This is a genomic window from Pseudomonas graminis (genome assembly GCF_004364335.1).
Taxonomy (GTDB): domain Bacteria; phylum Pseudomonadota; class Gammaproteobacteria; order Pseudomonadales; family Pseudomonadaceae; genus Aquipseudomonas; species Aquipseudomonas graminis_D.
In genome coordinates this window covers 288358-346028 of record NZ_SOCR01000001.1, presented here as the reverse complement: position 1 = coordinate 346028, position 57671 = coordinate 288358, and the positions used below count along the sequence as shown (strand labels likewise).

The window sequence follows — 57671 nt, the reverse complement described above, 5'->3', positions numbered from 1 at the left end:
GATTCTGGTGTCGATGGTCGTGTCCCTGACCCTGACGCCGATGCTCTGCGCACACCTGTTGCGGCACGTGCCTGAGGGCGAAAAAGGCCGCTTCGCCGCCTGGGGCGATCGCCAGTACCAAAAAGTGCTGAACGGTTACGACCGGGGCCTGGTGTGGGTACTCGATCACCAGCGGCTGACGTTGCTGGTGGCCGTGGGTACCGTGGCGCTCACCGGCCTGCTTTATCTGGTGGTGCCGAAAGGGTTCTTCCCGACCCAGGACACCGGCCTGATTCAGGGCTTCACCCGCGCCTCTCAGGACGTGTCCTTCAGCGAGATGGCCCGTCGTCAGCAGGCGGTGGTTGAGGTGGTGCGTCAGGACCCGGCGGTGGAGTCGGTGTCGTCCACCATCGGCGTCGACGGCAGCAATGATTCGCTGAACAACGGCCGCCTGCAGATCGGCCTAAAACCTTTCGACGAGCGTGCCGACACCGCAACTCAGGTCATCACGCGTCTGGAAAAATCCGTGAGCGGGGTATCCGGCATTCAGCTGCATCTGGTTTCGTCCCAGGACCTCACCGTCGATGACCAGCTGACCCCGAGCCAGTATCAGTTCACCCTCGACGACTCGGAGAGCGCGAATCTGTCGACGCTGACGCCCCGGCTGATCGAGAAATTGCAACACCGCCCGGAAATGCGCGACGTCGTCGACAACCTGCAAGACCAGGGTCTTGTGGCTTATGTCGAGCTGAACCGGGCGGCCGCCATGCGCTATGGCATCAGCGCCTCCGACGTCGATACCGCGTTGTACAACGCCTTCGGCCAGCGCCTGATCTCTACCATTTTCACCCAGTCCAACCAGTACCGCGTGGTGCTGCAGGTGCCGGGGCAGTTCCAGCAATACCTGGCGGCGTTCGACAACATCTATCTGGCGGCGGCGACCGGTTCTGCCTCGACGACGGCCAGCACGACATCGGGCACGTCTTCGAGCACCTCCACCCAGAGCACGTCATCCAGTTCGACCACCACCACCGGCACCCCGGCGCAGATGGTGCGCCTGACCGACATCGCCAAGGTCGGTCAGCGCACCGGTTCGCTGTCCCTCAGCCGCCTGGATCAGTTCCCTGCGGTAACGGTGTCGTTCAACCTGGCAGACGGTTATTCACTGGAGCAGGCACAACAGGCGATCAGCGAGGTGATGACTGAACTGAATGCGCCGAGCAGCATCACCCTGCGTTACCAGGGCGCGGCCGAGGCTTTCCAGACCGCCACGGGCAACACGCTGTGGCTGATCCTGGCGGCGCTGGTCACCATGTACATCGTCCTGGGCATGCTTTACGAGAGCTTCATCCATCCGGTGACGATTCTCTCGACGTTGCCCTCGGCGGCGATCGGCGCCTTGCTGGCGTTGCTGCTGACCGGAACCGAATTCAGTCTGATCGCGCTGATCGGCGTGGTGCTGTTGATCGGCATCGTGAAGAAGAACGCGATCATGATGATCGACTTCGCCCTGGAGGGTCGTCAACACCAGCGCCTCAACGCGCGGGACGCCATTCACCGGGCGGCGCTGCTGCGCTTGCGTCCGATCCTGATGACCACGCTGGCGGCGCTGTTCGGCGCGTTGCCGCTGATGCTTGCTACGGGGGCCGGGGCCGAATTGCGTCGGCCGCTGGGTCTGGTGATTGTCGGCGGGCTGTTGCTCAGCCAGGTGCTGACGTTGTTCACCACGCCGGTGATCTACCTGATGTTTGATCGACTGTCCGAGCGGGCCAAAGCGCGCTTCAAGCGGGGCAGCCGTTCAGCGACAGGCCAGGGCAGTGCGCGGCCATGAATCTGTCGCGCATTTTTATCCGCCGTCCGGTGGCGACGTTGTTGTTGAGCCTGAGCATCACCCTGGCCGGCATTCTCGGTTACATGCTGTTGCCGGTGGCGCCACTGCCCCAAGTGGATTTTCCGACGATCATGGTCAGCGCCTCGCTGCCCGGTGCCAGCCCGGAAACCATGGCCGCCACGGTGGCCACGCCGCTGGAGCGCAGCCTTGGACAGATCGCCGGCATCACCGAGATGACGTCCACCAGCAGCCAGGGCTCCACCACGCTGATCCTGCAGTTCGAATTGGATCGCGACATCAACGGCGCCGCCCGGGATGTGCAGGCCGGCATCAATGCTGCGCGCAGTTTGCTGCCCAGCTCAATGCCGTCGCTGCCCACGTACCGCAAAGCCAACCCGTCCGAGGCGCCGGTGCTGATGCTGGCGCTGACCTCATCGACGCGCAGCCCCGGCGAACTTTACGACCTGGCCTACAGCAAGTTGCAGCAGAAGATCGCCCAAGTGAACGGCGTGGGCGAGGTGTCGGTGCGCGGCGGCGCCTTGCCGGCGGTGCGCATCGACGTCCAGCCCAACCTGCTCAACCACGCCGGTATTTCCCTGGAGGCCGTGCGGCAGACGATCAACGACGCCACCAAGGCCAAGCCCAAGGGCATTCTCCAGGGGGAAGGGCAGAGCTGGGTGATCGACGGCAATGACCAGATCGACAAGGCCGCCGATTACCAGGACCTGGTCATCACCTACCGGAACGGCGCCACTGTGCGTCTGCGCGATGTGGCCAACGTCTACGATTCGGTGGAAGACACCTTTGTCGGCGGCTATTACAACGGCCAGCCCTCGGTGACCCTGGGCGTGACCCGCCAGGCCGGCGCTAACATGCTCAAGACCATCGACAGCATCAAGGCGCTGATGCCCGAGTTGCAGCGCGAGATTCCCGGTGACGTGCAACTGATCAGCGTCATCGACCGTGGCCCGACGGTGCGTTCGTCCTTGCATGACACCGAAGAAACCCTGCTGATCGCCACCTTGCTGGTGATCGCCGTGGTCTTTGTGTTTCTGCGCAACCTGCGCGCGACCTTGATTCCGGCGGTGGTGCTACCGGTGTCGCTGATCGGTACCTGCTCGATCATGTACCTCCTCGGTTATAGCCTCGATAACCTGTCGCTGATGGCGCTGATCATCTGCACCGGTTTTGTGGTGGACGACGCGATCGTGGTGCTGGAAAACATCGCCCGCTATCAGGAACAAGGCATGCGTCCACTGCGTGCGGCGCTGATGGGCACCCGCGAAGTCGGCTTCACGGTGCTGTCCATGACCCTGTCGCTGATCGCGGTGTTCATCCCGATTCTGCTGATGGGCAGCATCGTCGGGCGGCTGTTTCGGGAGTTCGCGGTGACCTTGAGCATCGCCCTGGGTTTGTCGATGCTGGTGTCTCTGAGCCTGACGCCGGTGCTCTGTGTCCTGTTGCTGCGCCAGCCTGCCCATGACGCCCGCGAACCGCGGCTGTATCGCTGGATTGAAGCCGGGATTGCGCGGATGCAGGGCGCCTATCTCACGGCCCTGGCCTGGGTCATGCGCCATCGGCTGTTGACCATGTTCAGCCTGCTGCTGACCGTGGGGCTCAACGTGTACCTCTACGCCACGGTGCCAAAAGGGTTCTTCCCGGCCCAGGACACGGGCGTGCTGATGGGCGCGGTGCGGGCTGACCAGAATATTTCCTTTCAGGCGCTCAAGCCGCACTTGCTGCAGATCGCCCATGACCTGGCCGCCGACCCAGACGTGGAGGCGGTGATGTCGTCGACCGGCAGCGGCCGGGCAGGGTCGCGCAACACCGGCGACTTCTTCATTCGGCTCAAGGACTACAAGCAGCGCACCAGCAGCGCCGCAGCGGTGGCGAACCGGCTGACCCGGGCGAACAACAAGGTGGCGGGAATTCAGGTGTTTCTGATGCCCGCCGAGGACATTCGTGTGGGCGGTCGCAGCGCCAACGCCACGTATCAGTTCAGTCTGCAGGCCGACGATCTCGACCTGCTGCGGGTGTGGGAGCCGAAGGTGGAGGCGGCGCTGCGGGCATTGCCGCAACTGACCGGCATCGACTCGGACTCCCAGACCGGTGGCCAGGAGATGAAACTGCACATCGACCGCGCCGCCGCGAGCCGGCTGGGAGTGAGCGTCAGCGACATCGACAACCTGCTGAACAACGCCTACAGCCAGCGGCAGGTGGCGACGCTGTACAAAACCCTGAACCAGTACCACGTGATCATGGGACTGGACCCGGTGTACACCCAAGACGCAACGATGCTCGACCGCATGTACGTGATCAACGCCGATAACCAGCAAGTGCCGCTGACCGCGTTTGCCACCTTCAGCCCGGACAATGCGCCGCTGGCCGTGGCGCATCAGGGGCAGTCGGCGACCAGCACCATCGCGTTCAATCTGCAGGACGGTGTCTCCCTTGAGCAGGCCACTGCTGCCATCAATGCGGCCGTCGACAAAGTCGGTCTGCCCCGGGATATCCAGTACGGATTCGCCGGCACAGCCCAGGCTTACGCCTCGCTCGCCGCCAGCATGCCGTGGTTGATCGGGGCGGCGTTGCTGGCGGTGTATATCGTCCTGGGGGTGCTGTACGAAAGTTACATCCACCCGCTGACGATTCTGTCGACGCTGCCGTCGGCGGGCGTTGGCGCCTTGTTGCTGCTCAAGGCGGTGAACATGCAACTGACGGTGATCGCCCTGATCGGCATTCTGTTGCTGATCGGCATCGTCAAAAAGAACGCCATCATGATGATCGACTTCGCCCTGATGGCCGAGCGCGACCGCAAGATGTCGCCTGAGCAAGCCATCATCGAAGCCTGCCGCATGCGCTTCCGGCCCATCATGATGACCACCCTGGCCGCTTTTTTCGGCGCCTTGCCCCTGGCCCTCGGCAGCGGCGGCGATGCCGACCTGCGCAAGCCGCTCGGCGTTGCGATCGCCGGGGGGCTGGTGCTGAGTCAGTTGCTGACCCTGTTTACCACCCCGGTGGTGTACCTCTATCTCGATCGCCTGAGCCGTGCTTCGCGGCATTTCTGGCACACGCGTATCCGCCGCACTCACGTGCCCGGCTGACTGACAAGGTTGAATGAATGAACGCTTTGCTGCCCTCCCGTCTGTCCATCGCTCTGCTGCTGACCGGCACGTTGTTAACGGGCTGCATGGTCGGCCCCGACTACCAGAAACCGAGTGCGCCGATCTCCGCCACCTTCAAGGAAGCCCAGGGCTGGAAAGCGGCGAGCCCGCAGGATGAGTTGCCCAAGGGGCCGTGGTGGGCGCTTTATCAGGACCCGCAACTGAATGCGCTGGTGTCGCAGGTGCAGCTCAATAACCAGAACGTCGCGGTCTACGCCGCGCAGTACCAGCAGGCCCTGGCGCTGGTGCGTCAGTCCCGCGCCGAAGAATTCCCGACGTTGACCGGCACCGGGGCGAGCAGCCGCAGTGAGTCCGCCAGCGGCTCGTCGTCCAGCGGGGCAGGGGGTGTCAGCAAGGTGCATTCGGCCACCCTGGACCTGAGTTGGGAAGCGGATATCTGGGGCAGACTGCGCCGCACCAACGAACAGGACCGCGCCAGCGCGCAGGCCAGCGCTGCCGACCTGGCCAACGCCACCCTCAGTGCGCAATCGTCGCTGGCGCAGAATTACTTCCAGCTGCGTCTGCTGGACCGGCGTATCGCGCTGTACCGCGAGACCATCGCCGGCTACCAGCGCTACCTGCAAATCATCCAGAACAAGTACGACGAGCAGATCTCCTCGCGGGCCGATCTGGCGACGGGCAAAACCCAATTGCACAGCGCCCAGGCCTCGATGCTCGACTTGCAGTGGCAGCGCGCCCAGTACGAGCACGCCATCGCGTTGCTGATGGGCAAACCGCCGGCGGACTTCGCTTTGGCCGCGGACCCGGCCTGGCAGTACCACGTGCCCGGCGTGCCATTGGGCGTGCCCAGCCGCTTGCTGGAGCGTCGCCCGGACATCGCCGCCGCCGAACGGCAAATGGCCGCTGCCAACGCCGCGGTCGGGGTGGCCACAGCGGCGTATTACCCGGACCTGACGTTGAGCGCCAGTGGCGGCTACCAGAGTTCAACCCTGAGCCACCTGTTCTCGCTGCCCAACCGATTCTGGTCGATCGGCCCGAGCCTGACCGGCACGATTCTCGATTTTGGCGCCACCCGCGCCAGCGTCGAACAGGCCCGTCATGCCTATGACGCGACCGTCGCGACCTATCGCCAGACGGTGCTGACCGGTCTGGGTGAAGTCGAGGATTACCTGGTCGAACTGCGCACCCTGGAGCCGGAATTGGAAGCCCGACGCAATTCCGCGCAGTCGGCGGAAGACTCTGCAGCGGTGAGTCGTGATCAGTACGAGGCGGGCGTCATCGACTACCTCGACGTCGCCACCACCCAGGCCACCAGCCTGAACGAACGCCAGACCCTGCTCAACCTGGTGGCCACGCAGTTGATTACCAGTGTGCAGTTACAGGCTGCATTGGGTGGGTCGTGGGTGACCGAGTGATTTCAGGAGGACGCTGCTTTTGATCTAAGTGGGTCCGGCTTTAGCCGGGAAGAGGCCGGGTGCGTGCGCTATCAATTCTGCGGTGCTGGACCTGACGCCTTCCCGGCTAAAGCCGGTCCTACGAATGCGCGCGGTGTGTGAGTGGACGATGCTTTTGATCTCAGTGGGACCGGCTTCAGCCGGGAAGGGGCCGTTGTGTTCGCCATCAATTGTGCGGTTCACACCCACTCCCACGGCCGAACTACACACAGATATCTGCGGCGAACACATAACCTGTAGGAGCGCGCTTGCCCGCGAATGGGTGGTACACCCGACGCATTTTTATCGGCTGTACCGACGCCTTCGCGGGCAAGCGCGCTCCTGCAAGGGATCTCCATTCGGCCGAAAATTCGCGGCGTGTGAATGACCGATGGATACCGTCTTGTGGGTGAACGAATAGCCCGTAGAAGCGTGACAACACACAGATATCTGCGGCGAATACCTAACCTGTAGGAGCGCGCTTGCCCGCGAATGGGTGGTACACCCGACGCATGTTTATCGTCTGTACCGGCGCCGTCGCGGGCAAGCGCGCTCCTACACCGAATCTCCATTCGGCCGAAAATTCGCGGTGTGTGAATGACCGATGGATACCGTCTTGTGGGTGAACGAATAGCCCGTAGAAGCGTGACAACACACAGATATCTGCGGCGAACACATAACCTGTAGGAGCGCGCTTGCCCGCGAATGGGTGCTACATCCGACGCATATTTGTCGTCTGTACCGACGCCTTCGCGGGCAAGCGCGCTCCTGCAAGGGATCTCCATTCGGCCGAAAATTCGCGGTGTGTGAATGACCGATGGATACCGTCTTGTGGGTGAACGAATAGCCCGTAGAAGCGTGACTACACACGGATATCCGCGGCGAATACATAACCTGTAGGAGCGCGCTTGCCCGCGAATGGGTGGTACATCCGACGCATTTTTATCGTCTGTACCGACGCCTTCGCGGGCAAGCGCGCTCCTACACCGGATCTCCATTCGGCCGAAAATTCGCGGCGTGTGAATGACCGATGGATACCGTCTTGTGGGTGAACGAATAGCCCGTAGAAGGGTGACAACACACAGATATCTGCGGCGAACACATAACCTGTAGGAGCGCGCTTGCCCGCGAATGGGTGGTACATCCGACGCATTTCTGTCGTCTGTACCGACGCCTTCGCGGGCAAGCGCGCTCCTACACCGGATCTGCGCGGCACCCGGAATGTCGGCCGTACGCACGAGGTTCAGCTGAGTCGAGTCAGATACTTGGGGACCGGCTGCTCAGGTAGCACCGACAACACTTTCAGCCGTTGCAGCATGCGTTGACGGGCGCGGTTGAGGTGTTCCTTGAGGTTCAACGCGGCGGCATCGAATGCGCCATGCAGCAGTAATTCGAGGATCAACCGGTGTTCGGCCAGCATCGCTTCGTCGGGGCCGATGCCCAACTGGCTATAGAAGATCCGGCTGATGATCATCGGGCTCTGGCCCTGGCGGATCAGCGTCGCAATCTTGCGGTTGGTAATGCCGGCCAGGCAGTGGTGATGCAGGTCTTCTTCCAGTCGCTCGATGTCTGCCAGGCTGCACTGCGCATTGTTCTGCGCGGCGTCGACCCGGGCGAGCATGGCGGCCAGGTCGTCCCGGCTCAAGCCCGGCGCGGTCTGGCGCAGCGCTTCAGGCTCCAGGCACGCCCGCAGTTCATAATCTTCGGTCACTTCCCGAGCGGTCAGCGGCCCTGCCAGCCATTGGGAGTAGGGTTCTTTCTCCACCAGCCCGCGATCACGCAGACGCATCAGCGCCTCGCGCACCACGGCCCGGCTGACGCCATAGTGTTCGGCCGCAATCTGCTCATCGAGTCGATAATGACCGAACGCGATACAGGTCGATAACGCCGCGCCGATTTCCTCGAAAATCCGTTCGCCGAGGGGGCGGGTGTCGACCAGTTCTTCACTGCTATCGAGCCCGAGTTGATGATGGGTCAGGGCCAGGCGCATGGGCTGCACATCGACGCCGTTGGGATTGACCAGATAACCGCGCCCGTCGAACCGGCTGATCAGGCCTTCTTCATGAAGCAAGTCCAGCGCCCGGCGCACCGGCACCCGGCTGGTGCCGAACAGCTCGGCCAGCGGCGCTTCGAGCAGCACCAATCCTTCCACCACGTCACCGTTGACGATGGCATCGCGCAGGACTTGTCGGATCGTGGCGTAGCGGGACGCGGTGCGGGAATCCTCGGCGGACATCGATTTCATACACTTCTCGGAAGGCGGGCGGCGATTCTCGCACAAGACAGAGCGTCACTGCGGGACACGGCAAAACGCACGGTATTGGAGCCGTTGTTACTTTTCTGCACTAAAACGTACCTTTGCGTAAATATCCATTCTCGACGGTATTTGCTCGATGACGCTTGACCGCCTGGATATTCGGACTGAGGTCAAATCCCGGCAACGTATCTAACCCGGCGGTCCTGGCCCGGCATCTCGCGCATCCATCGCGTCATGGATAAGCACAGGCCGACTCTGGCACGCTTTCTGCCTTTGATAAATGTACATTCTCCTAATATGTACATTAAAGGGTAGATGAAATGTCCAACCCCCGCTTCCCTGATCCGACACTCGCCGATGCGCTGGCAATGGCCGAAGCGTTCGCCAGCGGAACGAGCGACCCGATAGCGGCCCTGGACACAGTGCGAGCGAAGGCCTCCGCCGTCGATGACGTATTCATTTCGTTCTGCACCGACCGGGCGCGCCGCGAAGCAGAAGCCTCCGCCGCACGCTGGAAGGCCGGGCAACCGGCGAGCGCGCTGGACGGCGTGCCCATCGCCTGGAAAGACCTGTTCGACGTGGCCGGCAGCCCGACCACCGCAGGCGCTGCGCTGCGCCGTGAGTGCGCGCCGGCGATGCTGGATGCGCAGAGCGTTGGCCTGCTGTCACGGGCCGGGATGGTCAGTGTCGGCAAAACCAACCTCAGTGAATTTGCCTACTCGGGCCTGGGTCTGAACCCGCATTTCGGCACGCCGCATAACCCACTCGGGCATGACCAGCCGCGCATTCCGGGCGGTTCTTCGTCAGGCTCCGGGGTGGCAGTCGCAGCGGGTATCGTGCCCATCGCCATGGGCACCGACACCGCCGGCTCGATCCGCATCCCGGCCGCCTTCAACGGCCTGGTGGGCTTTCGCAGCAGTTGCCGGCGCTACAGCCGCGACGGCGTCTTTCCCCTCGCGCACACCCTCGACAGCCTCGGCCCGCTGACCCGCAGCGTGCGCGACGCCGTGGCCATTGACGACATCCTGCGGGGGCGCACAAAGCCGACCGCTTTGCTGCCACGCCCGTTGGCAGGCCAGCGGTTCCGGCTCGATCAGGCGGTCCTTGAGGACGACCGCGTCGAGGCCTCCGTGCGCGACAATCTGCTGCGCTGTGTGAGCGCAATGCAGGCCCAAGGCGCGCTGATCGAGGTGCGTCCTTCGCCTGCCTTTCAGGCCACGCTGGATCTGATCCAGCAGCAAGGCTGGCTCGGCGCGGCAGAAGCCTTCGCCCTGCATCAGCCCTTGCTCGACAGCGATGCCGCCGCGCAACTTGACCCTCGCGTACGCCGCCGTCTTGAAGCGGCGCGGGCGTTCCCGGCCAGCCACTTGATCAACCTCTACAGCGCCCGCGAGCGTCTTCAGCAACAGATGAGCGACGAACTCGATGGCGCGTTTCTGATCACCCCGAGCGTGGCCCATGTGGCGCCGCCGCTCACGCCGTTGCTCAGTGACGATGACCTGTTCGTCCGCACCAACCTGGCCACGTTGCGCCTGACCATGCCGGGCAGTTTGCTGGACATGCCGGGCGTGTCGCTGCCCAGTGGCTGTGACGCCCTCGGCCTGCCCACCGGCGTTCTGATCAGCGCGCCCAGCGGCGAAGACTCCCGTTTATTGCGCGCTGCACTGGCCGTCGAAGCCGCGCTGCGCACGTTCCGAAACGAAGAATCCGATAACTCCACTGGAGAACGATGATGGCTAAAGAAATCTTGTGCGCTTTCGGCGTCGACGTAGACGCCGTAGCAGGCTGGTTGGGTTCCTACGGTGGCGAGGATTCGCCGGATGACATTTCCCGTGGCCTGTTTGCGGGGGAGGTCGGTGCGCCGCGCCTGCTCAAGCTGTTCGAGCGCTACGGCCTGCGCACCACCTGGTTCGTGCCCGGGCACTCGATGGAGACGTTTCCCGAGCAGATGAAGGCCGTGTTCGACGCCGGTCACGAGATCGGCGTGCACGGCTACAGCCACGAAAACCCGATCGCCATGACGCCCGAGCAGGAAGAAATCGTCCTCGACAAGTCCATCGAGCTGATCACGCAAATGACCGGCAAGCGTCCGACCGGCTACGTCGCGCCCTGGTGGGAGTTCAGCAAGGTCACCAACGAGCTGCTGCTCAAGAAGGGCATCAAGTACGACCACAGCCTGATGCACAACGACTTCCATCCGTACTACGTGCGCGTGGGCGACAGCTGGACCAAGATCGATTACACCCAGCACCCCGACACCTGGATGAAACCGCTGGTGCGCGGTCAGGAAACCGACCTGGTGGAGATCCCGGCCAACTGGTACCTCGATGACCTGCCGCCGATGATGTTCATCAAAAAGGCGCCCAACAGCCACGGCTTCGTCAACCCGCGGCATCTGGAAGAGATGTGGCGCGACCAGTTCGACTGGGTTTACCGCGAGCACGAGCACGCTGTATTCACCATGACCATCCACCCGGACGTCTCCGGTCGCCCGCAAGTGCTGCTGATGCTGGAGCGGCTGATCGAGCACATCCAGAGTCACGCCGGCGTCAAGTTCGTCACGTTCGACGAAATCGCCGATGACTTCGTCCGCCGTAATCCTCGCCACAGCTGATTGCCCCTTCATTCCGAGGCGTGACCCATGTCCATCTACAACAAGCTTGATCTGACCGGCTGGAAACCCCGGCAACTGACCTCCGAAGAAGTGCGCTACGCCACCTGGATCGCCTTCTTCGCGTGGGTCTTTGCGGTGTACGACTTCATCCTGTTCGGCACCTTGCTGCCGGAAATCGGCCGGCACTTTCAGTGGGGCGAAGCGGAACAGGCGGAAATCGCCACCTGGGCCGCGGTCGGCACGGCGGTTATCGCACTGGCCATCGGGCCGTTGGTGGATCGCCTCGGCCGACGCATGGGCATCATTTTCACGGTCACCGGTTCCGCGATCTGCTCGGCGCTGACGGCGCTGGGCGGGTCATGGGGCAAGTCGCCGCTGATCCTGATCCGCTCCCTGAGCGGGCTGGGTTACGCCGAAGAAACGGTCAACGCGACGTACCTCAGCGAGATCTATGCGGCCTCCGAAGACCCGCGGCTGGCCAAACGCCGTGGCTTCATCTACAGCCTGGTGCAGGGCGGCTGGCCGGTGGGCGCATTGATTGCCGCCGGGTTGACTGCCGTGCTGCTGCCGGTCATCGGCTGGCAGGGCTGCTTCGTATTCGCCGCGATCCCGGCGCTGGTCATCGCGTTCATGGCGCGCAAGCTCAAGGAAAGCCCACAGTTCCAGATTCATCAGCGCATCACCCAACTGCGCAAGGCCGGCGACGCTGAACAGGCCAGGCAAGTGGCGATGACCTACGGCGTGGATTACGAAGAGCATCGCACCGCCGGCATCGGCGCTGCGTTCCGGGGCACCTCGCGCCGGGCGACGCTGGTGATCGGCGCGGCGATCCTGCTCAACTGGGCGGCGATTCAGGTGTTCAGCGTGCTGGGCACCTCCGTGATCGTCAGCGTGCATCACATCTCCTTCGAGAACTCGCTGATCATCCTGGTGCTGTCGAACCTGGTGGGCTACTGCGGTTACCTGAGCCACGGCTGGATGGGCGACAAGATCGGCCGGCGCAACGTCATCGGCCTGGGCTGGATGCTCGGCGGCCTGTCCTTCGCCGGCATGCTCTTCGGCCCCAGCAACATGCCGACGGTGGTCGGCCTGTACAGCCTGGGGCTGTTCTTCCTGATCGGTCCGTATTCCGCCGCCCTGTTTTTCATCAGCGAGAGCTTCCCGACCAGCATCCGCGCCACCGGCGGCGCCATCATCCACGCGATGGGCCCGCTCGGCGCGGTGGTCGCAGGCTTCGGCGCGACCTCGGTGTTGAGCGCGGGTGGCGACTGGCAGACCTCGGCGCTGTATTTCGGTGCCGTGCCGTGCTTCCTGTCCGGTGTACTGATGTTCGCCGCCCGCCATGTGCGGCCAGAAACAGTCCAATAGCAACCGTCCAATAAGGAGCTGAACATGACTCGCAGAGTAGCGTTGATTACCGGGGCCGCCAGCGGGATCGGCCAAGCCCTGGCGGTGGCCTTCGCGCACAGGGGCGTCGCGGTGGTCGGCGGCTATTACCCGGCCGACCCCCATGACCCGGGCATCACGGCGCAACTGGTCGCTGACGCAGGTGGCGAATGCCTGATGGCGGAGCTGGACGTGACCCGGACGGCCTCGGTGGACGCCCTGGCCGAGCAGGCGATCAGCCGCTTCGGTCGCATCGATTACGCCGTCGCCAATGCCGGCCTGCTGCGCCGCGCACCGTTGCTGGAAATGACCGACGAGCGCTGGAACGAGATGCTCGACGTCGATCTCACCGGCGTGATGCGCACCTTCCGCGCGGCGGCCCGGCACATGGGCGAGGGCGGCTCGATGGTGGCCATCTCGTCGATTGCCGGGGGCGTCTATGGCTGGCAGGACCACTCGCACTACGCCGCCGCCAAAGCCGGTGTGCCAGGGTTGTGCCGCTCACTGGCGGTGGAACTGGCGCCCCGGGGGATTCGCTGCAACGCGGTGATTCCGGGTTTGATCGAGACGCCGCAATCGCTGGACAGCAAAAACTCACTGGGGCCGGAAGGCCTTGCCAAAGCGGCCCGTGCCATCCCGCTGGGCCGTGTCGGTCGGGCCGATGAAGTCGCCTCACTGGTGCGATTCCTGTGCAGCGAGGAATCCAGTTATCTCACCGGACAAAGCATCGTCATCGATGGCGGCTTGACCGTGCGTTGGCCGGAGTAGGGCGCAGCGCTGATCGACTGCTGATTGCGCCACACGCCGCAGACTGAAAGAGGAAACACCATGCAACTGGTCAATAAACGCGCGGTCATCACCGGCGCAGGCAGCGGGATAGGTGCCGCCATCGCGTGGGCGTATGCCGAGCAGGGCGCGCGCCTGGTCCTGGCCGATCGCGACGCCGTCACCCTGGCAAACACCGCCCAACACTGCCGCGAACTGGGCGTCGAGGTGGTTGAAAGCGTGGGAGATGTCGGCACCGTCGAGGGCGCACAGGCCAGTGTCGATGCCTGTGTTCAGCACTTTGGCGGCATCGATATTCTGGTCAACAACGCCGGCATGCTCACCCAGCGCCGCTGTGTCGACCTGACCCTGGACATGTGGAATGACATGCTGCGCGTCGACCTGACCAGCGTGTTCATTGCCAGTCAGCGCGCCTTGCCGCACATGCTGGCGCAGCGCTGGGGCCGCATCATCAACGTCGCGTCACAGTTGGGCATCAAGGGCGGCGCCGAGCTGACCCATTACGCGGCGGCCAAGGCCGGGGTGATCGGCTTTACCAAATCCCTTGCCCTGGAAGTGGCCAAGGACAACGTGCTGGTGAATGCCATCGCGCCGGGCCCGATCGAAACGCCGCTGGTGGCCGGGATCAGCAGCGCGTGGAAAAGCGCCAAGTCGGCGGAGCTGCCCCTGGGGCGCTTTGGTCTGGCGGAAGAAGTGGCGCCTGTCGCCGTGCTGCTGGCCAGCGAGCCCGGGGGCAATCTGTTCGTCGGCCAGACCCTGGGGCCAAATTCCGGCGATGTGATGCCCTGATTCCCACGAACGAATCAAACCGCAACGAATAACCCAGGCGCTAAAAAAGGAGCGAATAACCATGTGTGGACTCTGCGGCCTGCTGGGCGAAGACGTGCACTGGAGCGACCCGCTGGGCGACGAACTGCCCCGACGCCGCGAACGCCTGCGCCGGATTGCCGCGATCAACACAGTGGTGGCGCCGTTTCGTTTGAAGGTCGAAGACTTTCAAGGCGTCTCCTATCTGCTGCTTGGCGCCACCGGCAAGCAGGAATTGGCCAGCGGCCTCGACCAATTGTGGCAACGGGCCGAGCAATTGATCGGGCGCCCGCTGGACCCACTGGATGAACGTCTGCTGGACCATCTGGAGCAGCACCCATGAGCATCGCGCTGAACGTCATCACCGGTTTTCTCGGCAGCGGCAAGACCACCTTGCTCAAGCGCCTGCTGCAGGACGAAACCCTCGGCGACACGGCGCTGCTGATCAATGAGTTCGGCGACGTCGGCATTGATCACCTGCTGGTGGAAGAGGTCGCGCCGGACACCGTCCTGCTGCCCAGCGGCTGCGTCTGTTGCTCGATTCGCGGCGAACTGCGAGACGCGCTGACCGACTTGCTTCAGCGCCGCGCTCGAGGCGAAGTGCCGGCCTTCCGACGCATCCTGCTGGAGACCACCGGACTGGCCGATCCGGCGCCCATTCTGGCGACGATAAACAATGACCCGCACTTGCGCGGACGGGTGCATGTCGGGCTGGTGGTGACCGTGGTCGATGCCAGCCACGCAGCACTGCAGGAACGCCTGCACCCGGAGTGGATGGCCCAGGTCGCCGCTGCCGACCGACTGCTGATCAGCAAGACCGACCTCGCCGATGACGAGGCGCTGCAAACGCTGCAGCGGCGTTTGCAGTCGATCAATCCTGCGCCGGTGCTGACCACGGATTCCATTCAGAGCGGTGATCAACTGCTGCTCGGTGACGGGCTGCACAGCGGTGAACCCGCGCAGGAAGTCGCGCGCTGGCACCTGATGGCCGTGCGCTCGACCGCCGCCCGTCACGGCGAGGCGCAGGTCTGCTGCCTGACCTTTGAACGCCCGCTGGACTGGGTCGCGTTCGGGGTCTGGCTGTCCATGCTGCTAAGATCCCACGGCGAACGAATCCTGCGCGTCAAAGGACTGCTCAACGTGAACAACAGCCACGCCCCCGTCGTTATTCATGGCGTGCAGCATTGCCTGCACGCGCCGGTGCACCTGCCGCAATGGCCCGGCGACGACCACCGTTCGCGGTTGGTGTTTATCGTGCGTGGGCTGGATACCGTGCTGCTGCGCCGCTCGTTCGAAGTGTTCATTGAACGCCTGGCGCCGGCACCCCGGGAAGCGCTGGCATGACGGTAACGCTGCGGGTCCTGGGCACCTCGGTGACGCTGCTCGAATCCCTGCGGGTTCGCGCCGAAGAAGACCTCGGCCTCAAGCTGGTGTATCAGGTGCATGACGTGCAGACCGCCCAGCGCATCGCGGTCATGCAGCCCGACAGTTACGATCTCTATGACCAGTGGTTCCACAACGTGGATTTCGTCTGGCCCGCGCGGGCCATCCAGCCCATCGACACGCGCCGCGTCGCCCTGTGGCACGAAATCAACGACCTGCCCAAACGCGGCAGGCTGTCGGCCAGTGACCGGCTCGGCAGCGGCAGCGTGCCCAGCGAGCGTCTGTTCGTGCAGCACGACGGCAGCCTCGGCAGCGCGGTGAGCGAACGGATCAGCATGTTGCCGCTGACCCACAATGCCGACAGTTTTGCCTATCGACCCGAGCGCCTTCCCGCCGGCTTCAGTCCGGCGGACGAAAGCTGGGGCTGGCTGGTCGATCCGGCGTGGTGCGGGCGGGTCGCGCTGCAAAGTGACGCGGCCATTGGCGCGCTGGACGCCGCACTCGCCGTGCAAGGCGCGGGCCTGGCGCAGTTCCGCGACATCGGCAACCTGAGCATCGAAGAGATCGACGTGCTGGCCGACATCCTCGTGCGCAAGCAGGGGCAGGGCATGTTCGGCGCGTTCTGGTCCGACGATGAAGAAGCGGCGGAGCTGATGTTGCACCCGACGATCGACATCCAGAGCTTATGGTCGCCGACCCTGGTGCGCTTGCACCGCGCCGGCGTGAAATACCGCGTCGCGGTCCCGCGCGAGGGCTATCGCGGCTGGTTCGGCGGGTTGTCCCTGTCGCGCCATGCCAAGGGCGCGGTGCTCGATGCGGCCTACGCGTACCTGAATTGGTGGCTGTCCGGCTGGCCCGGCGCGGTCATGGCCCGCCAGGGTTATTACATAGGCAACCCGGCCCGCAGCCGCGAACACCTGAGCGCGGCCGAGTGGGATTACTGGTACGCCGGATTGCCCGCCCGCGAACAACTCATGGGCAGCGACGGCCTGCCGCTGATCGACATTGGTGAAGTCCGCGATGGCGGCTCCTACGAGGAGCGCATGGGCCACATCGCGGTGTGGAACGCCGTCATGGATGAACACAACTACCTGGTGCGCCGCTGGGGTGACATCTCGCGGGCTGGCAGCAAAGGCTCCCGCAGGCAGTGAGGCGCTCCCGCAGACGGTGAACCGGGGTTTGCGGACCGCAGCACTGGCACGCTGACACAGTGGCAAGCCGTCTGACTCATCGAGAAACACATTCACAAGCATCGATTACTCATGGACTATAGGCGCCATTTGGCGCGCCCCTCATGGGGCCAGCGCTCGTAGCTTCAGGATCCTGTGAATGAACATCAAGATTGACGCGCTGATCGCCCGCAAGATCGGCTTCGCCTCCCACCAGAATGCCGTTCCCCTCGTGCGTGAATTGAGCCTCTGGAACCAGGAAGAAACCGCCCTTGAAAACCTGGTGCTGACCTTAAGCACCGACCCGGAGTTCGTTGAAAGCCGAAGCTGGAATATTGACCGCATCCATGCCGGTGATCGCCTCAGCATCTCTGATCGCGACATCAAGCTGAACGCCGGTTACCTGTCCGGTTTGACTGAGAGCCTGAACGCCGACGTGGTGATGCGCGTGTCCCAGGGCGAGACGGTGCTTGTCGAACAGCGCGTCCCCACCGAACTGCTCGCCCGCACCGAATGGGGTGGGTTGAGCGCGATGCCGGAACTGCTCGCCGCGTTCTGCATGCCCAATGACCCTGCGGTGGACCGCGTGCTCAAAGCCGCTTCCCAAGTCCTGCGCCGTGCCGGCAAGAAAGACGGCATCGACGGTTACGAAAGCAAATCCCGCACGCGCACCTGGGAGCTGGCGTCCGCCATCTGGTCGGGGGTGTGCAGCTTTCAACTGAGCTATGCGTTGCCGCCCGCCAGTTTCGAGCAGCAGGGCCAGAAAATCCGACCGCCAAGCGTGGTGCTGGAAAACGGCGTGGCGACTTGTCTCGACACCGCACTGCTGTTTGCTGCTGCGCTGGAACAGGCCGGGTTGAATGCATTGCTGGTCATGACCAAAGGCCATGCGTTCGCTGGCGTCTGGTTGCAGCCTCAGGAATTCTCTCAGTTGCTGACCGATGAAGCGTCGGCCGTGCGCAAGCGTCTCGATTTGAAAGAGATGCTGGTGTTCGAGACGACCCTCGCGACTCAGGCGCCTGCGCCGAGTTTTTCCCGGGCAGTGGCCGCCGCCGAGCGCGAGCTCAACGACGAGCAGTTCATCATGGCCATTGATGTGCACCGCGCCCGGATGCAGAAGATTCGTCCGATGGCGCTGGTGTCAGCCGCCAACCCAGTCGATGGCACCGAGGAAGCACCGCCCGTGATTGAAGGGCTGGAGGAAGCGCCGTCGCTGCCGGGGTTCGATGTCGAGATCAATGAAGACGCCTCGGGCCCGGCCGGAAAACTGACCCTGTGGCAACGCAAATTGCTCGATCTGACCACGCGCAACCGGCTGCTGCATGTGCCGGACAGCGCCAAAGGTGTGCGTCTGCTGTGCCCCGATCCGGCGGCCCTTGAAGACCTGCTCTCCAGCGGTCAGCGCATCCGCGTGGTGGCCGTCCCCGATCTGAAAAGCAGTGGCCGTGATGAGGCTTTGTACGAGCAACAGAACAACGAAAGCCTGGTCGACGAAGTCGCCCGTCAGGCACTGGCGCGCGGCGAAGTCCTCGCCAGTCTGGACAAGGTCAAGCTGGAAGCCACGCTGATCGACCTGTTCCGCAAGGCCCGCAGCGATCTGGAGGAAGGCGGGGCCAACACGCTGTTCCTCGCCATCGGCTTCCTGAAATGGAAGAAAAGCGCCGATGACCCGAAAACCTATTCCGCGCCGCTGATTCTGCTGCCGGTCAAGCTTGAACGTAAAAGCGCCTTGTCCGGGGTCACGTTGAGCCTGCTCGACGAAGAACCGCGTTTCAACCTGACCTTGCTTGAGCTGCTGCGCCACGATTTCGAGCTGCTGATTCCCGGGCTGGACGGGGAGCTGCCCAGCGATGGGAGCGGCATTGATGTCGCCGGCATCTGGAACAGCGTACGCCGGGCCGTGCGCGATGTGCCCGGCTTCGAGGTGAGCACCGAGCTGGTGCTGGGTACCTTCTCGTTTGCCAAATACCTGATGTGGAAAGACCTGAACGCCAACGCGGCCCAGCTGCTGCAAAGCCCTCTGGTCAAGCATCTGCTGGACCCCGACGTAGCCGGTGAGGGTTTTTCCGGTTCGGCCGAATTCCCCCGGCCCGAGCGTCTGGATGCGACCGTCACGCCGGCTCAGCTCTTTGCACCCTTGCCGGCGGACTCCTCGCAATTGGCAGCGGTCGTGGCGTCGGCCAACACCCACAGTTTTGTCATGGACGGCCCGCCCGGCACCGGCAAATCCCAGACCATCGCCAACATGATCGCCCACAACCTGGCCCTCGGCCGGCGTGTGCTGTTTGTGGCAGAGAAACGCGCGGCCCTTGACGTAGTGTTTCGTCGTCTGGCCGAAAAGGGCCTCGGCGATTTCTGCCTGGAGCTGCATTCCAGCAAGACGTCCAAGGTTGAAGTGCTCAAGCAACTGGACCGCGCCTGGGACGTCAGTGAGGCGTTGAGCACCGAAGAATGGGAGCGTGAAGCCGCGCGGTTGCAGACCCTGCGTTCACGGCTCAATCAACTGGTCGACGTGCTGCACCGACGCTGGAATAACGGCCTGACCCTGCACCAGTCGATCGGTCGGGTGGTTCGCGACCACAGCCCTCAGACGCCAAGGCTGGCCTGGGAAACGGGCACGCAACACGATGGCGCCGAGTACGCCGGGTTGCTGGATCTCGCCCGTCGTCTGGGGCTCAACGGCAGCGCCGCTCGCGAGCTGTCAGGCAAATTCGGTGCCCTGGCGCAGACCCAATGGTCGAACGCCTGGCAGGCACAGATGGCCGGTGCCGCACGGGAAGTGCCCCAGGCGCTCGATGAATTGAATGCCACCAGCGAACGGCTGTTGGCACTGACCCTCGTGCCGTTGCCGGTGGCTGAAGTGGCTCAGGTCCGGCAGCTGTATGATCTGGCAGCGCGGGTGCTCGAGTCCCATGGCCTGAACCTGTCATTTGCCTTTGCACCCGACGCTGCCGCGCGTATCGAGGCGGCCCGGCGCAGTTGCCAGTTGCTCGAAAGCTATCGGGAGCTTGAAGAAACCCTGTCACTCGATTACGCCGATGAAGCGTGCCGTCGTGTACCGGTCGCGCAACTGCGAAACGAATGGCACGAAGCCGAGGGCAAGTTCTGGTTCCTGGCGACCCTGGCCAAGAAAAAGGTGGCGAAGCAACTCGCCTCTCTGGGTGGCGCGGCGGGCCTGCCGGACACCGTTGGCGACCTCGCCATTTTTGAGCGCCTTCAGGCTCAGCTCGTGGAACTGGACAGGTTGGCCAGCGACATGCAGTCGATCCCTGGCTGGCAAGGCCTGAAAAGCGATCCGGTGCGCACGCTGCAGGCCGTGACCCTGGCCGAGCATTTGCGCAAAACGCTGATCGGGTTGGCCGAATCCCCCGAACACCTGGTTGCGTTGCGCGGCGCGGTTGCGCGTCTGGTGATCGACGCGAACGACATGCTGGCGCCGAGTGGGCAAATCGCTAACGCCTGCTCGACCTTGCAGCAGGCGTTGTCCCGCGTTGAGGCGGCCACACGGTCGTTCGCCGGGCTGGCGTGCATAAGCACTGAAACGTCCCTGAGTGTGGCGACACTTCGGGCGACGTCTCTCGCCATACAGCAGCAGGAAGAGCAGCTCAAGGCGTGGTGCGACTGGTGCCGCGTGAGGGAACAGTCGGCGCAAGCAGGCTTGGCGAGTCTGGCTAAGGCACTGGAAGCTGGCAGCCTTTCGCCGTCTGCCACCGAGGAGACCTTTGTCACGGCCTATGCCCACTGGTTCGCAACCCAGGGCATCGACGGCGAACCCTTGCTGCGCAATTTCGTGGCGGCCGAGCACATGAGTGACATCGGCGCGTTCGTGCGCCTGGACGACGAGCTGGCGAAACTGACCGTGCGCTATATCCGCGCCAAACTGTGCGGCTTGATTCCGTCCAAGAATGACATTCCCAAAAGCAGCGGCTTTGCCATTCTCAAGCATGAATTGCAGAAGTCGCGCCGGCACAAACCGGTCCGGCAGTTGGCGATCGAGATGGGCGATGCGCTGAATCGCCTGGCGCCGTGCATGCTCATGAGTCCGTTGTCGATTGCGCAATTTTTGCCTGCCGATCAGCCGCCATTCGACCTGGTGATCTTCGACGAGGCGTCGCAGATCGCGCCGTGGGACGCCATCGGCTCGATTGCCCGGGGCAAGCAGGTGATTATCGCCGGTGACCCCCGGCAGATGCCGCCGACCAACTTCTTCAGCCGTGGTCCGAACGCGGGCGACGACGACACCGCCGAAGACATGGAAAGCATCCTCGACGAATGCCTGGGGGCAGGGGTGCCGAGCCACAGTTTGAGCTGGCACTACCGCAGTCGCCATGAAAGCCTGATTGCCTTTTCCAATCACCGTTACTACGACAGCAACCTGATCACCTTCCCGGCGGCGGAAACCCGCGCCAGCGCGGTCGAGTGGCGCAAGGTGGAGGGCGTGTACGCGAAAGGCAAGGGGCGTTATAACCAGGCCGAAGCCCAAGCCATCGTCAATGAGACCGTGAAGCGCCTCACCGACCCTGCGTTTGTGGCGGCGGGGTATTCCATCGGCATCATCACCCTCAACTCCGATCAGCAGAAGCTGATCAACGACCTGCTGGACGCGGCCCGCAAGCAATACCCGCAGATCGAGCCGTTCTTCCAGGACACCCAGACCGAACCGGTGGTGGTCAAAAACCTGGAAACGGTCCAGGGCGACGAGCGTGACCTGATCATGCTCGGCATTGGTTACGGCCCCACCGAACCCGGTGCGCCGGTGATGTCGATGAACTTCGGGCCGCTCAACAAAGACGGCGGCTGGCGCCGGCTCAACGTCGCCATCACCCGATCGCGGCGAGAAATGCTGGTGTTCACCTCGTTCGATCCGTCGATGATCGACCTTAACCGCACCAATGCCCGCGCCGTGCGCGATCTGAAGCACTTCATCGAGTTTGCCCAGCGTGGGCCGAAGGCGCTGGCCGAGGCGGTACAAGGCTCGGTGGGCGGCTATGACTCGCCGTTTGAAGAGGCCGTGGCCGAAGGGCTGAGGCGTCTGGGCTGGCAGGTCGTTCCGCAGATCGGCGTGTCACGTTTCCGCATCGATCTGGGCATCGTTCACCCGGATCGCCCGGGCGATTATCTGGCGGGTGTTGAATGCGACGGTGCCACCTACCACAGCGCGGCCACTGCGCGGGACCGGGACAAAGTGCGCGGGGCGATTCTCAGTGGCCTGGGCTGGAACCTGCTGAGGCTGTGGTCCACCGACTGGTGGGTGGATAAACAGGGGGCCTTGCAAAAGCTGCACGTCGCGCTGAACGATCTGCTGGATCAATCACGACGGGACATCGCTGCCGAGCGGGCCGATGAGGCCGTGGTTGCCCCGCTTCTGGTCAACTTCGCAGCATTACCGGAACCTGAAGCTGCGGCTGACGACGAGGTGAATGAAACCCCGATTGGTTAGGTTGATGCGCTGGCCGAGCCTGAGCGGACCCTTGTTGTATTTGCTTGATTTCCCGGCTAAAGCCGGTCCTACGTTCGAGTTCACGATCAACTCACTGACGGCACCCGGTTTCGTAGGACCGGCTTCAGCCGGGAAGAGGCCAGTGCAAGCGCCATCACTTTTGCTGTGTGGCGTCTGACGCTTTCCCGGCTAAAGCCGGTCCCACCTTGTTGCCTCAGCCCCGGCTTACACCGGGGCCAGGCTTCAAACGACCGGTTAAAGGTCGGTGATCTCTTTGTGGCGCGGTACCAATGTCTTCATCACACTCCACGCCACCAGGTAGGCGAGGGCGCAGATCGCGAACATGATCATGTAGCCGGTGTGAATGTCGTTGATCGACTTGTAGTAGTCGAACACCCAGCCGCCGATCTTGGTCATGACCACGCCGCCCAGGCCGCCCGCCATGCCACCGATGCCGACCACGGACGCCACGGTTTTCTGCGGGAACATGTCGGAGACGGTGGTGAAGATGTTGCAGGACCACGCCTGGTGCGCGGAAGCGCCGACACCGATCAACAGCACGGGCACCCAGAAGCTGATATAGCCGAACGGTTGCGCCAGCAGCACCACCAGCGGGAACAGCGCGATCACCAGCATGGCTTTCATCCGGCCGTCATACGGCTTGTCACCGCGAGCCATGAAGTAGCTCGGGAACCAGCCCCCGCCAATGCTGCCGACCATGGTCATGCTGTACAGCACGAACAGCGGCAGCACGATGGCCTGGCCTTTCATCGCGTACTGGGCCGACAGGTAGGTGGGCAGCCAGAACAGGAAAAACCACCACACGCCGTCGGTCATGAACTTGCCGAAGGCGAACGCCCACGTCTGGCGATAGGTGAGCAATTTGAACCAGGACACTTTAGTGGCAGGCGCGCCCGGCAGCGGGGCCGCCTTGACTGACTCGATTTCATCGCTGCGGATGTAAGCCAGCTCCTCGGCCGTCAGGCGCTTTTGCTGACCCGGCTTTTCATACAGCGAAATCCACACGCCCAGCCAGACGAAACCCAGCAGGCCAACCACGATGAACGCTGATTCCCAGCCCCAGAATGCCGCGATAAGTGGCACGCAAATGGGCGCCGTGATTGCGCCTACGTTGGCGCCGGAATTGAAGATGCCGGTGGCGAAGGAGCGTTCTTTTTTCGGGAAATATTCGGCGACCGCTTTGATCGCGATCGGAAAGTTACCGGCCTCGCCAACCGCCAGCACGGCCCGCGCCAACATGAAGCCCGCAATAGACACCGGAAGGGCGGCGAACCCAAGGGCGGTGGTAATCGCGCCAATGCCTTGGCCCAGTGGCACCGCAAACGCGTGCAACACCGCGCCGGTGGACCAGACACTGATGGCCACCACGAAAGCGGTTTTGGTGCCAATCCTGTCGACCAGCCGCCCGGCGAAAATCATCGAGATGGCATAGACGAACTGAAACACCGAGGCAATGTTGGCATAGTCGGTGTTGCTCCAGCCAAAGGTCGTGGACAGCTCCGGCGCCAGCAGGCTGAGCACCTGACGGTCCAGGTAATTGACCGTGGTGGCGAAAAACAGCAGCGCGCAGATCGTCCAGCGATATTTGCCGACGGACCGGGTGGCCGCCTGGGTAATGCTTTGTGGGTGGGTAGACTCGTTCGGGATCATGGCATCACTTTTTATTATTGGAGGGATAATGCGCGCTTGCCGGATGTGGCAAACACACGCACATACGTCTCCCAGGCTCGAGAGCTGGAGTCAGACGGCTAGCAAGTGCTCTGTGTAAGTGTTCCGGGCGGCGTGACGGGCGGCCTTGGCGCGCCATGGCAGCGCAAGGTCGGCGAAGCGCCTTTGAAACGGGTGTTCGGGGCGGGGACCCACGTCAGATTCATGGTGTGACCGACATTCTTATTATTGGGGTAACCGACGGTAATCGTCTGTCGTCGTACAACACTGTAGGTATAGCGAGCGTTTCGGCAGGCTGTCAATGTTTGGAAGCGAAACAATTCCATTCGCAGTCGGTGTGGTGCAGGACGGGCAGGCCCCAGCCGGGGCCTGCCCCCTTGCCTTCGGCAGTCGCAATGGCTGCGCACGAGGCCGGGCGGGCGGCTGCCGGTGCTCAGCTTCCCGTACCGGCACTGACGAAATCTGATCGCGTCTTGCGCCGTGAGGATCAGACCGCCGTGTGCATGAGTTCACGCACACGAGCGGCCAGTGTTTCAATGGCGAAGGGCTTGGTCAGCACATGCATGCCAGGCTCAAGTTGGTTGGCGCCGATGGCCGCGCTTTCGGCGTAGCCGGTGATGAATAGCGTCTTGAGTCCCGGACGCAGCTCCCGCGCGGCGTCCGCCATCTGGCGTCCGTTCATCCCGCCGGGCAAACCCACATCGGTGACGAGCATGTCGACCCGCACGTCCGAGCGCAGCAGCTTGAGTCCGCTGGCACTGTCCGCCGCCTCCATGACTGAATAGCCCAGCTCGCTCAGCACCTCTGTCACCAGCATGCGCACGGTGGGTTCATCATCCACAACCAGGATCGATTCACCAATGCCTGCAGCCTGAGTGGCGGCATCCTGTGTGTGCGCTTCATTGGAGCCGGGATTTCCGTGGTGGCGGGGGAGGTAGATGGACAGCGTCGTCCCTTGTCCGACTGCGGAGGCGATGCGAACCTGCCCCCCTGATTGCCTGGCGAACCCGTAAATCATCGAGAGGCCCAGGCCGGTGCCCTGGCCGATGGGTTTGGTGGTGAAGAAGGGGTCGAATGCCTTCGCCACGACGTTGGCCGGCATGCCGGTCCCGGTGTCGGTCACGCTAAGGGTCAGGTATTCGCCCTCGGCGACCTCCAGCAGCGGTGCTTCCGCTGATCCCACGACCTGACAGCGGGTTTCAATGGTAATGCTGCCGCCGTCCTGCATGGCATCCCGGGAGTTGATGCACAGATTCAGCAGCGCATTTTCCAGCTGGCTCGCGTCGACCAGGGCGACGCAGCTGTCCGGCGATCCGACGGTCTGCACGGTGATGCTCGGCCCCACGGTACGCCGGATCAGCTCGGTCATGCCCTCGACAAGGCTGTTGATTTCGGTGGGCCGGGGATCGAGTGTCTGTCGACGGGAAAATGCAAGCAGCCGGTGAGTCAAGGCGGCGGCACGTTTGGTGGCGCCTTGTGCCGTCGTCAGGTAGCGCTCGACATCCGTCAGACGACCCTGGGCAAACCGTGCACTCAGCAACTCCAGGGAGCCCGAGATACCCGCCAGCAAATTATTGAAGTCATGGGCAAGCCCGCCGGTGAGTTGGCCCACGGCTTCCATCTTTTGCGACTGACGCAGCTTTTCCTCGGCCTGCATCAACGCTGCGGTGCGTTCAGCCACGCGCTGTTCAAGGGTCTCATTGAGGGTACGCAGGGCGGCGGTGGCGAGGTCGCGCTGGGCTTCGACCGAACGCCGCTCCTCCACATCGATCAAGACACCGGGAAAGCTCAGGGGAACACCTTCGTCGCTGAAATTGACGCGGCCGTTTGCCTCGATCCAATAGTATTTGCCGTCGGCACGACGGACCCGGTATTGATGGGCGTAGGCGCCTCCGCGACGAATGGCTTCGTTGATCGCCGTCATCAGGCCCGCCCGGTCTTCCGGATGCACGGTCGCCACCACTTGCTCAAGGCTCAGGCCCTCGTAGCCCAGCACCGGGTCGAGGCCAAAGGCTCGGGCGAACGCTTCGTCGACGGTGAAACTGTCGCTGGGCAAGTCCCAATGCCAGGTGCCGAAAATGGCTCCGGCCGCGAGGGCCAGCTGCACACGTTCGACGTTAGCGCGGGCGATGGCTTCGCTCTGACGCAGACGTTCTTCGGCATCCCGCCGCCCCGTCACGTCGTTGAAGATGATCGCAATCTGACATTCGGCGGGATCGCCGACGGGCACGGCGCGCACGTCAAACCAGCGCTGAAAGGCCTTGGCGTAGCTTTCGAAGGTGGCCGGCACACGGGTCTTGGCCACCCGTCCATAGGTGTCGAACCAGAATTGCTCCAGATCCGGGGCAAATTCCCTGACCCATTTTCCGCGCAGGTTGACGCCAGCCTCGCGTTCGAATGCCGGATTGGCTTCCACAAAGCGATAGTCGACCGGGTAGTCGTTGGCATCGAACTTGACCTGAACGATGGCGAAGGCGGTATCGACCGTCTCCAGGATCGTCCTGAAGCGCTCCTCGCTTTGCCGCAGTGCGGCCTCGGTGTCGCGAATCGGCGTGAGATCAAGCATGGCGCCGATCATGCGCACGGCGTTGCCGTGAACGTCGCGGATGACGTGCCCACGGTCGAGGACCTGAGCGTAACTGCCGTCCACCCGGCGAAACCGGTACTCGTCACTCCAGCCGGTCTGCCTGCCGTCTATCACGTCATGGATCGAGGCGACGATGCGCTGCCTGTCATCGGGGTGAATCTGCGCGATCCACCAGTCGCCGGTCATTTCGACCGTGGCGAGGGGATGGCCGTAGACCCGTTCCAGCGCGTCGTTCCACAGGACGTGGTTTTCTTTGAGGTCCCAGTCCCAGATCGCATCGTTGGTGGCTTTTACGGCAAGGCGGTAGCGTATCTGCGCGTCTTCGATCGCCTGCCCGGCAACCTCTTCAGCGATGCGCTCGGCCGCACTGTCGAGCACGCCCTCGACAACGTTCCGTCGTGTGCCGGTGCAAAGACTGTCCAGCCTCAGGGCTTCACTTTGCTTCAATGCCGACCGCAACTGCATGACTTCAGCCTCAAGGGCTTCCCGGGTCAAATGCTTCAACTTTCCACCTGCAAACGTAACGTTATGACCTGAGGTCGGCGATGCGCCATGCGCCATCCGGGACTGCGCCAGCTGGCTGATCCAGCAGTATCGGCGGCCAGCGTTTTACGCTGCATGCTGGCAGAATGCAATTTGGCTTTCAGAAAGGACTCGGGCAGAAAGACAAGGTTCCGGCCAGCGGGATGATTCGCCATACACGGCGCTTGAGCGGGACCGGCTTTAGCCGGGAAGCGGCCAGCGTGTACGCCATCCATTTTGCGGTATGGCTTGGGCCGCCTTCCAATGGGTTCAATGATTGAGGGCGGGCTCTGTCGGTGATGCTAAATTGCGCATTGGCGTATCGAAGACCCGCGTTCTTCGTGAGATAACGTTGCCCCACTCCAAAAGGGACGCCTCCATTTCATGTTTCCGTACATCGCCAGCTACCTATTGTTCGCCGCAATTCTCGCACTGGTCGATCACCTGGCCGATAAACCACTGTTTATCCGCACTCATCTAAAGCATTTCCCATGGAAGCTGAACTACAGCTTTCGGTGGTGGGGGGTCCAGGAGTATTGGGCTGCAGTGACGGTGATATCGATGTGTGCCTTGGTGTTTCTATTGTTTTGGCATTGTGTAGGAGGTGCGATTCACCGCGATGCCGATCAACTGTTGTACCTGCCAATTGCGCTCGGATCCACGGTGATAGCAGCGCGCCACTTCAGGTTGGTTGAGAAATTCAGAGCCAGCGGGTGGTGGATCACGCTGCTGGTGGCGCTCCCAACGTTATGTCTGGGGATCTATGCCAGTGCGCATGCCGATTCCTACATCCTCAACGTGACACGCGTTGACCCTGCGAAATTCCCAGTTGCTCAGAAAGCGCTGACCAGCCTGATATTGGTCACTCTTTGGGTTCTCATCGGAGTCGTGTCCCTGAGTGTGGTTGTCGTTCTAGTCTCCATTATCCTCGCGGCACGGACGCCGACATTCATCGGTTTGGTGATGCGCGATCGGGTCAAGCTCATGGCATGGGAAAAACATGCGCTGGGCACGGAGGAAAAAAGGCAGCGAGTGATGCTTGCAATCATCTTCGCGGGGTCCACCCTTACCGCCACCATTGCGATGAATTTTCTTGAATACATCGCGCGCCATGTGGAGGGCGCACTTCAGGAAACCCTGGTGTTCTCATCCTTCCACCTCCATCCCAGGGATTGTGCAATACCCGGTTGGACTCGCGATGCGTGGGTGGCGCTGATCGACGACAGTCACGCGGTGTTGGCGGAACACACTGCGAACGGCTATCTGTTCAGGACAGTAACGTGTGAGATGCAGACGACCAGCGCGCTAAAGCGCGGGGTGATGGATCGTCTGAAACGGGATGATTACCGCTGAGGGAAGCAGCCTGGGCGTGGTGCCCGCGCAGGCGAAATGACCGTCGGCGGGCCCACGACTCAGAGCGGGTCCAACTTAGAACGGACGCAGCGGGAGAAACGTGCCGTCCAGGGTAATGACTGCGCGATGGCCGCCTTCAGGGTCTTCAACTTTCTTCATGTTCAGCTTGACCTTGCCGCTATGGAAAGGTCTAGCGTGACGGCTTCGTTTCTACCCTCACCCAGGATGTCCCGTCATGAAAAAGATTGCCGCCGTTGTCAGCGTCATTGCATTGCTTGCCGTCACAGCCGTCAGGGCTGACCAGAAGGAGGACGTCAAACAGATGCATGAGGCCTATCAGCAATCAATGGGCGCCATGAAAGACGATATGCATCACGGCATGATGAGCGACGACCCCGACGTGGCGTTTGCGGCCGGCATGCTCCCGCACCACGAAGGTGCAGTGGAGATGGCGAAGATCGAGCTGAAATACGGGAAGGATCCGGAGATGCTGGAGCTGGCGCGCAAGATTGTGGCGGCGCAGGCGGCGGAAATCGCGCAGATGAAGAAGTGGCTGAAGGCGCATCCGGCTCAGTAAGGGCGCAAAGTTCTGCGCCCCTGACGGGGAGCGCAGACAGCGGGGCAGCGCAAGGAATGCGCTGCCCCGGGCGTATCAATGGGTGATGTTCGATTCGATTTTCTTGCCCATGCTGATGCGCGGTTCGGTTGAGTAACCCATAGACTCATAGAACGCCTGGACGCTTGCATTGGTGCTGACGATCTGCAGGTTGATTTTCATGCACCCCCGCAATGTCAGGGCGTGCTCTGCATGACGAACCAACTGCATGCCTACGCCTTTTCTGCGATGAGCGGGGTGCACCGCCACCGCATACAGCCATCCACGATGGCCGTCGTAGCCGGCCAGAACGGTCCCCGACACTTCGTTGTTCGTCATGGCAACAAAAAAGAGACCGTCCGATACCGCCAGCTTCTTGTCGATGGCGAGGCGGGGCGTGTTATGGGCGGTTTCGTAACCGAACACGGCGTTCCAGAGTTCGATCACCGCCAAGCGATGAAACGTGTCCGAATAGTCGGTAATGGCAACCATGTGCAGACCTTTGTTCAGAGGAGTGGGCGATGAGACCTTCTGCGCCGGTAGTCGCGACCTTATCGTCCCGAGACCAGTGCCAACCGACACGCTAGGCCCAGAAAGACCGCACCCAGTACCTGATTGAGGCGCTTGGCAATGCGGGCATTGGCCGCCAGCTTGTGCCCGAGTTTACTGGCGAGAAGTATCACTGCGCCGTTCACCAGTAAACCGATGACATTCAAAACGGTGGCGAATATAAGCATCTGCGCGACCAGCGAAGCTTTCGTCGGATCAACGAACTGCGGAAACAACGCCAACACGAACAGTGCCATTTTCGGGTTGAGCAGATTGGTCACCAACCCCTGCCGGAAAATACTCGGAAGCGGCGTGGGCGCGAGGTCGGCATCTGCCTGCAGCGGCGATGGGGCGCTGAACGCTTTCCAGGCGAGAAATACCAGGTAGGCAGCCCCGGCGAACCGCACCGCGTCGTAGGCAGCGGGGACATTGATCAACAGTTGAGAGAGCCCGAGTGCGGCAGCCAGCGCGTGACAATAGGTGCCTACCTGAATGCCCGCCAGGGAAACGAAACCTGACGCTCTGCCCTGGCTCATGCTCCGCGATGCGATCAAGAGCATGTCCGGGCCCGGTGTCAGCGTGAGCGCAAGGCAGGCGCCCGCGAAAAGCAGTAATACCGAGAGATCAATCATCAAGTTCCTTCCCGTGGCGATACGAACGGCGTGTGCAGGCACGCATGTTACCGGACGGTGGCGCTTTTCTGGAGGGCTTTGCGGGAGGACGTCATTCAGTGGCGCCAGGACCCGTGGGGCAATTCAATGTGCCTTTCTGCCTTGGCCAGTGCGGTCTTCAGCGCCTCCTTGTTCAGCGGAATGCAGTACGCCGGCTTGGAGCGTTCAATTCGCCAGCTTTCGTCACGGCGGCAGAATGCGGCTTTTACGCAACAGCAGCGGAGCGCCTGGCTGTCGCCGCAGAGGGTCGCCAAGCATGTCGCTGCTCTTGAGCATGGACTCGGCGCGCCCTCTACACCGACACCCGGCAGCGAACGGCCAAGCTGCGCCGATTCGTTGATGCGGCACTGGCGCGTTTTGGTTAAGCCGTAGCGGGCGAGCACACTCAGGGATTGCCAAGGATCACGTCTTCGCCGGGTCGCCAGCTGGCACCGGAGCGTCGATGCGCAGCCCGTCCCATACGCCCATCACATGGGTGATTGCGGCGTCCAGTGTTTCAACCGTCGCGCCATCGCGGGCCAGTACCGACATGCCCAGCATGAAGCTGTCGAACACCGTGGCCAGCGCGACCGGCGCCACCGTTGCAGGCAGTTCTCCCGACGCAATGGCCCGTTCGATACAGGCGACAATGGCAGCACGGTTCAAGGCTCGCGCCTCCGCCAGCGGCTGGGAGATGGTTTTGCTTTCTTCCGTGGACGCACTCAGCAAACCCAGTGACACCAGGCAGCCCTTGGGATGACCTGTCTCGCATTGCATTTGAGCCGAGCACCGCAGCGTGCGCTCGATCGCTTCCCTGGGGGCGAGCGCGGTGTCGAACAGGCTGTCGGTCACGCGGCCATGGGTGTTCAGGTAGCGCGCCATGACTTCGTTGAACAGCGCCTGCTTTGAGCCAAACGCTGCATAGAAGCTCGGCGCGGTGATGCCGCCGCCGATGCTTGCCTTGAGCTGGCTGAGTGACGTTGCGTCGTAGCCATGTTCCCAAAACAGATGCAGTGCCTGGGTGATTGCCACGTCACGGTCGAACGTGCGCGGTCGTCCCATCTGAGCCATATGGACCTCCATTCAAGTCACATAAATACTAGTTGATACATAAGTGATTGACTACCCGACTTTGGCTCTCTAGATTGCTACCGATCAGTATATTAGTCGGAGGATCGAATGATGACCCATGAGGGAAATACCACCAGGCTCCCGTACGGGGCGCTGCTGGCGCTGGCCATGACCGGCTTTATCTGCATTGTGACGGAGACTCTGCCGGCAGGGCTGTTGCCTGAAATAGGCGATGGCCTGGGCATTTCGGCGTCGTTGGCAGGCCAGATGGTGACGATGTACGCCCTGGGGTCGTTGCTGGCCGCCATCCCGCTGACCATTGCCACGCGCAACTGGCGGCGCAGGACGGTGCTGCTGGTCACTGTCGTCGGGTTTCTGCTGTTCAACTCCATTACGGCGCTGTCTTCGGTTTACTGGCTGACCCTGATCGCGCGATTTTTCGCAGGGGTGTCGGCGGGGCTGGCCTGGAGCCTCATTGGCGGCTACGCGCGACGCATGGTCGAGCCCGCCTCACAGGGCCGCGCCATGGCAGTCGCGATGGTGGGTACGCCGATCGCGCTGTCACTGGGCGTGCCCCTTGGCACCTGGCTGGGCGGGGCAATCGGCTGGCGGATGTCGTTTGCCGTGATGTCCGGATTGACCCTGGTGTTGATCGCCTGGGTGCTGATCAAAGTGCCGGACTACCCGGGTCAATCATCTTCCCGGCGCATGCCGCTGCGTCAGGTCTTATTCACGCCGGGCGTGCGTCCCGTCCTCGGCGTGGTGCTGACCTGGATGCTCGCCCACAACATTCTCTACACCTACGTCGCGCCCTTTGTTTCCCTCGCCGGGTTGGGTGCCCATGTCGATCGGGTGCTGCTGGTGTTCGGCATTGCTGCGCTGGTCGGCATCTGGGTCGGAGGGCGTCTGGTCGATCGTCATCTTCGCACCGCGGTGTTGCTGAGCCTCGCCACCTTCGCCGGGGTTTCGGTGTTCTTCGGGATGTTCTCGGGTTCTGCCTCGGCGATCTACTTCGGTGTCTTTGTCTGGGGCCTGACCTTCGGCGGCGCCGCCACACTGCTGCAAACCGCGCTGGCTGACGCCGCAGGTGAGGGCGCCGATGTGGCCCTGTCGATGAACGTGGTCGTCTGGAACAGCGCGATTGCCGGCGGCGGGCTTCTGGGTGGCGTGCTGCTCGGTCACTGGGGTGCGGGCGCCTTTGCGTGGGTGATGGTGCTGGTGCTGCTGATGAGCCTGGCGATTGCGTTCCGCGCGCGGAGTCATGGATTTGTGCAGGGCGAAAGAGTCGCCGGTGAGAGGGTCGCTGCTCATTGAGCCGTGCCTCGGCAATATCCTGCATATCTCGGGGTCCGCTCACTGACCGGCACAATCTGCAGGACAACAAACACCACCTCGAACACCGTAAACCCAAGAATCAGCACACTCGCTCCCTGGCCGACCGCGTAAAGCTGCCACGTCGCGAACAGCGTTCGCGCCAGTGCGTCGTATAACCCCACGCGACGGCTCGGTTGCGCCAGGCGCCAGAGCGACCAGACCACCACCACGCTGCCGAGCAAATTGGCGAACAGCATTCCGCTGACGTCCAGCACGGGCACCGGTCGTTCCAGTGCCAACGCGCCTGACAGCGCGGAAAAGGCGCCGAAGACCCATGCGGCCGTCCAGGGCGTCATGAACCCCGCCGTCATTATCAAATCGTAAAAGGCGCTGCTTCTGACGAGGTGCCTGTTGGTCTTTGCGCTGATCATGATCTTCCCTCACAGTTGAGCCCGCAGGCTAAAGCCTGGTCCTTGGTCCAGAGTCAACGTGAGCATTGAGTGTCATGAAAATAGGCGAAGTGGCAGTGCGTGCGGGGGTGTCCGTGGACGCATTGCGTTTTTATGAAGAGAAAGGCCTGATCAAACCGCAGCGCAGTGCCAACGGCTATCGGCACTACCCGGAGGAGACCCTGCAGCTGGTGAGGTATATCAAGCTGGCGCAACAGCTGGGATTTTCGCTGAAGGAGATCGGCGAGAACCTGCCGTTGCTGTGGAACAGCGAGCAGGTCTCAAGCGACGTGCTGAGGGGATTATTCGCCGAGAAAATCGCGTTGCTGGACGAGCGCATCGCGCAGATGCACGCGCTGCGCAGTCTGTTGGCCGAGCGGGCGGGGCAGGTCTGTCCGCTGCAGGGGACTGGCGCCGCTGACGTGCCCTGAAGGACACGTCACCTCGCAATACACCGACGTCAGTTACGACGCCTTCAGTCGCACAGCGCCTGGCTGCGACGTATCGCTATCGGCCGCACCAGGCTCAGCAGTCCTGCCAGGGCCATGGCCGCGCCGACCCAGAGCGGCGAGCGCAAGCCCAGGCCCGCATCAATCGTCACACCACCTGCCCAACTGCCGAATGCCAGTCCGGCAGTGATGACCGAGGTGTGCATGATGTTTACCAGCGCGCCGGGCTCGGCCGCTTTCATGACGCGCGCGACCATCGCGGGGTTCAGCGCCACGCCGGTCAGCCCGAGGGCGAGGAAGCACATCAGGTTGAGCCACAGATGATCCCCGGCCAGGGCGAAGCCCGACAACGCAAGCACCATGATCGCCAGGCCCCAGCCGACGATCGCCATCATGTAGCGATCCGCCAGTCGGCCCACCACCCAGTTGCCCAGCACGTTCGCGACGCCATACAGCGCCAGCAGCGGTGCGACGAATTTTGGCGCCACACCGACTTCCTGAATCAGGATGGGCGTGCAGTAGCTGAACGCGGCGAAGGTGGCGCCGATGATTAACCCGCTGGTGAGGTATGCCGCCCAGAGGGGCGGATTCTTCATGTCGGCCACTTGTTGGCGCAGTGGCGGTTCGCTGCCATTGGCGCTCGCCGGCAATCGCTTGCTCGCCAGCACCGTGCAAAGCATCGCCAGCACCACCACCAGCCAGGCGCTCGCCCTCCAGCCGAAGTGTTGCTCCACCCATGTGGTCAGCGGCACGCCCACCACAGGGGAAAGCATTAGCCCGGCAAGGACCACCGACACCGCTCGGCCGCGTCGTTCCGGGGTGACCAGACCTGCGCACACCGTCATGCACAGACCGATACAGACGGCACTGGCAATGCCCATGACCACGCGAGCAGCGGCAAGCACGAGGTAACTTTGCGCGGCCGCGGCGATTGCGCCGGCCACCACATAACAGACGAGCAAAGCGATCAACGAGCGTTTGTTGCTGACGCCTCTGGACAGCAGCAGGACGGTCACAAGCGGTCCGCCGATCGCCATGCCCAAGGCGTAGAAGGCGATGAGGTTGCCGACCTGGGCGAGACTGACCGAGAACGCGTCGGCCAGCGCGGGCATCATGCCGGCGACCATGAATTCGGCCGTCACCAGCGAGAAGATCGTCAGGCCCAGAAGGTAGACGGTGGAAGGGAGTTTGCTGCGGCTGGACATGGGGTTCCTGAGGGGTAAAGAAGGCCGGCTACCCTAGGGATTGAGGCGGAGCAGGTCAACAGGCAATCAGCTGATTGTCCCGGGAAACCAGTGCCTGCTGCATCATCCCGAGCCCTGTGGCCGCTTGGCCAACCATTCATCGCGGGTCAACTCCCAGAGCTCCAGAACCATGGCGCCAGACACAAAGTGGCCGTCCCGGCGCTCGATCAGTCGCATGCCTTCGCGCTGAGAAATCCTTCGTGATGCTTCATTGCCCGCCGCTTTGGGCACCTGCATCACCGGCCGCTGCAGGGTTTCGAACCAGAAGGCGTTGATCACCTCACACGCCTCCTGGATATAGCCCTGGCCACGCCACTGCGGCGCCAGCCAGAAACCCCTGTGGTTTTTGAGCTGATCGTGCAGGCTGATGCAGCCGATCACCCGCGCCGGTTCGCCGATCAGGCGTATCGTCCAGTGCCATTCACGCCCCTCTGCCACAGCAGGAAGCGCGACGTCGCGGAGGTAGGTCAGCGCGCCGTCTTCGGGGTAGGGCCATGGCACATGGCTGTCCAGATACCGGACCACTTCCCACTGGGGAAACAGCTGTTGAATCACCGGCGCATCGGTCAACAACAGTGGGGTCAGTATCAGTCGAGTCGTGTGAAGCGTCGGGCTGTCCATGCGGTTTCTCCCTGCAGGGGCACTGCCGATCCGGCGGGATGCACGCGCTGCTTTTCGTAGGACCGGCTTGGCCGGGAAGGGGCCAGCCGGGGTGCTGACGACGTTTGAGCCGATCACTGCCTCTCGATGCTATCAGATCGAACTCCTGCGAATCAGTCCCGGTCAGAGCATGACGGATACACCGTCAATCTCTACTCAGTTAGCGGCACTCGTTTGCCAAAGGACCTGATCATGCTCGCCAAGAAATACCTCCCTCATCTGCTGTTCACCGCAGTATGCGCAGTCAGCAGCTTTTCCTACGCTGCCGAACAGCCAAGCGTGACCATGGAGCGACCGGGCGCAGGGGTCAAGGAAATCAAGGAAGGCGACAACGCCCCTGACCAGTACCAACGTCCAAGCCTGGCCATCAAGGACTGGCGCGCACGTCACTTGGCCGCACCGGACGAGAATCAACAGTGGGTGGAAATCAAGGACAAATACGCGTTGATTGATATCCCGACCGGGACCATTAAACAGATGGTGCCGAAGGCAAAGGGTCACAAGTGACGCCATTGGCTGACACCCCATCCTCAGCCAACGAATGATGGCGTGACGTCTGACGCCTTCCCGGCTAAAGCCGGTCCCATTCAATGCGCGGTGTCTGCCAGCAATTTTGTAGCGCTGGCCGGTCGGGACCAGATGGCACTCTGTAGGAGCCGGCTTGCTGGCGAACCCGTTTGAACGCTCGCTGCGGCAGCGCTTGAACCATCGCATTCGCCAGCAAGCCGGCTCCTACAGTGATATTGCGTACATCCAGTGGGACCGGCTTCAGCCGGGAAGAGGCTCGTCCGACGCCCTCAAGGGCAAATCCCCATCCAGATAAAACTCATCCAGTTGTGGTGGCGGTACGCGTGTCCCGGACAGCATGGTGTGAACCTGTCCACGGTGGTGAATCTGGTGCTGGAACAGATGCAGCAACAGGCGATCCACTCGTTCCGGAACAATGCCCGTCGCTCGCATCACGCCAGCTCGACGACTCAGCGCGTGCTCATTCAGACCTTCGCAATAGGTAACAAGTCGGACGTCTGCCGCGGTTTGCAGCTGGAAGATTTCCGGCAGCGACAAACGCTCGGGCAGATCCTGTCGTTGACCTTCCGGATCAAACGTCAGCGCGGCCAGGTAGAACTGATCGACATCCAGTATGTGCCGCAAGGTCAGCTCGATCGAGGGGAAAAAACCTGTTCGCGGCGCCCGGAATTCTTCATCGCTTAACCCAAGGCATGCCGAGAGCAAACGCCGGTTCGACCACTGATTATTGTGTGCCTGCGCCAGATAGCTGTTCATCGATAGGGCCTGGGTGGAGCAATGAATGTAGTGAATTCGCGGGTGGTCAGTCACCCGGCGTTTCCCTCCCACCAGCGAAGGGCTGAGCGAAAAGTACCACGCAACCCCGTGATGCCCATCCGACGAAAGTCCCTGAACCGGTACTAACAATCACGAACTCCATCGGTCCAAGCTGTTCGCCGAACCGGTTGCGACAACGGGTTCACAGGTCGTCAGTATTCCAGGCAGGAGCAGCGCATGAGCATCATCCCCACTTTCGATATCCGCAATTACGGCGCCAAGGGCGACTCCGTTACTGACGATACCGTCGCCATTCAAAACGCAATTGATGCCGCAAACGCTGCGGGTGGGGGCAAGGTTTACATACCGGGCGGCACCTGGCTTGTCTCGGACAGCGACGGTTCGGGCAACGCCCTGGCACTGAAAAGCAACGTGACCCTCACCGGTGAGGGCGCAGGTGACAGCGTGCTCAAGCTGGCCGATGGTGCCGCATCGAACACCACCTCTCTGTTGGGCGTGGTAGCAGGCAGCACCGTGAGAGACGCGACCGTCAGCAATCTCTCGCTGGATGGCAATCAGGCCAACGGCGGCGGGCAGGTCAGTGGCTGGTCTCAGTCGGGGGCGAGCAGTACCAATCTGCTGATCGACGGCGTCACGGCGACGAACTTCAGTGGCAGCGGTTTCGACCTCACCGGCGCGTCGGTGCATTTGACGGTGCGCAACAGCACGGCCACAGACAATGCCGCCGACGGGTTTGTACTGGGCGGGTCGCTGGCCGCATTGACATTTCAGGACAACCGCGCCCTGGACAACGGCGGCAACGGTATCAATGTCGGCATGGGCGGCGTGGCGATGTCGCTCACCGACAACCTCGCGTCGGGCAACGCCGGCGACGGGATTCACGTCCACGAAGAAAGCGGTGTGGACACAGGCTTTTTCAGCGTCATCGGCGGCGACGTCTATGGCAACGGCGGCGACGGCGTGCACATGCGCGGCATCGAATACGGCGGCGTTTATCGCCTCGACATCCACGACAACGGCGGCTCGGGTGTCAATCTGCAAGGCACGACCCATATCGAGGTGTCCGATAACGTCATTCACGCCAATGCGCAGAGCAACGACGTGCCGGAAGTCGCAATCCGCAACCTGGGCAGCGACAACGGCACGCAGAACTTCGTCTACGACAACCTGATCACCGGCGGCGCCGGATCGACCTGGGGCGTGGCCGAGGTGCCGTCGGACGTGGCAAGCGCCGAAGGCAGCGTGATTTTCGGCAACGTCATCAACGGCACCCACGCCGGCGACATCAGCGCGGCGGGCAATGCAAGTCAGGTTTACAACAACAGCGATGTGCTGATCGTGCGCGGCAGTGCCGGCGCCGACACGCTGATCGGCAGCCGCTCGGACGAACTCATCAGTGGCGGGGCAGGGCGCGACCGCATTGATGGTGGCGCCGGTGACGATGTCATTCATGGCGGTGCAGGCGCGGACCGCCTCAGCGGTGGCAGCGGCAGCGACGTGTTTCGTTTCACTTCGGTCAGCGACAGCTACCGCACGGCGACCACGTCCTTTACTGATCGCATCACCGACTTCAACGACGCCAGCGACCGCCTCGACCTGACGCTGCTGGGATTGTCCGGCTTGGGCAGTGGCCACAACGGCACGCTGAAGGCGACGTATAACGCTGGCACTGACATTACTTACCTCTCCAGCCTGGACGCCGATGCCGCCGGCAACCGCTTTCAGCTGGCGCTGGACGGCAATCACGTGAGTACGCTGAGCGCGGCGAATTTCTTTTCGTCGATTACCGGCACGGCCAGTGACGACAAGTTGCTGGGCACCGCTGCGGATGACGTGCTGCTCGGCGGTGCCGGGCGCGATACGTTGTCAGGCGACGGCGGCGCAGACCGGCTGGTCGGCGGCAGCGGCGGCGACACGCTGACGGGTGGGGCCGGCGCGGATACCTTCGTCTATACCAACGTCAGCGATAGCTTGCGCAACGATGCCAGCGGCAGCTACGCGCAACGCGACCTGATCACGGATTTCAACAGCAACGGCCATGATCGCCTCGACCTCACCGCCTTGGGTTTCAAAGGCCTGGGCAACGGCTATGACGGCACGCTCAAAGTGGTGCTGAACCTGGCCGGTGATCAAACGGCGCTGAAGTCGCTGGAGCCGGACGCCGACGGTAACCGCTTTGAAATCCTGCTGAGCGGCAATCACCTGTATGACCTGACCGCCAGCAATGTGCTGTTCGCCAACCCGGACGACACGCGCACCGACTCGTCTCAGCCGCTGACTTCGGTGAACGCCACCGGTACCGCAGCCGCCGACACGCTGTATGGCGACTGGGGCAACGACACCTTGTTGGGTCTGGCGGGTAACGATGTGCTGGCGGGCAGCGTCGGCGATGACTTACTGGTTGGCGGTGCTGGCAGCGACAAGCTCACCGGCGGCTCCGGCGATGACACCTTCCGCTTCGATCACATCAGCGACAGCTACATCGGCGCGGCGGACCTGATCACTGATTTCACCACTGGCCACGACACGCTGGATGTTGCTGCGCTGGGCTTCACCGGCTTGGGCAACGGTCGCGACGGTACCTTGCAGGTCAGCTACAACGCCAACAGCGACCGCACTTACGTGCGCAGCAACGAAGGGGACAGCGCTGGCCAGAAATTCCAGGTCACCCTGGCGGGGGATTACAGCCACAGCCTGAAGGCCGAGGACTTTGCTTTTAGCGCGGCGGGGAATGCGGCCGAGATCAAGGTCGTGGGCGTGCCGGCAGCGATGGACCATGTGGTCTTATCAGACGCGTGAGGGAAGCGGCATCTGCGCGTTTGCCTATTGGCGGACGCGATTGCCCGCCATGAACGGTGCTGACACCCCGCAGACAATTGTACGAGCGCGCTTGCCCGCGAATGCGGTGTGTCAGCTGCGAATATGTCGCCTGGCGTACCGTGTTCGCGGGCAAGCGCGCTCCTACAGGGGGCGTACACCTTGTACCGCCTCACCCTGGTAACTTCAATCTGTCACACCCCCGCCCCAGAAATGCCACATTGACGCCGTAATGTCCTCGCCAATGAGATCGATCTCAAGCGAGTGATCATGAGTGACCTGAAAGACGTCGCACGGGTGGCCGGGGTTTCCAGAGCGACCGCCGCCCGCTGTTTCGCCTCCCCCGAAGTGGTGCGCCCGACGACCCGTGACCAGGTGTTCGCCGCCGCCCGTGAGCTGGGTTTTCGGCCCAATCTGCTCGGCCGCCAGCTGCGCCTGCAAACCACCCAGCTCATTGGCGTAGTCGTACCGAGCCTGCTCAATCCGGTGTTCGCTGAACAGTTTCAAGCCATGGAGCGTGCCGCGCGGTTGCGCGGATACAACCTGCTGCTGGCGACCACCGATTACAGCGCCGAGCGTGAAAGCGCAGTGGTTGAAGAGCTGCTGCGCCAGCGCGTCGATGGCCTGGTGCTCACTGTGACCGATGCCCACAGCAATCGCGTGCTGAAAAGCCTGAGCACTGAAGACACGCCCTTTGTCCTCGCCTATCACCAGCCCGGCAGCACCGAGTACAGCGCCGTCTCGGTGGACAACCGCGCCGGCATGGCCCTGGCCACGCGCTATCTGCTGGATGCCGGTCATCGACGCATCGGCATGGTCGCGGGGCCGACACTGCAGTCCGACCGGGCGCGGCAGCGTTATGCCGGCTACTGCGACGCCATGGGTGAACATTGCTTGAGCGCCATGCCCATCATCGAAATGCCCAGCCACACCCAGGCCGATTTCAGCGTACTCGCGTCGTTACTAGGAGGCACTCACGCGCCGACGGCGCTGGTCTGCTCCAACGACCTACTGGCGATCAGCCTCATCGCCGAACTGCGCCGCCAGGGATGGGCGGTGCCGCAGCGGCTGTCGATCATCGGTTTCGACGGCATTGCCATCGGCACTCAGATGCACCCGACCCTGTGCAGCGTGGTCCAGCCCGTCGCTGCGCTGGCAACCACCGTCATCGATCAACTGCTGGCGCAGATTGCTGGCGCCGCCCCGACTTCCCATTGCCTGCCGTGCCACATCCGGCCGGGCGAAAGTACTCAGCCCTTTGAGGAGACGCTCCATGACCCGCTTCAGTAAAACCCTGGCGGCCCTGCTGCTGTGTGGCGTGGCCAGCCTGACCCAGGCCGCCGAAACCGCGATTTGCTACAACTGCCCGCCGGAATGGGCGGACTGGGGCACCCAGCTCAAGGCGATCGCCGACAGCACTGGCGTGCAAGTGCCGCTGGACAACAAGAACTCCGGCCAGTCCCTGGCGCAGTTGGTGGCCGAGAAAGCCGCCCCGGTGGCGGACGTGGTGTATTACGGCGTGACCTTCGGTTTGCAGGCGCAAAAGGCTGGCGTGGTCGGCACCTACAAACCCAAGGGCTGGGAGCAAATTCCCGCCGGCCTGAAAGACCCCGAAGGCCACTGGTTCGCGATCCACTCCGGCACCCTCGGTATCATGGTCAATGTCGATGCACTGGGTGGCTTACCGGTCCCGCAAAGCTGGGCGGATCTGCTCAAGCCGGAATACAAAGGCATGGTCGGTTACCTCGATCCGTCCAGTGCCTTCGTCGGCTACGTCTCCGCCGTGGCGATCAATCAGGCCATGGGCGGCACCCTGGATAACTTCGCGCCGGCCATCGAGTACTTCCAGAAACTGGCGAAGAACGCGCCGATCGTGCCCAAGCAAACGGCCTATGCGCGAGTGCTGTCTGGCGAATTGCCGATCCTCGTGGACTACGACTTCAACGCCTACCGCGCCCGATACAAGGACAAGGCCAACGTCGCCTTCGTTATCCCGAAAGAGGGCAGCATCAGCGTGCCCTACGTGATGAGCCTCGTCGCCAACGCGCCCCATCAAGCCAACGCCGAAAAGGTGCTGGACTTTGTCCTCTCCGACCAAGGCCAGGCGCTGTGGGCCAAGGCGTACCTGCGCCCGGTGCGGGCCATGAAGATGCCGGCTGACGTGGCCGCGCAGTTCCTGCCGGACAGCGACTACGCTCGCGCCGGCGTGGTGGATTACCAGCACATGGCCGACGTGCAGGAAGCCTTTGCCGCGCGTTACCTGAGCGAGGTCAAGTAAGTGAGCAGCACGGTGTTGAAGGCGCAGAACGCAGGCGCCAGCGGGTCGACGAAGTGGCATCTGCGCCCGACGGCCGCTTGGGCGCTGGCACCTGCAGCGGCCGTGTTGGCAGCATTCTGGCTATTGCCGCTGGCGCACCTCATCTTGCTCGGCGGACAGCAACGGGACGGCGCCGGCAGCGGCTATTGGCAAGTGCTCAGCAGCCCGCAGTACCTGGGTAGCCTGGCGCAAACCTGCGTGCTCGCTGCCGTGGTGACCCTCGCCGCGCTGCTGGTCGGCGGCATCACCGGCGTGTTTCTCGCCCGCCAGCGCTTTTTCGGCCGCACCACACTGGTGGCGCTGCTGACCTTTCCCTTGGCGTTTCCCGGCGTAGTGGTGGGCTTTCTGGTGATTTTGCTGGCAGGGCGGCAGGGGCTGTTCGCCATGCTCGGGCTGAAACTGGCGGGTGAGCGCTGGGTGTTCGCCTACTCCCTGGCGGGGCTGTTCCTCGGCTATCTGTACTTCTCGATTCCCCGAGTGATCCTCACGATTATGGCCGCCTGCGAAAGCCTCGACCGCAGCCTGGAAGAGGCCGCGCATTCCCTGGGAGCGGGGCACTGGCGCGTGGTGCGTGACGTGATCATTCCAGGGCTGGCACCGGCTTTGGTGTCCTGCGGCGCGATCTGTTTTGCCACATCCATGGGCGCGTTCGGCACGGCGTTCACCCTCGGCACCCAGCTGAATGTCACCCCTGTGGCGATCTACAACGTGTTCACCAATTACGCCAACTTTACCGTCGCGGCGGCGCTGTCGGTGGTACTGGGCGCGCTGACCTGGGCGGTGTTGCTGCTCGCGCGGCGCATGGTCAAGCAATCGGGGACGGTCCTGTGAAACGCTCATCGCTGTTCATCGCGCAGTTGCTGTTCACGCTGCTGGTCTGCGCCTTCATGCTGGTGCCGGTGCTGATGTCGTTGGTGGCCGGGCTGACCCGCAATTACTTTCAGGGCGTGTCCAGCGGCTTGACCTTCGACTGGATCGCGCAAGTCTGGCAGGCCTATTCGCCCACCGTCTGGCTGTCGCTGCAACTGGCGCTGGCCTGCGCGGTGTGCGTCTGCGTGATCGGCGTACCCGCCGCCTATGCACTGGTGCGGATGAACAACCGCTTCAGTCGCGCCTTCGAGGAATTGATGGTCTTACCCGTGGCCATGCCGGGCCTGGCCAGCGCCCTGGCCCTGCTGCTGACCTACGGCCAGTTCGGCAGTTTTCGCAGCAGTTGGCTGTTCATCCTCGTCGGCCACGTGCTGTTCACTTTGCCGTTTCTGGTGCGCCCGGTGATGGCGGTGATGCAGCGCCAACACCTGCCCGTGCTGGAGGAGGCAGCCGCCAGTCTCGGTGCCGGACCGCTGCGACGGTTCTTCAGCGTCGTGGTGCCCAACTGCCGGGCGGGGATTCTCGCCGGCGTGCTCATGGTGGTGACGCTGTCCCTGGGCGAATTCAACCTGACGTGGATGCTGCACACGCCCATGACCAAAACCCTGCCGGTGGGTCTCGCGGACAGTTACGCCTCGGCGCGGCTGGAAGTGGCCAGCGCCTACACCCTCATATTTCTGTTGATGATCGTGCCGCTGCTGGTGGCGTTGCAGGCCATCAGCGCGCGCCTTTCCCGTGGAGAGCAAAGATGACTGGAACCACGCTGCGCCTGATCGGCTGCCGCAAGGCCTTCGCCGACGGCACTGTCGCCGTTCACGACCTCAACCTGACCATCGAGGCAGGGGAGACCCTGGCGATTCTCGGTCCGTCCGGCTGCGGCAAAACCACGACCCTGCGGATGATCGCCGGGCTGGAACGGCCGGACGTCGGCCAGGTGTTGTTCGGTGATCAGGACGTCACCCGGCTGCCCATCGAGCGCCGCGACGTCGGCATGGTCTTCCAGAACTACGCGCTGTTTCCCAACCTTTCGGTGGAAGGCAACATTGTTTATGGGCTGAAGGTACGCGGCATATCGGTTGTCGAGCGCAGCAAGCGCTGCGCCGAGTTGCTGGAACTGGTCGGCCTGCAAGAACACGCCAAACGCGGCATTCATGAGCTGTCGGGCGGACAGCGTCAGCGAGTGGCATTGGCCCGTGCCCTGGCGCCACGGCCGAAAGTCCTGCTGCTCGATGAACCGCTGGCGGCACTGGACGCGCAACTGCGGGAACGCTTGCGCAGCGAACTTGATCAGCTGTTGCGCGGCCTCGGCATCACCTCGGTGTTCGTCACCCACGATCAGGGCGAAGCCATGGCCCTCGGCGACCGGATTCTGGTCATGCAGCAGGGGCGCATCGCCCAGCTCGGCACCCCGCGGGAAATCTATCAGCAGCCTGCCAACCCCTTCGTGGCCGGTTTCGTCGGCAATCTCAACGCCTTCTCGGTGGCGGCCCGTACCGTCAATGGCCTGAAAGTCAGCGGCGGCGAATTGCCCTGGAGTGAGGCGGGTGCGCCGTCCACCGTGTACTGCCGGCCCGAGCATCTGCGGGTGGTGAAGCGTGAAGGCCACCTGCACGGGCGTCTGCTGGGCCAGTTTTTTCAGGGCGCTCAGAGCCGCTTGCTGATCGAGGTCGGCGCCGCGCAACCGTTGCTGGTCGACAGCGCCGATAACGTCATTCATGCCCCGGGCGACCTCATCGCTCTGGCCGTCGAGCCGCAGGCGTTGTTCGCCCTGCATCCGTGAGCATTGGTTTTGGGTGGGTCAATTTTGAGTCTTCCGTTTCTCATCGCGCAGATCAGCGATCTGCACCTCAAAGCCGGCAACAAGCTGACCTACGGCGTGGTCGACACCCTCGGCGCCTTGCGTCGCGCGGTCGACCATCTGAATGCCAGCATGCCGCGCCCGGACATCGTGGTGATCAGTGGCGACCTGGTGGATTTCGGTCGGCCGGACGAATACGCCGTCCTGCATCCCGAGCTGGCGCGTCTGAGCATGCCTTATTACCTTGTGCCCGGTAATCACGACGTCCGCGATCACCTGCTGGCCGAATTTGCCGATCACGTTTACCTGCCGCTGTGTCCCAAGTCACCCCTGGATTGGGTCGTCGAGGAGCACCCGGTGCGCCTGATCGGTCTGGACTCGACGATCCCCGGCGCCCACGGCGGGCAAGTGCTCGACAGTCAGATGGCCTGGCTGGATGACGTGCTGGGTCGGCGTCCCGAGGTGCCAACCCTGCTGATCATGCACCACCCGCCGTTTGTCACCGGCATTGGCCACATGGACCGCGAAGCGTTCGTCAACGGCGCGGCGCTGGAGGAGGTGATCGCCCGTCACCCGCAAGTTGAACGTGTTCTGTGCGGCCATCTGCATCGGCCCATGCAGCGGCGCTTCGCCGGCAGCATCAGTTGCACCTGCCCGGGCACTTCGCACCAGATCGTGCTGGACCTGCGCGACGACGCCCCGGCGCATTTCAACCTTGAGCCGGCGGGCTACCTGCTGCATCGCTGGGAAGCGGAGCAGGGGCTGGTGACCCACAACGGCGTGTTCGGTGATTACCCGGGGCCGTACCCGTTTTATGACGCGCAGGGGTTGATCGATTAAGCATGGCCCATCCCTGAGGGTTGCCCAAGCACCATGGCCTGGCGGCGCCCCAGTGCTCTGTGGGCGCCAGTGGATGCCGCGAGGCCGAAACCTCATTTCCATAATGGGTCTATAGTCGTTCTATAATTCCCTATAAACGGGTATTCCCCGCCTATCTATAATGGGTCTATAGTCGCTCTATATTTACCTATAGAGCTGCGCAGAGATCTACAGATGCCTGGAATCTTCTATCACCGTCCTGAGTTGGCCACCCGACTCTCCAAACTGATCATGCAGATATCCGTGGGCAGTTCCGCCAGCTCCGGCGTCTTCCTGGCGGCGCCACGGCGTACCGGCAAATCCACCTTCGCCCGTGAAGACCTGCGCCCTGCGCTGGAGAAGGCGGGGGCGATCGTGCTGTATGCCGACCTCTGGCAAGACCTGACCAAAGACCCCGGCCTTGTCATCGTGGAAGCGATCCGCGAAGCAGTCGGTCGTAACGACGACTTCATCGCACGGCTGGCCAAGGCTTCCGGGATAGAAAAGGTCGCCGTTGGCGGCTTGAATTTCAGTCTGGATAAAATCGGCCTCGGCAAAGACATCGACCTCACCACGGCGCTGGTGGCGCTCTCCGACGAATCGCAGAAGCTCATCGTTCTGATGATCGATGAAGCGCAGCACGCGATTACAACCGAGGCGGGCGTGGCAGCGCTGTTCGCGCTCAAAGCGGCGAGGGACGAACTCAACAGCTCCCGGCACCATGGCCTGCGCATCGTCTGCACCGGCTCGAACAGGGACAAGCTGGCCATGCTGCGCAACAGCAAGGATCAGGCGTTCTTCGGGGCATCAATGGTGCCGTTCCCGACGCTGGATCAAAACTACATCGACTGGCTGTGCGCCAACATCGATCTGCCATCCCCGCTCGATCCGGCAGAAGTGTTCCAGCTGTTCAAAGAAAGTGGCTATCGACCCGAATTGCTCGGCGCAGCCGCTGATGCCATTCGCTTCGACTTTTTCATTGACCCTGAAAACGTACGTGAGCGGTTTGCCGAGCTGGTTCGGGCGCAGGCGGATGAATTGAATGCGAACCTCAAGAAGGTGATCCACAGCCTCACTCCGATCCAGTCTGCCGTGATTCGCGTGATGGGCAGCATGGGCGACAGCTACGCCCCGTTTGAGGCGCCCACCATGGCGTTGTACGCCACAGCGATGAAGCTGGCAGGCATCCCGGAAAGCGACATCAAGGTTGAGGTGCCGGGCGTGCAACAAGCGCTCATTGCGTTGCAGGAAAAGAACCTGGTCTGGAAGGCTTCACGGGGTGTATACGCGGTGGATGAGCACGTGATCGTTGATCTGCTTCGCGCCGACGGGCTGCTGGAAGGCTTGTAGCCTCGCGGCAGCCCGCAATGGTTACCTCTTGAGGGCTATGGCCTCCTGGACAAGGCACTCAAGGGCGAACTGCTCGGTGTAGGTCATCTGAATGGGCGTTGTTTCGCCCTTGACGGTTCTTTCGCCGTCCAGGATGTAGCGGATGCGTTTGTCAGTGACACCGATACGCTTGGCGATCCACGAAGGTGTTTGGCCAATCCGCGAAATCAGCTTGTCAGCGTATTCGGTGGAAGGGTTATAGAGTTCGGCGTTGGGTGTCATGTGACGTCCAGATAGAGGTTAGGCAATGTGTGTTCAGGCGAATGCTGCACAGTGTGCCAATAACCGGCCTGTGTCGCGACCCTGATGGCGTTCGCCAGAGGCTGCGGGTTCTGAGGGGGGAGGCCCGGGGAAGCATTCACCTCAGGTTCAAGCGCCGCTGCCCGTCCTGGCTGATCGTGCAACTGCTGTGGATACTGATTCAGGCAAAATCAGGTTCAGGAAAGCTAATGGCCAACGTGCGTGACGATTTAATCATGGCAGCACACTCATCACCCGTGACGGGTTTACTGAAAAGATAACCCTGAATTTGATCGCAGCCATATTTAATCAGCAGCTCCAGCTGCTCGAATGTTTCAACGCCTTCCGCAATGACGTTCAAATCCAGTTCGTGCGCCAGCACGATGACCGCTCGGGTGATCGCCGCGTCTTCATGATTGCTTGTTATATCTTTAATGAACATCCTGTCGATTTTGAGTGTGTCGATAGGGAATCGCTTCAAGTAGGCCAGGCTGGAATAACCCGTTCCGAAGTCATCGACGGAAAGACCGATGCCGTATGACTTTATCTCTCGCAGTATTTCAACCGCCGACTCGGGTTCAATCATCAGCACGGATTCAGTGAGTTCCAACTCTAAAAGTGCAGGGTTGATACCGTATTCTTCCAGGATCTGCTTGACGATTTTGGCCAGGCCCTTTACCTGAAGCTGCCTGGCTGAAAGGTTGATGGCGATCGGTACCACTGCCAGATTGTTATCTTCCCACCTCTTTAGGGTTTCACAGACTTTCCGGATCACCCATTCACCCACAGGAATGATCAGACCTGTGTCTTCGAGCATGGGAATAAAATCGGCGGGAGAAACAAGGCCGTGTTCTGGATGACTCCACCTCAATAAAGCCTCCAAACCACTGATACTGCCATCTGAGAGGCTGATCTTGGGCTGAAAATGCAGAATGAACTCGTCGCGGTCAAGCGCACCCCGCAATAGCGTTTCAGTTTGCAAGCGCTTGACGGCACTTTCATTCATCTGGGCAGTGTAAAACTTGAAGTTATTACGACCGCTCTTTTTTGCATGGTACATGGCGGTGTCAGCATGCTTGAGGATGACGCCAGCGTTGTCCCCGTCAAAGGGGTAATTAGCAATGCCAACGCTCGCTGAAACAAATATGTCCTGGCCACGAAGGTTAAAGGGTTTCGCCAACGCGTCGACAATGTCGGTCGCAAGCGATTTGATGAAGCTCGCCGAATAAACAGGATGGGTGACCACAATCGAAAATTCATCGCCCCCCAGCCGTGCAACCAGACTGTCGTCATCGAGGTATTCTTCCAGGCGTCGGCTCGCCTGGATGAGCAATTCATCCCCTACGGAATGCCCCATGGTGTCGTTGACGGTTTTGAATCTGTCCAGATCGATGAACATGACGCTTATTGCAGATGGCGCCGATGCAGTGCGGCTGATTGCAGCGTGCAGGTAATTATTGAGAAACCAGCGATTAGGCAGATGTGTAAGCGAATCATTTTCGGCCAGATAGGTGAGTCGTTTCTTCGCGTCATCCCGTTCAAGCGCGGCAGCCAACAGATTTGCCAACGTCTGGAGGTAGCTAACATCTTCACGTGTAAAGGGGTGCTCTGTGGTGGCGTAAACCCCGAGCACACCCCTAAAGGCATCCCCGCAAGGTATATCAACCTCTACGTGACTGCTAATGCGTTCAGCTTCTACGGTGTCAACCGAAAGCAATTTGCACGTCGCCTCCGGCGTATCGGAAATAATATCAAGCGCAACAGAAGCACCCGTACCGCTCAAGCATTCATTCGTGTAGCGATTCCGGCGATCAAAGTAGGTCAAGCCAGTCTCGGCGTTGAGGATGACGCCGTGACTCACTCGATCAACGACTAATAAAGCGGCCTTGCTCATGTTCAACCCTTGCGCCGCCGTCAATGCGGCCAGTTCACCCAGGGCGCCGACGTTTTCCTCTGTCAATGCCTGCTGGCCAAACAGGGCGATCAGGTGTTGCCTTCGGGCGTTATCCAGAATCGCCACCTCAAACTCTTTTCGATCCGTGATATCGATGTCGATGCAGATATATTTTTCAACGCCGCCCTTGTCATCGAGAATAGGAATGATCGTGCGTTGATGCCATTTCTCGGTACCGGCGCGACCTGTAAGCCTGACCTCACCGTTCCACACCTCACGTTCAGGTTCCCACCGCCACGGCTGAGTGGCTGAAGACATGCCGTCCCACACTTGATCAATCGTCAACTCCAAAAGCTCGGCGCGGGAACGCTGTGAACTAGTCACGAATCGTTCGTTGACATAGGTGATCCGGCCGGAGGGCGAACATTCGCAAACGATTGAAACCTCATCCAGGGCGTTTTTATGCTGCACCAGGGTATTCATCAACGATTCGATACGCTGACCAAAGTGATTGCGCATGTTGGCGGCAGTACGGTTTACCGCTTTGATTGCTTCCTGTATTTCGACGGGGGCATCCGCGACCAACATGGCTTCTGCTGCCACTGCGCCGGAAGCGATTTCCGCTTCATAGGAGTGAAGCTTGTCCAGATGGGCAAGCGAACGCTTGATCACCCATCCCATCAACAACAGGCTTGTGAGCAAAAAAAGCACTGCCAGGACCGTTGCTTGCACCACCAGATTACACAGCTCGGTCGCTATTTTCTCGGCGTTGAATGACAGGCGCATCACGCCATAGTCTTTGCCACCGATCGTTATCGGACGGTTGACATCGAACAGTCGTGCAGCGACCTCGGACTCTATCCACGCGGGGGCTCTGCCAACCGGCGCGCGGGGTCCCTCCAGGCGAATGACGCCTCCCGACAGGTCAATAAACATGGCTGACTTGAATGGCGAGCGAGCCAGGGTTTTTTCGAGGGTTCTTTTGATGGTGTCGTAATCGCCAATGACGACACTTTCCTCCACGGCTTGCGCAGCCACCTCTATCAGCATGTTGGCGGTGTCTTGGATTTCCTCGATATGCTGTAGAAGCTGAGTTTTATAAAAAAGGCCCAGGCCGGTCGTAAGGAAGACCACTATCAGAATAGACAGCATCCCCAATATTTGCGACGTCAGCGATTTGGGCAACAGGCTTTTAAAGAAACTCATTAATAGCCTCTCCAGCTAAATATCAGATTATTTACTTAAGGTTTGCCGGCAAACTGCTGTAAAAATCACGATAGGAAGCGTAATCCGCCGCCGTCGCAGGAATAAAGGTAATCGGGGCGGGCGCATGAACCAATTCGGTTGCTTCATGAAGAATCTTGCTGCCGTCTTTATCGTATTGCATGTTGAAAAATGCATTCGCCACCGCATCCAGTTCCTTTTGTGAAATACGAGGGGAAACCATCAGGGCCAAATCATTGAACGAGGACGAATTCCACAATACGCGGAACGACTTACCCTCTCTCTCCGTGTAACCGCTGACAAGCTGTGAGTTGACCCCCATCGCCTGAGCCTTGCCGCTGAGCAGCTGGCTGAAGGCGCCGTCCATGTTTCCTGCAAATACCGTAGACGTATGTATCCCTTTCTTTACCAATTCTGAGCTGGTGACTTTATAAGCGATGAACGCTTCGGGTCCCGGGTACACGACCTCTTTGCCTTCCAGTTCAGAAAGGCTATGGATGGGCGAATCGGCAGGGACCACGATTTGTCCTTCAAGGGCAGGGGCGTCACGGCGACCAAATACCTTCCAGCCCATCTTGTCGCGCTCTGGGCTAAACAGATGGTTGGTAAAAGCAAAATCAACTTCCTGTGCGAGCACATAACTGGTTGTATCAGAGGAGGTACGGCCTAATTTAAGCGTAAGGTTCACCCCGCTTTTTTCGGACACATACCGTATGATCGGGTTCCAGAAACTGGCTGAAAGATTAAGGTTGTATTGATTGACCGGCGAAAAGTTGTAGACCTTAAGGTCTTCAGAGACCGCCACATTTGACAGCCCAAAAGACAGCGCAATAATAATAGCTTTGCAGGTTAGGCGTAACGTCACGTGTTCACTCCAGACTGATGCCAGCGTCGGACTCAAAGATGATGTGAGTTAAATTAAACTCAGCAATCCAATACAATCGGCCGAGGAGGGGGGATCTTAAGCGCAGGTTCTTAAATAATTAGTTAACTGCATTTGGATCCTGATACGCCCCGTACCTCGTTTGGGGGTATTCGTGCTTGGGGCGGTTGCTGACGGTTCGGCGCTGGCTTAAACCTGTTTCGCGGGGCGGTGTTTGCCCCGTTGGCGGGGTGACGGCAGCGGTAGGAGGCGAGCGTCGGCGGCAGGCTACACCTAATCCCGAATTCATCGCTTACTTCAACGCCTTCAAACGCACGCTCGCCCTTTGCACCGCCGCCATTTTTTCAGGCCGCTTCATGCGTTTCCACTTTCTGATGTCGTCCTTGGTCCGGCCACAACTCACACACAGATCACCCCTGAGCTGGCACACAGCGATGCATGGGTTTTCGATTTCTTTGGCCATCGTCAGTCACCCTTAACCAATCGGTTTTGCCAGTTGCCACCCTGAGCGCGCAGGCATTCTTCCTCAGAGTCAAAGCGGACATTGCGATCCGAGAGCTTCAGATCAATGCAGGCCTCCTTAAACGCGGTGGCCGTCAGCTCAAAAATGCGCGCCTTCGCTTCAACCTCGGCAAGCTGTCTGTCCGCCAGTGTTTCGAACACCCAGATCACCTTCAGGGTTTCAGCCAGCGCGTCCAGGTCAGCCATATGGGTCAGCCAGGTGAAGCCTTTGATTTCGCTTTTTGCTGTCTCGCACGCTTCGGTCAGCGTGGCGATTAACCGGCGTTCGATTCGCGCCAGTTCACGTTTGCCGGGTGGCATCGCAATTTCCTTTGGACTAGGGCAGAGGCGCTCAATCAGGACGGTCGAAATTCGACCGTCAGGTGCCTGACTTCATGGACCGGCTGAAGACGTTCACGAATAGTGTCGGCGTTCGCCGTGGCGGCGCCAAGGACGCTGACAATGGCCGCATGGGCTTGGGGGCCGACTCGCCAGACGTGCAGGTCGGTGATCGTGGCGTCCCCCGGTTCTTCAACCAACTGGCGGATCTCCTCGGCAACGTGTGCGTCAGTCTGATCGAGCAATACGCCTGCGGTGACGCCCATCAAGGTCCATGCCCACCGCGCGATAACGATGGCGCCGACGATGCCCATGGCCGGGTCCAGCCACACCCAGCCCAGGTAGCGACCGGCGAGCAGTGCAGCGATGGCCAGCACCGACGTCAGCGCATCTGCGATGACGTGGACATAGGCCGATCTCAAATTGTTGTCGGTGCCATGATGGGCATGGCCATGGCCATGATCCTCCTGATGGTGGTCATGGTCATGATCGTGTCCATGGCTGTGCCCGTGGCCCAGCAGCAGGGCGCTGACGATATTGACGATCAACCCGGCAATCGCGATGAGGGTAGCGGTGCCGAACTGAACGTCCGTTGGCTGCAAGAGGCGCATGACGGATTCAACGCCGATTCCCAGGGAAACCATGCCGAGAATCAGCGCCGACGCGAACCCGCCCAGATCTCCGACCTTTCCGGTGCCGAAGCTGTAACGCTGGCTGGACGCGTTGCGCTTGGCGTATCCATAGGCGGCCGCCGCGATGCCCAATGCACCGGCATGGGTGGCCATGTGAAAACCATCGGCCAGCAACGCCATCGAGCCCGTGATATACCCGGCGGTGATTTCACCGACCATCATCACGACGGTTAACGCCACTACCCAAAGCGTACGTTTGGCATTCTCATCGTGGGCTGAGCCCAGAAACACGTGGTCGTGTCCGTAGCTAACGTTCGTGCTTTTCATCAGTAAGTGCCTGGAGGTATTCATTTGGAATAGCGCCGAATGGCTTCAAGCAGCTCCTCGACACCTTTATTGCGCTCAGTCTCGCTGAGACCCGGGTCCGCAACGTGGGCGCGGGCGTGGTCTTCAATGATTTCCTCCATCAAGCCGTTGATGGCCCCGCGGGTGGCGGCGACAAGGTGCAGCGTCTTGGCGCAGTCCAGATCCGACTCCAATGCCCGTTCGACGGCCTGGAGTTGTCCGGTAATGCGTTTGACGCGCTTGAGAAGATCGTTTTTGTTTGCTGCGATATGGCCCATCGGATATACCCCTGGCTAGACGGAATGCAGCATAGGGGTACCCCCTATACCTATGCAAGGGTGTTTGGAAACGGAGCAATGGCTGGCTGATGCGGTGGTAAACGCTCTTGCTCCAGTTGCAGCTTGCTGTTCTTCCCCCGAACCGCCGTTCAGCCATAAAAACGGTTGTGACTCTTTTGGAATTTGTGTGTAATCCGCGCACTTCTTCAGGGATGAAGGCCGATCCACGATTTCACCGTGCTCACTCATCCCTGCATATCTCTCCTTCACTCCAGAGGACTGTGCGATGGGTTTGGCAAAAAAGGCCACTGCTGCGTTGCTCGTGTTGAGCATTGGTTTTTCATCAGGTTGCGCCACGTCGGGTCCCGACTGGGCTAACAAGGAAAACATTGGCACCGTCATCGGCGGCGCCGCTGGCGTTCTGATCGGCAGCCGCATCGGCGGCGGCGGCGGGCGGACTGCAGCGATGTTGATCGGCGGCCTGGCCGGCGCCTTGTTGGGCAAAACCATCGGCGCGAAGATGGATGAAAGTGATCGTCTGGCCCTCGCCGCACAAACCCAGCAAGTCCTCAATCGAAACCAGGACGGCCAGGCCACCAGTTGGCAGTCCAACCACAGCGGCAGCAGTGCGCAGATCACCCCGGTGAGTACCGAAACCCAGTCGCGGCAGGTGGCGGTCAAGCGCCTGCCGAAGATTCAGCCGGTCACTGATATGACCCTGATCAATAAACCCTACCGCACCGTCAAGTCGGCCAACCTGCGCAGCGCGCCGGACAGCAGTGCCGAAAAAGTGGGTGGGTTACCGCCGAGTTCGACGTTCACCGCCTTGGGCCGCACCCACAATGACTGGATCATGGTCGGCCGCCGTGGCGTCACCGTAGGCTACGTATACGCCCCACTGGTGGAAGCCGTCGCGCCCAAACCCTCTGCGGTTGCCAGCAGTACTGCCGCACAAGCTTCCGCCGACAGCGCCACTGACCTGGATAACCTCGACACGGCCAGCGCCGCCAAACAAGGCGTGGACCTTGACGCTATCGATGCCAAACCGGTGGAAGACAAACTGACCGCACAAACCACCTGCCGCACGATTACCTACGACGTGAAAGCCAAGGACAGTCAGGCTGAGAAGCAAACCGTCAAGGCCTGCCAGGCGGGTGACGGCGCCTGGGAACTGATTTGATGATAAGCGTAAGCAAACTATTGCCCCTGACCCTATTGGCGCTTGCCGTGTGCCCGAATGCCCATGCTGCTGCCTACCGGCTGGCCTTTTCCAAGGGCGAGAACGTCGAAGTCTTCGTGGACCACGCCGACAATCAGCCGTGGTGCACGAATCCGCTGGCGCTGCGTTTTGCCTTCGCCGGCAAGCCGGACAACGATGCCGTCGCGCGCCTGCTGCCCAAACTCGGCGGCCTGCTCGCCAGCCAGTGCCCGAGTGCTGCCACGGTGAACTGGAAAAGCTACAACGCTCAAGGCCAGATCGTTGCCATTGGGGTGGCTGCCAAGGCGGAAGAATGGTCCAGCCATGTCGTCGTGGCTGACATGCCGGCCGTGCCGGCAGCCGAGGTTGCCGCTGCGCCTGTCTCCGAGCCACACCCGGCGTCTGTGGCGTCCGTACCTGCACCCGTTGCAGCTGCGGCCCCAGTCCCGCCGCCTGCTCCCGCACCGGTTGCGGCTGCAGATCCAGTGCCACCACCTGCTCCTGCACCCGTTGTGGCTGCAGATCCAGGCCCGCCATCCGCTCAGGCACCTGCTTCTGCAGTTCAACAACCGTCTGAGTCGACGCCGGTTCCGCCGTCCCCTGCGCCCAAAACGATCACTCCCGCGTCGCCCGCTTTTGCGGTATCCGGCTGGACGCCGCCCGCCGAGGCCGACGCGATCAAGGCCGCCACCTTCTTTCTGGAACTCAAAGACCAAAACGGTTGCCTGTTTCGTACCACCTACAAGCCAGACGGTGACACCCGCTTCGTGAGTGCAAAATCCACCGGTGTCACCTGCGGTTCCGATGGCTACGCTGCAGGTGAGGGGGCAGTGGTGGTGCTACGGGCAGACGGGGTGAAGCTGAAGGAATACGAAGGAAGTTTTCATTTAGGCATCCCGTTCAACAAACAAGCGCCGCAGCTGCCTATCGTAGGCTTTGATAACCAGAAAAACGCCCTGATGCTGCTCACCAGTGACCCGGCCAGTGGCATACATTACCTGCTGCGAGCGTCTTACAGCTGGAGTGGCTATTGGGATACACGCAGCCCGGCGCTGGTGGCCGTGACCGAAAACCAGGAGCTTTTCCGCCAGCTTGAAACCATCAAAACCACTGTATTCACCGCCTTGGGCGCTCTGGACCAGGTCCAGCCGAAAACCCCGAACGTCAACTTCATCGCCGTTCGAGATGTACCGCAGGGCCTTGTGAAGAATGACCGTGACAGCTGGCTTTATGAAACCAACATCAGCCGGAACTGGGGCACCAAAAGCTGGCAGTTCAACCCGCAAAACGCCAACAACTATCTGTTTATGCATGAAGCGCAGGTCGCTGAGCAAAAACGCGCTGCGGACCGTCAGCGCCAGTACGAAGAGCAGAGAAAACTTGAGCAGGCCGGCTACCAGGCCCAGACCCAGCTTCAGCAGTTTGCCCAGCTGAAAACCGAAAGCAGCAACGCTAAATACATTCAGTCTCGACTGCTGACCGACGTCAGCTATGCGCCCACTTCCGGAGGAGGGTATGCGCGGCTGGTGGCCGGCGGCAAAGCCGCTTACAGCCAGATCGTGCACATCGTCGGCAAGACGAATGGACGCTGGGAAACCGATTACCCCTATGAGTCGCAACTGGACATTGTTGGCCCCAATCTGAAGCCTGAGAAGGGCTGGTTCCTGGCCAAAGGCGAGGTCACGGTGGACCCGGTCAAGCGAGACAGCGAGGACCTGCCGCTGACCCTGGTCGCGGTCAGTTACCTCCAGGCCTGCACCGAAGATGGCTGCACCGATTTGCGTGATCCGCTGAAAATCATGCGCATGCAGTTGGGCGACGACAGCTGGACGCCCGACGCGGCGCGCCAGGTATTCAAACAGGCCTGGCCTGACCAGAACATTCAGGGGGATGTGCAATGATCCAGAAAAAACTGCTTGTCCCTGCTGCAGCTGTGGCGATACTTGCTGCGGGCTACTTTGGCTTGTGTGCCTATGCCGGCAAACAGGCCCAGAAGCGCCTCGATGACTTCGTGTATGACAACCATCTCAATGGGACCGTCAGTTGGGGCTCGGTCAGCTCCTCGCCCTTTGGCGGCAAGGTCGTGATCAAGGGTGTCGAGTTTGGCGAGGGCAAGGCGAGCGGTCTGCGTGCCGATAAAGTCATCGTGACCGACCTGATCAACAACGACAGCCGAAGTCGTGTGCGCATCGAAGCCAGCGGCATACAGGCTTCCAGCAGCTCGCTGCAAAGTCTGCAGGACTTGGGCGGAATGGCTGGCTTGATAGGGATGGGCGGTGGCTCAAGGGGCATGAATAATTTTGGCCCGTTGTTAAGCAGCGGCCGTAACGAGCTCAAACCGTTCGACCTCACGCTGTTTCTGGACCTGGATGACGGCGCTACCCGCGCCACGGGTGAGACCTTTCTGGACATGCCAGACCTGTTCACCTTCAGCGCCAGCTATCGCATGGACAACGTCAAGGACCTTCACCGTACGATCAGTGACTTGCAGCGCGGCGGCGAGATGGCCGTCTACGGGCTGCTTGGCGGTGCGGCACAAGGCGTGCAGGCCGCATTCGCCCGAGCCGAATTAAGCGAATTGAACGTCAGCTTCAAAGACAAGGGAGTGGTCAAACGTAGCGCATTGCTCGAACAACGCTACGCCACGCCGTTGGACCCGACTGCCGGCAGCGCCGACAAGCAGCGCCAGGCCTGGTTCGAGAAAAGCCTGGATAACTGGCAGAAAAGCTGTGAAAGCGGGATGCGGGAAAGAGCCCCGATGCTCAGTGATGGTTGTGAGCTGATGGTTAAACTGTTCAAAGGCAAAAACGACGGCATTCAACTGAGCGTCGACCCCAAAGACCCGGTCAGGGTCATGGACCTGATGAGTCTGTTCGGCGGTGGCAATAGCAGGCAGGTGCTGGGGCGGCTGAATCCGGAGGTGAGCTCGCTGTAGGTTCGGCAGGACTGACGATGTTTTATTTGGTCAGGATGACGGGGCGTACTCCGCAAGCTTTCCGAAAACTCGTTAAAAACTGGGGTGACGGGGTAAATGGAACAGAAAACAGAAGAGCTGATCGAGGTACTCGATCAGCTCATCGAGCTGCTTGAAAGCGATGGAGATATGCACTGGAGCCGATGGATGCGAAAGGTACGAGCCATGCTAATCGACTCCGATTATTCCGGGCTTACCTACCTGCGGTCGGCCTATGGAGGCATGGGTTCGTTCAACGATCTGATGCTTGGACAGAACGTTAATGGGGCTGGTTATTCCTGGGCACCAAGCCATGTGGAGATGAACGATAAACTCGAAGCATTACGCAACAGAGCTGCCCAGCTCGCCATTGAAATAAAACGCTCTTTGTAGAATCTGTTGGCAACCGTTCGGCTGCTTCGCGTGGGGTGTCGATGCTCTCCGAACACGTCCATCGACAGGTCAACCGCGCAACGTACGCCGGACAT

General features: G+C 61.5%; 47 protein-coding genes and 3 pseudogenes (2 of these 50 only partly in view). 30 read left to right on the top strand and 20 right to left on the bottom strand.

What is annotated here, in order from left to right; translation table 11 throughout:
* The 3 genes in view from EC919_RS01465 to EC919_RS01455 are tightly spaced (at most 17 nt apart) and all read left to right on the top strand, a layout consistent with a single transcriptional unit that may run on beyond the window.
* Positions 1-1810 carry the 3' portion of an efflux RND transporter permease subunit gene (locus EC919_RS01465; RefSeq protein ID WP_133770519.1) on the top strand. 1409 nt of this gene lie to the left of the window's left edge, so the window shows 1810 of its 3219 coding nt (coding positions 1410-3219); the start codon falls outside the window, past its left edge; its stop codon occupies positions 1808-1810.
* Positions 1807-4914, top strand: coding sequence for an efflux RND transporter permease subunit (locus EC919_RS01460; RefSeq protein ID WP_133770517.1), 3108 nt, complete (start codon positions 1807-1809; stop codon positions 4912-4914). The genes EC919_RS01465 and EC919_RS01460 overlap by 4 nt, the downstream gene beginning before the upstream one ends.
* A gap of 17 nt (positions 4915-4931) precedes the next feature.
* Positions 4932-6350 (top strand): efflux transporter outer membrane subunit, encoded by a 1419-nt coding sequence (locus tag EC919_RS01455; RefSeq protein WP_133770515.1) that lies wholly within the window; start codon positions 4932-4934, stop codon positions 6348-6350.
* Positions 6351-7611: 1261 nt separating this feature from the next.
* Here EC919_RS01455 and EC919_RS01450 read toward each other — a convergent pair.
* The gene (locus tag EC919_RS01450) at positions 7612-8613 is read right to left on the bottom strand and encodes a GntR family transcriptional regulator (RefSeq protein WP_133770513.1); all 1002 of its coding nucleotides are present in this window, start codon (positions 8611-8613) and stop codon (positions 7612-7614) included.
* Positions 8614-8945: 332 nt separating this feature from the next.
* On the opposite strand from EC919_RS01450, the gene EC919_RS01445 reads away from it, so the two are divergent.
* The 9 genes from EC919_RS01445 (at position 8946) to EC919_RS01405 (ending at position 22210) form a co-directional block, all read left to right on the top strand.
* Positions 8946-10358, top strand: a complete 1413-nt coding sequence (locus EC919_RS01445) for an amidase (RefSeq protein WP_133770511.1) — start codon at positions 8946-8948, stop codon at positions 10356-10358.
* Positions 10358-11239, top strand: a complete 882-nt coding sequence (locus EC919_RS01440) for a polysaccharide deacetylase family protein (RefSeq protein WP_065988813.1) — start codon at positions 10358-10360, stop codon at positions 11237-11239. Before EC919_RS01445 ends, EC919_RS01440 begins: the two co-directional genes overlap by 1 nt.
* Before the next feature lie 27 nt (positions 11240-11266).
* Positions 11267-12607, top strand: a complete 1341-nt coding sequence (locus tag EC919_RS01435; RefSeq protein WP_133770508.1) for an MFS transporter — start codon at positions 11267-11269, stop codon at positions 12605-12607.
* A gap of 24 nt (positions 12608-12631) precedes the next feature.
* Positions 12632-13393, top strand: a complete 762-nt coding sequence (locus EC919_RS01430) for an SDR family NAD(P)-dependent oxidoreductase (RefSeq protein ID WP_133770506.1) — start codon at positions 12632-12634, stop codon at positions 13391-13393.
* A 60-nt stretch (positions 13394-13453) separates the two neighbouring features.
* Positions 13454-14200, top strand: a complete 747-nt coding sequence (locus tag EC919_RS01425) for an SDR family NAD(P)-dependent oxidoreductase (protein WP_133770504.1) — start codon at positions 13454-13456, stop codon at positions 14198-14200.
* 61 nt (positions 14201-14261) lie between these two features.
* A complete protein-coding gene (locus EC919_RS01420; RefSeq protein ID WP_133770502.1) occupies positions 14262-14561 on the top strand; it encodes a hypothetical protein in 300 nt (99 codons plus the stop codon).
* Entirely contained in the window at positions 14558-15562 is a 1005-nt protein-coding gene (locus EC919_RS01415) for a CobW family GTP-binding protein (protein WP_133770500.1), read from the top strand. The genes EC919_RS01420 and EC919_RS01415 overlap by 4 nt, the downstream gene beginning before the upstream one ends.
* Positions 15559-16752, top strand: a complete 1194-nt coding sequence (locus tag EC919_RS01410; RefSeq protein ID WP_133770498.1) for an ABC transporter substrate-binding protein — start codon at positions 15559-15561, stop codon at positions 16750-16752. The genes EC919_RS01415 and EC919_RS01410 overlap by 4 nt, the downstream gene beginning before the upstream one ends.
* A gap of 178 nt (positions 16753-16930) precedes the next feature.
* Complete coding sequence (locus tag EC919_RS01405) at positions 16931-22210, top strand: DUF4011 domain-containing protein (RefSeq protein WP_133770496.1); 5280 nt, start codon at positions 16931-16933, stop codon at positions 22208-22210.
* Between the two features lie 255 nt (positions 22211-22465).
* Here EC919_RS01405 and EC919_RS01400 read toward each other — a convergent pair whose 3' ends face one another.
* Positions 22466-23881, bottom strand: a complete 1416-nt coding sequence (locus EC919_RS01400) for an MFS transporter (RefSeq protein WP_133770494.1) — start codon at positions 23879-23881, stop codon at positions 22466-22468.
* Between the two features lie 505 nt (positions 23882-24386).
* Entirely contained in the window at positions 24387-27047 is a 2661-nt protein-coding gene (locus EC919_RS01395) for a hybrid sensor histidine kinase/response regulator (protein ID WP_133770492.1), read from the bottom strand.
* Between the two features lie 345 nt (positions 27048-27392).
* On the opposite strand from EC919_RS01395, the gene EC919_RS01390 reads away from it, so the two are divergent.
* Positions 27393-28361 (top strand): hypothetical protein, encoded by a 969-nt coding sequence (locus EC919_RS01390; RefSeq protein WP_133770490.1) that lies wholly within the window; start codon positions 27393-27395, stop codon positions 28359-28361.
* Positions 28362-28436: 75 nt separating this feature from the next.
* Here EC919_RS01390 and EC919_RS01385 read toward each other — a convergent pair.
* Positions 28437-28529, bottom strand: a pseudogene (locus EC919_RS01385) (cyanase); the annotation flags it as partial.
* Positions 28530-28596: 67 nt separating this feature from the next.
* Between EC919_RS01385 and copM the strand changes: the two are divergent.
* Entirely contained in the window at positions 28597-28938 is a 342-nt protein-coding gene (gene copM, locus EC919_RS01380) for a CopM family metallochaperone (RefSeq protein WP_133770487.1), read from the top strand.
* Between the two features lie 75 nt (positions 28939-29013).
* On the opposite strand, the gene EC919_RS01375 is transcribed toward copM, so the two are convergent.
* From EC919_RS01375 to EC919_RS27325, 3 genes and pseudogenes are all read right to left on the bottom strand, one after another.
* Positions 29014-29448 (bottom strand): GNAT family acetyltransferase, encoded by a 435-nt coding sequence (locus EC919_RS01375; RefSeq protein ID WP_133770485.1) that lies wholly within the window; start codon positions 29446-29448, stop codon positions 29014-29016.
* Positions 29449-29507: 59 nt separating this feature from the next.
* Positions 29508-30137 carry a LysE family translocator gene (locus tag EC919_RS01370; protein WP_133770483.1) on the bottom strand — a complete coding sequence of 210 codons (630 nt, stop codon included), beginning with the start codon at positions 30135-30137 and terminating at the stop codon, positions 29508-29510.
* A 95-nt stretch (positions 30138-30232) separates the two neighbouring features.
* Positions 30233-30361: pseudogene (locus EC919_RS27325) on the bottom strand (NADP oxidoreductase); the annotation flags it as partial.
* Here EC919_RS27325 and EC919_RS27715 point away from each other — a divergent pair.
* Positions 30353-30464: pseudogene (locus EC919_RS27715) on the top strand (helix-turn-helix domain-containing protein); the annotation flags it as partial. The pseudogenes EC919_RS27325 and EC919_RS27715 sit on opposite strands and share 9 nt — an antisense overlap.
* Before the next feature lie 114 nt (positions 30465-30578).
* Here EC919_RS27715 and EC919_RS01355 read toward each other — a convergent pair.
* Entirely contained in the window at positions 30579-31226 is a 648-nt protein-coding gene (locus EC919_RS01355; protein ID WP_133770481.1) for a TetR/AcrR family transcriptional regulator, read from the bottom strand.
* A 108-nt stretch (positions 31227-31334) separates the two neighbouring features.
* Between EC919_RS01355 and EC919_RS01350 the strand changes: the two genes are divergently transcribed.
* Positions 31335-32540, top strand: a complete 1206-nt coding sequence (locus EC919_RS01350; protein ID WP_133770479.1) for an MFS transporter — start codon at positions 31335-31337, stop codon at positions 32538-32540.
* Here EC919_RS01350 and EC919_RS01345 read toward each other — a convergent pair.
* A complete protein-coding gene (locus tag EC919_RS01345) occupies positions 32534-32971 on the bottom strand; it encodes a hypothetical protein (protein WP_133770477.1) in 438 nt (145 codons plus the stop codon). The two genes, EC919_RS01350 and EC919_RS01345, sit on opposite strands and share 7 nt — an antisense overlap.
* 74 nt (positions 32972-33045) lie before the next feature.
* Here EC919_RS01345 and EC919_RS01340 point away from each other — a divergent pair, with 74 nt between their 5' ends.
* On the top strand, positions 33046-33420 hold the full coding sequence (locus EC919_RS01340) for a MerR family transcriptional regulator (RefSeq protein ID WP_133770475.1): 375 nt from the start codon (positions 33046-33048) through the stop codon (positions 33418-33420).
* A 44-nt stretch (positions 33421-33464) separates the two neighbouring features.
* On the opposite strand, the gene EC919_RS01335 is transcribed toward EC919_RS01340, so the two are convergent.
* Positions 33465-34643, bottom strand: a complete 1179-nt coding sequence (locus EC919_RS01335; RefSeq protein WP_133770473.1) for an MFS transporter — start codon at positions 34641-34643, stop codon at positions 33465-33467.
* 102 nt (positions 34644-34745) lie between these two features.
* Entirely contained in the window at positions 34746-35303 is a 558-nt protein-coding gene (locus EC919_RS01330; protein WP_133770471.1) for a GNAT family N-acetyltransferase, read from the bottom strand.
* A gap of 231 nt (positions 35304-35534) precedes the next feature.
* On the opposite strand from EC919_RS01330, the gene EC919_RS01325 reads away from it, so the two are divergent.
* Positions 35535-35849 carry an RcnB family protein gene (locus EC919_RS01325; protein ID WP_166650461.1) on the top strand — a complete coding sequence of 105 codons (315 nt, stop codon included), beginning with the start codon at positions 35535-35537 and terminating at the stop codon, positions 35847-35849.
* Between the two features lie 261 nt (positions 35850-36110).
* Here the strand turns inward: EC919_RS01325 and EC919_RS01320 are convergent, their stop codons facing one another.
* A complete protein-coding gene (locus EC919_RS01320) occupies positions 36111-36626 on the bottom strand; it encodes a DinB family protein (RefSeq protein ID WP_133770467.1) in 516 nt (171 codons plus the stop codon).
* A gap of 237 nt (positions 36627-36863) precedes the next feature.
* On the opposite strand from EC919_RS01320, the gene EC919_RS01315 reads away from it, so the two are divergent.
* The 8 genes from EC919_RS01315 (at position 36864) to EC919_RS01280 (ending at position 46657) form a co-directional block, all read left to right on the top strand.
* Positions 36864-39446 carry a M10 family metallopeptidase C-terminal domain-containing protein gene (locus tag EC919_RS01315; RefSeq protein WP_133770465.1) on the top strand — a complete coding sequence of 861 codons (2583 nt, stop codon included), beginning with the start codon at positions 36864-36866 and terminating at the stop codon, positions 39444-39446.
* 288 nt (positions 39447-39734) lie between these two features.
* Entirely contained in the window at positions 39735-40754 is a 1020-nt protein-coding gene (locus EC919_RS01310) for a LacI family DNA-binding transcriptional regulator (RefSeq protein ID WP_133770464.1), read from the top strand.
* Entirely contained in the window at positions 40738-41742 is a 1005-nt protein-coding gene (locus EC919_RS01305; protein ID WP_133770462.1) for an ABC transporter substrate-binding protein, read from the top strand. Before EC919_RS01310 ends, EC919_RS01305 begins: the two co-directional genes overlap by 17 nt.
* Positions 41743-41754: 12 nt before the next feature.
* Complete coding sequence (locus EC919_RS01300) at positions 41755-42612, top strand: ABC transporter permease (RefSeq protein WP_243842187.1); 858 nt, start codon at positions 41755-41757, stop codon at positions 42610-42612.
* Positions 42609-43403: an ABC transporter permease gene (locus EC919_RS01295; RefSeq protein ID WP_133770458.1), complete on the top strand. Its 795-nt coding sequence runs from the start codon at positions 42609-42611 to the stop codon at positions 43401-43403. Before EC919_RS01300 ends, EC919_RS01295 begins: the two co-directional genes overlap by 4 nt.
* Positions 43400-44431 carry an ABC transporter ATP-binding protein gene (locus EC919_RS01290; protein WP_133770456.1) on the top strand — a complete coding sequence of 344 codons (1032 nt, stop codon included), beginning with the start codon at positions 43400-43402 and terminating at the stop codon, positions 44429-44431. Before EC919_RS01295 ends, EC919_RS01290 begins: the two co-directional genes overlap by 4 nt.
* 24 nt (positions 44432-44455) lie before the next feature.
* A complete protein-coding gene (locus EC919_RS01285; RefSeq protein WP_133770454.1) occupies positions 44456-45289 on the top strand; it encodes a phosphodiesterase in 834 nt (277 codons plus the stop codon).
* A 213-nt stretch (positions 45290-45502) separates the two neighbouring features.
* Positions 45503-46657, top strand: coding sequence for an ATP-binding protein (locus tag EC919_RS01280; protein ID WP_133770453.1), 1155 nt, complete (start codon positions 45503-45505; stop codon positions 46655-46657).
* A 21-nt stretch (positions 46658-46678) separates the two neighbouring features.
* On the opposite strand, the gene EC919_RS01275 is transcribed toward EC919_RS01280, so the two are convergent.
* The 7 genes from EC919_RS01275 to EC919_RS01245 form a co-directional block, all read right to left on the bottom strand.
* Complete coding sequence (locus tag EC919_RS01275) at positions 46679-46918, bottom strand: hypothetical protein (protein WP_065988840.1); 240 nt, start codon at positions 46916-46918, stop codon at positions 46679-46681.
* Positions 46919-47117: 199 nt separating this feature from the next.
* The gene (locus EC919_RS01270; protein ID WP_133770450.1) at positions 47118-50036 is read right to left on the bottom strand and encodes a putative bifunctional diguanylate cyclase/phosphodiesterase; all 2919 of its coding nucleotides are present in this window, start codon (positions 50034-50036) and stop codon (positions 47118-47120) included.
* Between the two features lie 31 nt (positions 50037-50067).
* Positions 50068-50919 carry a phosphate/phosphite/phosphonate ABC transporter substrate-binding protein gene (locus tag EC919_RS01265; protein WP_133770448.1) on the bottom strand — a complete coding sequence of 284 codons (852 nt, stop codon included), beginning with the start codon at positions 50917-50919 and terminating at the stop codon, positions 50068-50070.
* A 310-nt stretch (positions 50920-51229) separates the two neighbouring features.
* Positions 51230-51400: a DUF1289 domain-containing protein gene (locus EC919_RS01260; RefSeq protein ID WP_122625103.1), complete on the bottom strand. Its 171-nt coding sequence runs from the start codon at positions 51398-51400 to the stop codon at positions 51230-51232.
* A 2-nt stretch (positions 51401-51402) separates the two neighbouring features.
* A complete protein-coding gene (locus EC919_RS01255; RefSeq protein ID WP_133770446.1) occupies positions 51403-51759 on the bottom strand; it encodes a hypothetical protein in 357 nt (118 codons plus the stop codon).
* 35 nt (positions 51760-51794) lie between these two features.
* Positions 51795-52736 (bottom strand): CDF family Co(II)/Ni(II) efflux transporter DmeF, encoded by a 942-nt coding sequence (gene dmeF / locus EC919_RS01250; RefSeq protein ID WP_133770444.1) that lies wholly within the window; start codon positions 52734-52736, stop codon positions 51795-51797.
* 20 nt (positions 52737-52756) lie between these two features.
* Complete coding sequence (locus EC919_RS01245; RefSeq protein WP_133770442.1) at positions 52757-53032, bottom strand: metal/formaldehyde-sensitive transcriptional repressor; 276 nt, start codon at positions 53030-53032, stop codon at positions 52757-52759.
* Between the two features lie 286 nt (positions 53033-53318).
* Here EC919_RS01245 and EC919_RS01240 point away from each other — a divergent pair, with 286 nt between their 5' ends.
* The 4 genes from EC919_RS01240 to EC919_RS01225 all read left to right on the top strand — a co-directional run bounded on the left by EC919_RS01240 (position 53319) and on the right by EC919_RS01225 (position 57576).
* On the top strand, positions 53319-54212 hold the full coding sequence (locus EC919_RS01240; protein ID WP_133770440.1) for an SH3 domain-containing protein: 894 nt from the start codon (positions 53319-53321) through the stop codon (positions 54210-54212).
* Complete coding sequence (locus tag EC919_RS01235) at positions 54212-56131, top strand: hypothetical protein (protein ID WP_133770438.1); 1920 nt, start codon at positions 54212-54214, stop codon at positions 56129-56131. Before EC919_RS01240 ends, EC919_RS01235 begins: the two co-directional genes overlap by 1 nt.
* Entirely contained in the window at positions 56128-57165 is a 1038-nt protein-coding gene (locus EC919_RS01230; RefSeq protein WP_133770436.1) for a hypothetical protein, read from the top strand. Before EC919_RS01235 ends, EC919_RS01230 begins: the two co-directional genes overlap by 4 nt.
* Positions 57166-57261: 96 nt before the next feature.
* Positions 57262-57576 (top strand): DUF6966 domain-containing protein, encoded by a 315-nt coding sequence (locus EC919_RS01225; protein WP_133770434.1) that lies wholly within the window; start codon positions 57262-57264, stop codon positions 57574-57576.
* Between the two features lie 69 nt (positions 57577-57645).
* Here EC919_RS01225 and EC919_RS01220 read toward each other — a convergent pair whose 3' ends face one another.
* On the bottom strand, positions 57646-57671 hold the 3' end of the coding sequence (locus EC919_RS01220; protein ID WP_133770432.1) for a YoaK family protein. It continues 736 nt past the right edge of the window; only the last 26 of its 762 coding nucleotides appear in the window; the start codon falls outside the window, past its right edge — the gene reads right to left on this strand; it ends in the stop codon at positions 57646-57648.

Coding starts and splice junctions, on each gene's coding strand:
- EC919_RS01460 (WP_133770517.1), top strand. CDS start 1,807: ATGAATCTGTCGCGCATTTTTATCCGCCGTCCGGTGGCGACGTTGTTG.
- EC919_RS01455 (WP_133770515.1), top strand. CDS start 4,932: ATGAACGCTTTGCTGCCCTCCCGTCTGTCCATCGCTCTGCTGCTGACC.
- EC919_RS01450 (WP_133770513.1), bottom strand. CDS start 8,613: ATGAAATCGATGTCCGCCGAGGATTCCCGCACCGCGTCCCGCTACGCC.
- EC919_RS01445 (WP_133770511.1), top strand. CDS start 8,946: ATGTCCAACCCCCGCTTCCCTGATCCGACACTCGCCGATGCGCTGGCA.
- EC919_RS01440 (WP_065988813.1), top strand. CDS start 10,358: ATGGCTAAAGAAATCTTGTGCGCTTTCGGCGTCGACGTAGACGCCGTA.
- EC919_RS01435 (WP_133770508.1), top strand. CDS start 11,267: ATGTCCATCTACAACAAGCTTGATCTGACCGGCTGGAAACCCCGGCAA.
- EC919_RS01430 (WP_133770506.1), top strand. CDS start 12,632: ATGACTCGCAGAGTAGCGTTGATTACCGGGGCCGCCAGCGGGATCGGC.
- EC919_RS01425 (WP_133770504.1), top strand. CDS start 13,454: ATGCAACTGGTCAATAAACGCGCGGTCATCACCGGCGCAGGCAGCGGG.
- EC919_RS01420 (WP_133770502.1), top strand. CDS start 14,262: ATGTGTGGACTCTGCGGCCTGCTGGGCGAAGACGTGCACTGGAGCGAC.
- EC919_RS01415 (WP_133770500.1), top strand. CDS start 14,558: ATGAGCATCGCGCTGAACGTCATCACCGGTTTTCTCGGCAGCGGCAAG.
- EC919_RS01410 (WP_133770498.1), top strand. CDS start 15,559: ATGACGGTAACGCTGCGGGTCCTGGGCACCTCGGTGACGCTGCTCGAA.
- EC919_RS01405 (WP_133770496.1), top strand. CDS start 16,931: ATGAACATCAAGATTGACGCGCTGATCGCCCGCAAGATCGGCTTCGCC.
- EC919_RS01400 (WP_133770494.1), bottom strand. CDS start 23,881: ATGATCCCGAACGAGTCTACCCACCCACAAAGCATTACCCAGGCGGCC.
- EC919_RS01395 (WP_133770492.1), bottom strand. CDS start 27,047: ATGGCGCATGGCGCATCGCCGACCTCAGGTCATAACGTTACGTTTGCA.
- EC919_RS01390 (WP_133770490.1), top strand. CDS start 27,393: ATGTTTCCGTACATCGCCAGCTACCTATTGTTCGCCGCAATTCTCGCA.
- copM (WP_133770487.1), top strand. CDS start 28,597: ATGAAAAAGATTGCCGCCGTTGTCAGCGTCATTGCATTGCTTGCCGTC.
- EC919_RS01375 (WP_133770485.1), bottom strand. CDS start 29,448: ATGGTTGCCATTACCGACTATTCGGACACGTTTCATCGCTTGGCGGTG.
- EC919_RS01370 (WP_133770483.1), bottom strand. CDS start 30,137: ATGATTGATCTCTCGGTATTACTGCTTTTCGCGGGCGCCTGCCTTGCG.
- EC919_RS01355 (WP_133770481.1), bottom strand. CDS start 31,226: ATGGCTCAGATGGGACGACCGCGCACGTTCGACCGTGACGTGGCAATC.
- EC919_RS01350 (WP_133770479.1), top strand. CDS start 31,335: ATGATGACCCATGAGGGAAATACCACCAGGCTCCCGTACGGGGCGCTG.
- EC919_RS01345 (WP_133770477.1), bottom strand. CDS start 32,971: ATGATCAGCGCAAAGACCAACAGGCACCTCGTCAGAAGCAGCGCCTTT.
- EC919_RS01340 (WP_133770475.1), top strand. CDS start 33,046: ATGAAAATAGGCGAAGTGGCAGTGCGTGCGGGGGTGTCCGTGGACGCA.
- EC919_RS01335 (WP_133770473.1), bottom strand. CDS start 34,643: ATGTCCAGCCGCAGCAAACTCCCTTCCACCGTCTACCTTCTGGGCCTG.
- EC919_RS01330 (WP_133770471.1), bottom strand. CDS start 35,303: ATGGACAGCCCGACGCTTCACACGACTCGACTGATACTGACCCCACTG.
- EC919_RS01325 (WP_166650461.1), top strand. CDS start 35,535: ATGCTCGCCAAGAAATACCTCCCTCATCTGCTGTTCACCGCAGTATGC.
- EC919_RS01320 (WP_133770467.1), bottom strand. CDS start 36,626: ATGAACAGCTATCTGGCGCAGGCACACAATAATCAGTGGTCGAACCGG.
- EC919_RS01315 (WP_133770465.1), top strand. CDS start 36,864: ATGAGCATCATCCCCACTTTCGATATCCGCAATTACGGCGCCAAGGGC.
- EC919_RS01310 (WP_133770464.1), top strand. CDS start 39,735: ATGAGTGACCTGAAAGACGTCGCACGGGTGGCCGGGGTTTCCAGAGCG.
- EC919_RS01305 (WP_133770462.1), top strand. CDS start 40,738: ATGACCCGCTTCAGTAAAACCCTGGCGGCCCTGCTGCTGTGTGGCGTG.
- EC919_RS01290 (WP_133770456.1), top strand. CDS start 43,400: ATGACTGGAACCACGCTGCGCCTGATCGGCTGCCGCAAGGCCTTCGCC.
- EC919_RS01280 (WP_133770453.1), top strand. CDS start 45,503: ATGCCTGGAATCTTCTATCACCGTCCTGAGTTGGCCACCCGACTCTCC.
- EC919_RS01275 (WP_065988840.1), bottom strand. CDS start 46,918: ATGACACCCAACGCCGAACTCTATAACCCTTCCACCGAATACGCTGAC.
- EC919_RS01270 (WP_133770450.1), bottom strand. CDS start 50,036: ATGAGTTTCTTTAAAAGCCTGTTGCCCAAATCGCTGACGTCGCAAATA.
- EC919_RS01260 (WP_122625103.1), bottom strand. CDS start 51,400: ATGGCCAAAGAAATCGAAAACCCATGCATCGCTGTGTGCCAGCTCAGG.
- EC919_RS01255 (WP_133770446.1), bottom strand. CDS start 51,759: ATGCCACCCGGCAAACGTGAACTGGCGCGAATCGAACGCCGGTTAATC.
- dmeF (WP_133770444.1), bottom strand. CDS start 52,736: ATGAAAAGCACGAACGTTAGCTACGGACACGACCACGTGTTTCTGGGC.
- EC919_RS01245 (WP_133770442.1), bottom strand. CDS start 53,032: ATGGGCCATATCGCAGCAAACAAAAACGATCTTCTCAAGCGCGTCAAA.
- EC919_RS01240 (WP_133770440.1), top strand. CDS start 53,319: ATGGGTTTGGCAAAAAAGGCCACTGCTGCGTTGCTCGTGTTGAGCATT.
- EC919_RS01235 (WP_133770438.1), top strand. CDS start 54,212: ATGATAAGCGTAAGCAAACTATTGCCCCTGACCCTATTGGCGCTTGCC.
- EC919_RS01230 (WP_133770436.1), top strand. CDS start 56,128: ATGATCCAGAAAAAACTGCTTGTCCCTGCTGCAGCTGTGGCGATACTT.
- EC919_RS01225 (WP_133770434.1), top strand. CDS start 57,262: ATGGAACAGAAAACAGAAGAGCTGATCGAGGTACTCGATCAGCTCATC.